At 42.6% G+C, this 57,671-nt stretch carries 59 protein-coding genes, 1 other RNA gene and 1 pseudogene (1 of these 61 running past the window's edge); 29 read left to right on the top strand and 32 right to left on the bottom strand.

Annotated elements, in window-relative coordinates:
- Together DWW33_RS14350 and nagA are read left to right on the top strand one after the other, a co-directional pair.
- Positions 1-49, top strand: a pseudogene (locus DWW33_RS14350) (glucosamine-6-phosphate deaminase) (its annotated part extends 74 nt beyond the left edge of the window); the annotation flags it as partial.
- 12 nt (positions 50-61) lie between these two features.
- Complete coding sequence (nagA, locus tag DWW33_RS14345; RefSeq protein ID WP_243088681.1) at positions 62-991, top strand: N-acetylglucosamine-6-phosphate deacetylase; 930 nt, start codon at positions 62-64, stop codon at positions 989-991.
- 250 nt (positions 992-1,241) lie between these two features.
- On the opposite strand, the gene DWW33_RS14340 is transcribed toward nagA, so the two are convergent.
- From DWW33_RS14340 to tadA, 3 genes are all read right to left on the bottom strand, one after another.
- The gene (locus DWW33_RS14340; RefSeq protein WP_118639738.1) at positions 1,242-2,180 is read right to left on the bottom strand and encodes an ROK family glucokinase; all 939 of its coding nucleotides are present in this window, start codon (positions 2,178-2,180) and stop codon (positions 1,242-1,244) included.
- A 100-nt stretch (positions 2,181-2,280) separates the two neighbouring features.
- An RNA gene (gene ffs / locus DWW33_RS14335) (signal recognition particle sRNA large type) lies at positions 2,281-2,542 on the bottom strand.
- A gap of 33 nt (positions 2,543-2,575) precedes the next feature.
- Positions 2,576-3,061, bottom strand: coding sequence for a tRNA adenosine(34) deaminase TadA (tadA, locus tag DWW33_RS14330; protein WP_022244326.1), 486 nt, complete (start codon positions 3,059-3,061; stop codon positions 2,576-2,578).
- Between the two features lie 97 nt (positions 3,062-3,158).
- Between tadA and DWW33_RS14325 the strand changes: the two genes are divergently transcribed.
- Entirely contained in the window at positions 3,159-3,782 is a 624-nt protein-coding gene (locus DWW33_RS14325) for a GNAT family N-acetyltransferase (protein WP_118639737.1), read from the top strand.
- Here DWW33_RS14325 and DWW33_RS14320 read toward each other — a convergent pair.
- The gene (locus DWW33_RS14320) at positions 3,691-4,566 is read right to left on the bottom strand and encodes a DUF6128 domain-containing protein (protein WP_118639736.1); all 876 of its coding nucleotides are present in this window, start codon (positions 4,564-4,566) and stop codon (positions 3,691-3,693) included. The genes DWW33_RS14325 and DWW33_RS14320 overlap by 92 nt on opposite strands.
- Before the next feature lie 183 nt (positions 4,567-4,749).
- Between DWW33_RS14320 and DWW33_RS14315 the strand changes: the two genes are divergently transcribed.
- Complete coding sequence (locus tag DWW33_RS14315; RefSeq protein ID WP_118639735.1) at positions 4,750-5,208, top strand: Fur family transcriptional regulator; 459 nt, start codon at positions 4,750-4,752, stop codon at positions 5,206-5,208.
- Positions 5,209-5,292: 84 nt separating this feature from the next.
- Entirely contained in the window at positions 5,293-5,835 is a 543-nt protein-coding gene (locus DWW33_RS14310) for an NADH peroxidase (RefSeq protein WP_022244330.1), read from the top strand.
- Between the two features lie 157 nt (positions 5,836-5,992).
- Here the strand turns inward: DWW33_RS14310 and DWW33_RS14305 are convergent, their stop codons facing one another.
- A complete protein-coding gene (locus tag DWW33_RS14305; protein ID WP_118639747.1) occupies positions 5,993-6,481 on the bottom strand; it encodes a prolyl-tRNA synthetase associated domain-containing protein in 489 nt (162 codons plus the stop codon).
- A gap of 254 nt (positions 6,482-6,735) precedes the next feature.
- Here DWW33_RS14305 and DWW33_RS14300 point away from each other — a divergent pair, with 254 nt between their 5' ends.
- Together DWW33_RS14300 and DWW33_RS14295 are read left to right on the top strand one after the other, a co-directional pair.
- Positions 6,736-7,170: a MarR family winged helix-turn-helix transcriptional regulator gene (locus DWW33_RS14300; RefSeq protein ID WP_117697874.1), complete on the top strand. Its 435-nt coding sequence runs from the start codon at positions 6,736-6,738 to the stop codon at positions 7,168-7,170.
- A gap of 1 nt (position 7,171) precedes the next feature.
- On the top strand, positions 7,172-7,936 hold the full coding sequence (locus tag DWW33_RS14295; protein ID WP_118088330.1) for a sulfite exporter TauE/SafE family protein: 765 nt from the start codon (positions 7,172-7,174) through the stop codon (positions 7,934-7,936).
- A 180-nt stretch (positions 7,937-8,116) separates the two neighbouring features.
- Here the strand turns inward: DWW33_RS14295 and tnpA are convergent, their stop codons facing one another.
- The 4 genes from tnpA to DWW33_RS14275 all read right to left on the bottom strand — a co-directional run bounded on the left by tnpA (position 8,117) and on the right by DWW33_RS14275 (position 11,580).
- Positions 8,117-8,587 carry an IS200/IS605 family transposase gene (gene tnpA / locus DWW33_RS14290; protein WP_117842092.1) on the bottom strand — a complete coding sequence of 157 codons (471 nt, stop codon included), beginning with the start codon at positions 8,585-8,587 and terminating at the stop codon, positions 8,117-8,119.
- A 255-nt stretch (positions 8,588-8,842) separates the two neighbouring features.
- Entirely contained in the window at positions 8,843-9,382 is a 540-nt protein-coding gene (locus DWW33_RS14285) for a hypothetical protein (RefSeq protein ID WP_117842093.1), read from the bottom strand.
- A 97-nt stretch (positions 9,383-9,479) separates the two neighbouring features.
- The gene (locus DWW33_RS14280) at positions 9,480-10,931 is read right to left on the bottom strand and encodes a sensor histidine kinase (RefSeq protein ID WP_118639734.1); all 1,452 of its coding nucleotides are present in this window, start codon (positions 10,929-10,931) and stop codon (positions 9,480-9,482) included.
- Positions 10,915-11,580 carry a response regulator transcription factor gene (locus DWW33_RS14275; protein ID WP_117842095.1) on the bottom strand — a complete coding sequence of 222 codons (666 nt, stop codon included), beginning with the start codon at positions 11,578-11,580 and terminating at the stop codon, positions 10,915-10,917. Before DWW33_RS14275 ends, DWW33_RS14280 begins: the two co-directional genes overlap by 17 nt.
- A gap of 204 nt (positions 11,581-11,784) precedes the next feature.
- Here DWW33_RS14275 and DWW33_RS14270 point away from each other — a divergent pair, with 204 nt between their 5' ends.
- Entirely contained in the window at positions 11,785-12,153 is a 369-nt protein-coding gene (locus DWW33_RS14270) for a helix-turn-helix transcriptional regulator (protein WP_118639733.1), read from the top strand.
- Positions 12,154-12,180: 27 nt separating this feature from the next.
- On the opposite strand, the gene DWW33_RS14265 is transcribed toward DWW33_RS14270, so the two are convergent.
- The 6 genes from DWW33_RS14265 to DWW33_RS14240 form a co-directional block, all read right to left on the bottom strand.
- Positions 12,181-12,480: a hypothetical protein gene (locus DWW33_RS14265; RefSeq protein ID WP_118639732.1), complete on the bottom strand. Its 300-nt coding sequence runs from the start codon at positions 12,478-12,480 to the stop codon at positions 12,181-12,183.
- Between the two features lie 16 nt (positions 12,481-12,496).
- Entirely contained in the window at positions 12,497-12,850 is a 354-nt protein-coding gene (locus DWW33_RS14260) for a TnpV protein (protein WP_117842098.1), read from the bottom strand.
- Positions 12,851-12,930: 80 nt separating this feature from the next.
- Positions 12,931-14,757: a recombinase family protein gene (locus tag DWW33_RS14255; RefSeq protein WP_118639731.1), complete on the bottom strand. Its 1,827-nt coding sequence runs from the start codon at positions 14,755-14,757 to the stop codon at positions 12,931-12,933.
- Between the two features lie 88 nt (positions 14,758-14,845).
- Positions 14,846-15,964, bottom strand: coding sequence for a 5-methyltetrahydropteroyltriglutamate--homocysteine S-methyltransferase (locus tag DWW33_RS14250; protein ID WP_118639746.1), 1,119 nt, complete (start codon positions 15,962-15,964; stop codon positions 14,846-14,848).
- Positions 15,965-16,108: 144 nt separating this feature from the next.
- Positions 16,109-17,023 carry a LysR family transcriptional regulator gene (locus tag DWW33_RS14245; protein ID WP_118639730.1) on the bottom strand — a complete coding sequence of 305 codons (915 nt, stop codon included), beginning with the start codon at positions 17,021-17,023 and terminating at the stop codon, positions 16,109-16,111.
- A gap of 4 nt (positions 17,024-17,027) precedes the next feature.
- Positions 17,028-17,918: a LysR family transcriptional regulator gene (locus DWW33_RS14240; protein ID WP_117697877.1), complete on the bottom strand. Its 891-nt coding sequence runs from the start codon at positions 17,916-17,918 to the stop codon at positions 17,028-17,030.
- 193 nt (positions 17,919-18,111) lie between these two features.
- Between DWW33_RS14240 and DWW33_RS14235 the strand changes: the two genes are divergently transcribed.
- Genes DWW33_RS14235 through pyrB form a run of 4 tightly spaced genes read left to right on the top strand, consistent with a single transcriptional unit; the run spans position 18,112 to position 22,512 of the window.
- Positions 18,112-18,864 (top strand): DUF4866 domain-containing protein, encoded by a 753-nt coding sequence (locus DWW33_RS14235; protein WP_118639729.1) that lies wholly within the window; start codon positions 18,112-18,114, stop codon positions 18,862-18,864.
- Positions 18,857-20,212 carry a threonine/serine ThrE exporter family protein gene (locus DWW33_RS14230; protein ID WP_118639728.1) on the top strand — a complete coding sequence of 452 codons (1,356 nt, stop codon included), beginning with the start codon at positions 18,857-18,859 and terminating at the stop codon, positions 20,210-20,212. The genes DWW33_RS14235 and DWW33_RS14230 overlap by 8 nt, the downstream gene beginning before the upstream one ends.
- A gap of 60 nt (positions 20,213-20,272) precedes the next feature.
- Positions 20,273-21,574: an adenylosuccinate synthase gene (locus DWW33_RS14225; protein WP_022242717.1), complete on the top strand. Its 1,302-nt coding sequence runs from the start codon at positions 20,273-20,275 to the stop codon at positions 21,572-21,574.
- Positions 21,571-22,512 carry an aspartate carbamoyltransferase gene (gene pyrB, locus DWW33_RS14220; protein ID WP_330419834.1) on the top strand — a complete coding sequence of 314 codons (942 nt, stop codon included), beginning with the start codon at positions 21,571-21,573 and terminating at the stop codon, positions 22,510-22,512. The genes DWW33_RS14225 and pyrB overlap by 4 nt, the downstream gene beginning before the upstream one ends.
- Positions 22,513-22,524: 12 nt before the next feature.
- Here pyrB and DWW33_RS14215 read toward each other — a convergent pair whose 3' ends face one another.
- Genes DWW33_RS14215 through DWW33_RS14205 form a run of 3 tightly spaced genes read right to left on the bottom strand, consistent with a single transcriptional unit; the run spans position 22,525 to position 24,666 of the window.
- On the bottom strand, positions 22,525-23,163 hold the full coding sequence (locus DWW33_RS14215; protein ID WP_118639745.1) for a methylated-DNA--[protein]-cysteine S-methyltransferase: 639 nt from the start codon (positions 23,161-23,163) through the stop codon (positions 22,525-22,527).
- 8 nt (positions 23,164-23,171) lie between these two features.
- Positions 23,172-24,194 carry an alpha-hydroxy-acid oxidizing protein gene (locus DWW33_RS14210; RefSeq protein WP_118639726.1) on the bottom strand — a complete coding sequence of 341 codons (1,023 nt, stop codon included), beginning with the start codon at positions 24,192-24,194 and terminating at the stop codon, positions 23,172-23,174.
- A 55-nt stretch (positions 24,195-24,249) separates the two neighbouring features.
- A complete protein-coding gene (locus DWW33_RS14205) occupies positions 24,250-24,666 on the bottom strand; it encodes an SseB family protein (RefSeq protein ID WP_022242721.1) in 417 nt (138 codons plus the stop codon).
- 281 nt (positions 24,667-24,947) lie between these two features.
- Here DWW33_RS14205 and DWW33_RS14200 point away from each other — a divergent pair, with 281 nt between their 5' ends.
- The 3 genes from DWW33_RS14200 to DWW33_RS14190 all read left to right on the top strand — a co-directional run bounded on the left by DWW33_RS14200 (position 24,948) and on the right by DWW33_RS14190 (position 27,341).
- Positions 24,948-26,072, top strand: coding sequence for an acyltransferase family protein (locus DWW33_RS14200; protein ID WP_158561852.1), 1,125 nt, complete (start codon positions 24,948-24,950; stop codon positions 26,070-26,072).
- Between the two features lie 82 nt (positions 26,073-26,154).
- Complete coding sequence (locus DWW33_RS14195; protein WP_117842107.1) at positions 26,155-27,096, top strand: DUF6709 family protein; 942 nt, start codon at positions 26,155-26,157, stop codon at positions 27,094-27,096.
- Positions 27,090-27,341, top strand: a complete 252-nt coding sequence (locus DWW33_RS14190; RefSeq protein WP_022242724.1) for a zinc-ribbon domain-containing protein — start codon at positions 27,090-27,092, stop codon at positions 27,339-27,341. Before DWW33_RS14195 ends, DWW33_RS14190 begins: the two co-directional genes overlap by 7 nt.
- Positions 27,342-27,475: 134 nt before the next feature.
- On the opposite strand, the gene DWW33_RS14185 is transcribed toward DWW33_RS14190, so the two are convergent.
- The 4 genes from DWW33_RS14185 to DWW33_RS14170 form a co-directional block, all read right to left on the bottom strand.
- A complete protein-coding gene (locus DWW33_RS14185; protein WP_118173491.1) occupies positions 27,476-27,808 on the bottom strand; it encodes a cupin domain-containing protein in 333 nt (110 codons plus the stop codon).
- 139 nt (positions 27,809-27,947) lie between these two features.
- Positions 27,948-29,579, bottom strand: coding sequence for a glycoside hydrolase family 13 protein (locus tag DWW33_RS14180; protein WP_118173492.1), 1,632 nt, complete (start codon positions 29,577-29,579; stop codon positions 27,948-27,950).
- Between the two features lie 120 nt (positions 29,580-29,699).
- The gene (locus DWW33_RS14175) at positions 29,700-30,581 is read right to left on the bottom strand and encodes an FG-GAP repeat domain-containing protein (RefSeq protein WP_118088340.1); all 882 of its coding nucleotides are present in this window, start codon (positions 30,579-30,581) and stop codon (positions 29,700-29,702) included.
- Positions 30,578-31,411, bottom strand: coding sequence for an HAD family hydrolase (locus tag DWW33_RS14170; protein WP_118088341.1), 834 nt, complete (start codon positions 31,409-31,411; stop codon positions 30,578-30,580). Before DWW33_RS14170 ends, DWW33_RS14175 begins: the two co-directional genes overlap by 4 nt.
- Positions 31,412-32,104: 693 nt before the next feature.
- On the opposite strand from DWW33_RS14170, the gene DWW33_RS14165 reads away from it, so the two are divergent.
- From DWW33_RS14165 to DWW33_RS14145, 5 genes are all read left to right on the top strand, one after another.
- Positions 32,105-32,992, top strand: a complete 888-nt coding sequence (locus tag DWW33_RS14165; RefSeq protein WP_118088342.1) for a hypothetical protein — start codon at positions 32,105-32,107, stop codon at positions 32,990-32,992.
- 140 nt (positions 32,993-33,132) lie between these two features.
- A complete protein-coding gene (locus tag DWW33_RS14160) occupies positions 33,133-34,002 on the top strand; it encodes a GLUG motif-containing protein (RefSeq protein WP_118639725.1) in 870 nt (289 codons plus the stop codon).
- On the top strand, positions 33,947-35,245 hold the full coding sequence (locus tag DWW33_RS14155) for a hypothetical protein (RefSeq protein WP_158577496.1): 1,299 nt from the start codon (positions 33,947-33,949) through the stop codon (positions 35,243-35,245). Before DWW33_RS14160 ends, DWW33_RS14155 begins: the two co-directional genes overlap by 56 nt.
- Before the next feature lie 303 nt (positions 35,246-35,548).
- Entirely contained in the window at positions 35,549-36,559 is a 1,011-nt protein-coding gene (locus DWW33_RS14150) for a response regulator transcription factor (RefSeq protein WP_117697891.1), read from the top strand.
- Positions 36,560-36,578: 19 nt separating this feature from the next.
- Positions 36,579-37,538: a DUF3592 domain-containing protein gene (locus DWW33_RS14145; RefSeq protein ID WP_118057547.1), complete on the top strand. Its 960-nt coding sequence runs from the start codon at positions 36,579-36,581 to the stop codon at positions 37,536-37,538.
- 41 nt (positions 37,539-37,579) lie between these two features.
- Here DWW33_RS14145 and DWW33_RS14140 read toward each other — a convergent pair whose 3' ends face one another.
- The 6 genes from DWW33_RS14140 to rsmA form a co-directional block, all read right to left on the bottom strand.
- Complete coding sequence (locus DWW33_RS14140) at positions 37,580-39,166, bottom strand: DEAD/DEAH box helicase (protein ID WP_117697894.1); 1,587 nt, start codon at positions 39,164-39,166, stop codon at positions 37,580-37,582.
- A 113-nt stretch (positions 39,167-39,279) separates the two neighbouring features.
- The gene (locus DWW33_RS14135) at positions 39,280-39,549 is read right to left on the bottom strand and encodes a GIY-YIG nuclease family protein (RefSeq protein WP_117697895.1); all 270 of its coding nucleotides are present in this window, start codon (positions 39,547-39,549) and stop codon (positions 39,280-39,282) included.
- Between the two features lie 165 nt (positions 39,550-39,714).
- On the bottom strand, positions 39,715-41,316 hold the full coding sequence (locus tag DWW33_RS14130; protein WP_118639723.1) for a GGDEF domain-containing protein: 1,602 nt from the start codon (positions 41,314-41,316) through the stop codon (positions 39,715-39,717).
- Between the two features lie 79 nt (positions 41,317-41,395).
- Positions 41,396-42,211, bottom strand: a complete 816-nt coding sequence (locus tag DWW33_RS14125) for a M23 family metallopeptidase (protein WP_242986101.1) — start codon at positions 42,209-42,211, stop codon at positions 41,396-41,398.
- An 87-nt stretch (positions 42,212-42,298) separates the two neighbouring features.
- Positions 42,299-43,189 (bottom strand): SpoIID/LytB domain-containing protein, encoded by an 891-nt coding sequence (locus DWW33_RS14120; RefSeq protein WP_117697898.1) that lies wholly within the window; start codon positions 43,187-43,189, stop codon positions 42,299-42,301.
- A gap of 61 nt (positions 43,190-43,250) precedes the next feature.
- Positions 43,251-44,123 (bottom strand): 16S rRNA (adenine(1518)-N(6)/adenine(1519)-N(6))-dimethyltransferase RsmA, encoded by an 873-nt coding sequence (rsmA, locus tag DWW33_RS14115; RefSeq protein WP_022244229.1) that lies wholly within the window; start codon positions 44,121-44,123, stop codon positions 43,251-43,253.
- 554 nt (positions 44,124-44,677) lie between these two features.
- Between rsmA and DWW33_RS14110 the strand changes: the two genes are divergently transcribed.
- From DWW33_RS14110 to DWW33_RS14095, 4 genes are all read left to right on the top strand, one after another.
- Complete coding sequence (locus tag DWW33_RS14110; protein WP_199534301.1) at positions 44,678-46,009, top strand: putative DNA modification/repair radical SAM protein; 1,332 nt, start codon at positions 44,678-44,680, stop codon at positions 46,007-46,009.
- A 47-nt stretch (positions 46,010-46,056) separates the two neighbouring features.
- Positions 46,057-46,848, top strand: a complete 792-nt coding sequence (locus DWW33_RS14105; RefSeq protein WP_117697901.1) for a TIGR03915 family putative DNA repair protein — start codon at positions 46,057-46,059, stop codon at positions 46,846-46,848.
- Positions 46,849-46,940: 92 nt separating this feature from the next.
- Positions 46,941-47,621 carry an aminotransferase class III-fold pyridoxal phosphate-dependent enzyme gene (locus tag DWW33_RS14100; protein WP_118639722.1) on the top strand — a complete coding sequence of 227 codons (681 nt, stop codon included), beginning with the start codon at positions 46,941-46,943 and terminating at the stop codon, positions 47,619-47,621.
- Between the two features lie 88 nt (positions 47,622-47,709).
- Complete coding sequence (locus DWW33_RS14095; protein WP_158577495.1) at positions 47,710-48,021, top strand: FadR/GntR family transcriptional regulator; 312 nt, start codon at positions 47,710-47,712, stop codon at positions 48,019-48,021.
- Between the two features lie 193 nt (positions 48,022-48,214).
- On the opposite strand, the gene DWW33_RS14090 is transcribed toward DWW33_RS14095, so the two are convergent.
- The 4 genes from DWW33_RS14090 to DWW33_RS14075 all read right to left on the bottom strand — a co-directional run bounded on the left by DWW33_RS14090 (position 48,215) and on the right by DWW33_RS14075 (position 51,873).
- On the bottom strand, positions 48,215-49,078 hold the full coding sequence (locus DWW33_RS14090) for an Rpn family recombination-promoting nuclease/putative transposase (RefSeq protein ID WP_118639720.1): 864 nt from the start codon (positions 49,076-49,078) through the stop codon (positions 48,215-48,217).
- A gap of 264 nt (positions 49,079-49,342) precedes the next feature.
- A complete protein-coding gene (locus DWW33_RS14085; protein ID WP_117697905.1) occupies positions 49,343-50,119 on the bottom strand; it encodes a TatD family hydrolase in 777 nt (258 codons plus the stop codon).
- Positions 50,120-50,137: 18 nt separating this feature from the next.
- Positions 50,138-50,755: a response regulator gene (locus DWW33_RS14080; RefSeq protein ID WP_117697906.1), complete on the bottom strand. Its 618-nt coding sequence runs from the start codon at positions 50,753-50,755 to the stop codon at positions 50,138-50,140.
- Positions 50,752-51,873: a sensor histidine kinase gene (locus DWW33_RS14075; RefSeq protein WP_117697907.1), complete on the bottom strand. Its 1,122-nt coding sequence runs from the start codon at positions 51,871-51,873 to the stop codon at positions 50,752-50,754. The genes DWW33_RS14080 and DWW33_RS14075 overlap by 4 nt, the downstream gene beginning before the upstream one ends.
- Before the next feature lie 170 nt (positions 51,874-52,043).
- Here DWW33_RS14075 and DWW33_RS14070 point away from each other — a divergent pair, with 170 nt between their 5' ends.
- The 5 genes from DWW33_RS14070 (at position 52,044) to DWW33_RS14050 (ending at position 57,590) form a co-directional block, all read left to right on the top strand.
- On the top strand, positions 52,044-52,955 hold the full coding sequence (locus DWW33_RS14070) for an ABC transporter ATP-binding protein (RefSeq protein WP_118639719.1): 912 nt from the start codon (positions 52,044-52,046) through the stop codon (positions 52,953-52,955).
- 3 nt (positions 52,956-52,958) lie between these two features.
- Entirely contained in the window at positions 52,959-53,849 is an 891-nt protein-coding gene (locus DWW33_RS14065; protein ID WP_117697908.1) for an ABC transporter permease, read from the top strand.
- A gap of 455 nt (positions 53,850-54,304) precedes the next feature.
- Positions 54,305-55,246, top strand: a complete 942-nt coding sequence (locus DWW33_RS14060) for an ABC transporter ATP-binding protein (RefSeq protein WP_117697909.1) — start codon at positions 54,305-54,307, stop codon at positions 55,244-55,246.
- A 12-nt stretch (positions 55,247-55,258) separates the two neighbouring features.
- Positions 55,259-56,428, top strand: coding sequence for an ABC transporter permease (locus DWW33_RS14055; RefSeq protein ID WP_117842131.1), 1,170 nt, complete (start codon positions 55,259-55,261; stop codon positions 56,426-56,428).
- The gene (locus DWW33_RS14050) at positions 56,415-57,590 is read left to right on the top strand and encodes an ABC transporter permease (RefSeq protein ID WP_117697912.1); all 1,176 of its coding nucleotides are present in this window, start codon (positions 56,415-56,417) and stop codon (positions 57,588-57,590) included. Before DWW33_RS14055 ends, DWW33_RS14050 begins: the two co-directional genes overlap by 14 nt.
- Positions 57,591-57,671 lie beyond the last annotated feature (81 nt).

Raw genomic sequence — 57,671 nt, 5'->3', positions numbered from 1 at the left:
TGCTGATGAAGCAGCTCTTTCACTGATTATTAAAAATAAACTGATTTAAGGGGGTATCCGAATGATTATCCGAAACGGTCTTGTATGGGGTAATGACTTCGCTTTCCACGAAAAAGACTTATATATCGATGATGCTACACATACAATCGTAGACAAACCGGTTTCCGAACATGAGGAAATTCTGGATGCAAAAGGCAATTATGTGATTCCGGGACTGGTTGATGTGCATATCCATGGTGCAAAGGGTCATGATTTCTGTGACGCAAATACAGACGCACTTTCCGAGATTGCAGCTTACCTGCATTCCTGCGGTGTTACATCCTTCTGTGCAACATCCATGACTTTACCGGAAAACCAGCTTATGGAAATCTTTGAAACTGTTTCCGGTGTACCGGATGACGGAAACCATGCCTATGTAGCCGGTATCCATATGGAAGGACCTTTCCTTTCCCCGGCAAAGAATGGTGCCCAGAAAGAAAGTTACCTCTGCAACCCTAGTATAGACGTATTTCGCCGCTTGTCAGAAGTATTCAGTGGCAAAATAAGGTTAATTACCATCGCTCCGGAACTTCCGGGAGCAGACAAATTTATCGAAAAAATCCATGATGAAGTTGCTATTTCTCTTGGACACTCTACTGCTTCTTACGAAATTGCCTCAAAGGCCTTCGCAGCAGGTGCCAGCCATGCAACTCATCTGTTCAACGCCATGCCGGCATTCCATCACCGTGACCCGGGTATTGTGGGTGCCGCTGCTGATGCCCCACATACAATGGTAGAAATTATCTGTGATGGCATCCACATCCATCCAGCCGTTATCCGTAGCGTTTTCCGCATATTTGGAGATGACCGCGTCATCTTAATCAGCGATGCCATGCGTGCAACCGGAATGGCAGATGGTACTTATGAACTTGGCGGACAAACTGTATACAAAAAAGGCCGTTTTGCAACCCTGCCAAGAGCATTGGAATGGAGAAAACCATCGGCAGCCTGACCCCGGGTGCAAGGGCTGATGTACTGCTGTTGAATAAGAAATATGAATTAGAATGCGTATTATAATTATTTAATCAGCTTTTAATTATTTGGTCTCCCCTTTCTTTTTACTGGACTTTGTGTCTTTTTAAAGTCCAAGAGAGCCCTTTGGTTCTCGCAATAAATCAAGAAAAGCCTCCGTCCCAGGACGGAGGCTTTTCACTTACTTACGAGAGAATCTCACAGAGCATGTTTCCCGATTCATCTGATTCTTAGTCTAATATCATCTGCACGCAGCCGTACATTCCGGCATCATTTCCAAGGGATGCCAATGCAAACTTGGTGTCCTTGCAGGATGCAAATGCATGCTCTTTGAAATGTTTTGCTACGGTATCAATTAAAATATCTCCTGCCCTGGATACGCCGCCACCGATTACGAATACCTGTGGATTAACGACACAGGCAATATTAGATAACGCCATACCAAGTGTCTCGCCTAAGATTTCTACCGACTCTAATGCCAGAGCATCTCCTTTTTTTGCCTCATCAAAGATATCCTTTGCTGTCAGCGGTTCAAATCCGCGTAAGGAAGACTCATCATCTTTCTCAGCCAGAAGTTTCTTCGCCATGCGGACGATTCCGGTAGCTGATGCGTACTGCTCTAAGCAGCCATGTCTGCCACATCCGCAGGTATCTTTTTCCTCTGTATTGACGGTAATATGTCCAATTTCGCCGCCCGCTCCGTTTGCGCCCGGAATAATTTTGCCATTGTGAATGATTCCGCCGCCAACACCGGTTCCAAGCGTAACCATAACGACTCCGGTGTAACCTTTTCCACCGCCCTGCCACATCTCGCCAAGGGCTGCTACATTCGCATCATTTCCTACTTTAACCGGAAGACCTGTCTTACTGCTTAATTCATCGGCAACCTGAACCTGTCCCCATCCGAGGTTTACACATACGGAAACAGAGCCATCTTCTAATACAGGACCAGGAACACCTACGCCGATTCCTTCCACATCTTCCTTTGCAATGGATGCTGATTTCATTTTCTCGTCAATGGATGCTGCCACATCATCTAAAATATGTCCGCCATTATCTGCCTTGTTGGTTGGGATTTCCCACTTATCCAGCATTTTCCCGCTGGTCTCAAATAATCCGATCTTACAGGTGGTTCCACCAATATCTACGCCAAAACCGTACTTCTTCATCTTTATCTCCTTTATTATATTAAATTTTCTTCTCTCCAGCTTTCTTATGAAGAACCCTTATCTTTATTATATTATAATTTCTAATTTTTTGCATTAAAAACCGAGCATCCTGTTTTGAATTCTCGTTGCAAACGTTACCTGAACAGCCAACTCAGTCCAGGCGACCTTACGGCACACAGGAGCTTCCGCTTAGGGCTGCTTCATTCCTGACCTGACCCGGTTCACAGATTCCTGTTGCGTAAGACCCAGACATCAACGCCACTTATTCAGGGCTGCTTTACAATTTCAAACCCGAGACAGGATATCACCCCAGCTATAGCGGATTGCTGGTACAGGGCACCGCTGCCACCCCGGCTGCTCGGAATCTAAATTATAGCCTATTTTATGCCGGATTGTCAAGGTTTTGCCTTCATTTTCTGCTGTTTCTTCTTCTCACGCAACCGTCTGAAAAATTCCGACAGCATGTCTGAACATTCTTCCTCCAATACGCCCCGCTCTATCTCTACCTGATGATTAAATGCTGCCACCTGCAAAAGATTCATCACTGAACCGGCGCATCCAGCCTTGGGATTCATAGTTCCGATTACCACCTTTTTCATACGAGACTGCACAATGGCTCCCGCGCACATCTGGCATGGTTCTAAGGTCACATACATCACGCAGTCCTCAAGCCTCCAGTCCCCGGTCTTCTTTGATGCCTTTTTAATGGCAGTCAGTTCCGCATGGGAAAGTGTATTTTTATCGGTATTGCGCCGGTTATAGCCCCGGGCAATAATTTTATCATTCTGCACAATCACGCAGCCAATAGGAACTTCCTCTAATTTTTCTGCTTTCCTTGCCTCCCGCAGGGCTGCTTTCATATATTTTATCTCCGGTTCCATGTTTACTCCTGACTTTTACTCTTTTCTCTGTTATAATAATAGCATATTTTGAGCATAACAGAAAGGTATTCTTATACCAGCTGCAGGAGTTAATAACATGAAATTTATCTATGAAACAGACCGCTTAATCCTGAAATTGTTAGGGGAAGATGATGCCCCTGCAGTTCTTCAGTTTTATAAGCAGAACCGAAATGTCTTTGAGCCATATGAAACCATACACCCGGATCAGTTCTATACGGTGGCCTACCAGCGGACCCTGATGAACTGTGAGCTGAGTCTCACCTTAAAGCACAGTCTCATCCGCTTCTATATATTCCGCAGGGAAAATCCCGACGAAATCATAGGCACCATCTGCTTCCGCAATATCAACCGTTCTACTTACTATTCCTGTGAGACCGGCTATCGCTTTTCCCCCGCATACTGGCACAGAGGATACGCCCGCGAAGCCCTTGCTTTTGGTATTCAGCTTATGTTTGAAGAATTTCATCTGCACCGGATAGAAGCTGCCGTCATGCCGGAAAATACCGCTTCCATCCGTCTGCTAGAATCCCTTGATTTCCAACAGGAAGGTGTCGCCAGGGAATATGCCCTGATACAGGGAAAATGGGAAGACCATATCCGGTTCGCCCTTATTCGTCCATCCGGCGATACCAGTAGCCAAAAGTCCCCTCTAACTGCCGGCACGGCTTTTCCGTCCGGAACTGTGGAAAACCAAAAATAGCCGCCATTACTTTTTCCGGCTTCTGATAAACCCCCGGCACCGCCAAGAACAGCTCACGTCCTTCCGGCGTTACCTGTTCTCCGAAGAAAAGATACCGGTAATTAAAGAAGCCATGCAGAAGAAAACTGTTATTCCCAAGATACCAGTATTTCTGTGGCAGCTCCCGTAGATCCTGCAATTCCATATGGACGCAGGTTATATTCTCTCCTTCAAAAGGATGCAGAATCGTCATTTTCTGCTTCAGATTCTCCCAGTGTTCCCAGATGGAGGCCTCTTTTTCCCCAGTGCCTTTTTCCTGCGTGCTTCTTTCCTGGATTCCTTCTTCCATGCTTATCTGTTCCGGGAAAATATGGTGCATCGGCACTTCCTCAGTCTGAAGAGACGGCTCTTCTGCAGCTTGCATTTCTATTTCTTCCTTATGTATCTCCCCATTGTCCCACTGGCTGCCATAAAAATTACCATCTGCCGGCTGAATCAGAATTCCACAGACATCCTGTATATGACAGGTTTCATCGCCCAACTCACCATCAGAAATCCTTCCACTATAATCTGAGCTTTGGGACATCAGCCGCATATTACCCACCGGAAAAGCCAGAATTTTTCCTTCCCTACGGATAAAAAGGCTTACCTTTCCTTCCTGCCCCGCATATTCTGTTCCTTTTAAATGTATCTCTAATCTGCAGATGTCTCCGCGCATTTCTACTCTGGCAAATCCGGCAAGATATTCCTTTGTATCATTTTCATAATAATAAAGATATGCAACGAACCGTTTAAACTGCGGCATAACCTTTCCTTCCTATATCTTTTTGTTCCTTATATCATATTCCATCTTCTAAGATTCCATGCAGATTTTTGCCTATACTTCTCATACATGCAGATTTTTACTTTACACTTCTCCTTGACAAAGTTCCTTTTAAGAATTATATTAAAATCAATAACGATTATTATTATTTGTTAAGGAGAATATATGATTAAATTTAGCCGACAACGGGAAAGTATTAAGAATAATCTGATGGGACGTACCGACCATCCGACTGCCGAAACAGTTTATTCCGATATCCGGCAGGAATATCCCAACATCAGCCTGGGAACGGTATACCGCAATCTCTCTCTCCTGGCAGATTTAGGCGAGATTCAAAAGATTTCAACGGAAAATGGGCCGGACCGCTTTGATGGTAATCCGAAACCTCATTACCACTTCTTCTGTACAAACTGTAATTCCGTCCTCGATTTAAAAATGAAAAACATTGATCTGATTAATGTTATTGCTGCAGAAGAATTTTCCGGTTTCATTGAGGGACATATTACCAGATTCTACGGACTTTGTCCGGAATGTAAAAAGTTATTGGATAAATCAACCAATTCTGCAGAAAATAAAAAAGAAAAACAAAATCAGAAAGTCTCAAAAAAAATAGTTGACATTTAAAAATAATTATGCTAATTTAATATCAGTAACAATTACTATTATTGATATATAAATACAATTATAAAAAGAAAAGGAGATTTTAAAATGAAAAAATTTGTTTGTACAGTATGTGGTTATGTTTATGAAGGTGAAAGTGCTCCGGAGTTCTGCCCGGTATGTAAAGCTCCGGCTGAGAAATTCAAAGAACAGACAGGTGATAAGACATGGGCTGCTGAGCATGTAGTTGGTGTAGCACAGGGTGCTCCAGAAGATATTATTGCTGATTTAAGAGCAAACTTCGAAGGAGAATGTTCTGAGGTTGGAATGTACCTTGCAATGGCAAGAGTTGCACATAGAGAAGGATATCCGGAAATTGGACTTTACTGGGAGAAGGCAGCTTTTGAAGAGGCTGAACATGCAGCAAAATTTGCAGAACTGCTTGGTGAAGTTGTAACCGACAGCACAAAGAAGAACCTGGAAATGCGTGTAGATGCAGAAAATGGTGCTACTGCTGGTAAATTTGACCTTGCAAAACGTGCCAAAGCTGCTAACCTCGACGCAATCCATGATACAGTTCATGAGATGGCCAGAGACGAGGCAAGACACGGAAAAGCTTTTGAGGGTCTGTTAAAGAGATACTTTGGTTAATCTTAAAACCGTATAGAATAAGCATTTTAAGGATAGATGGTTCATGAACTGTCTATCCTTTTTGTATTCCATAACATGTGAATAAAAATACTTGGCTTGCTTCTCTCCGTTCCCCTATTATTATCTAAAAACTCTCTATTTCTCCGGATATTTTTTTCTACATCGACACACAATGGACTTCATTTCCATGCGCCCGGATGATACGGAGTAAATCCTCTGTCTTCATCCATATAGTAGCAGTATTCTCGTTGGGATGTACTCCAATCAATGCATCATTTTCCAGAAAATAAGCATCCACAAATACCTTCACGCTGCAGGTTTCATCGTTGAGTACTCCAAGCGGCGTTACCGAACCAGGCTGCAGTCCCATTTTCTCAGTTAAATCTTCTTCCGAGGCAAAACTTAACGGACGCGTTCCATTTGCCTTTCGAAATGCCTTTAAATCTACCCTCTGGTTCCCTCGCACTGTAATCAGATAATAATTCTGCTTCTTATTATCACGTACAAAAAGATTCTTGGCATCTGCCTGTGGATAAGGAATTTCCACATCTGATAAATCTTCCATATTATAAACAGCTTTATGCTCTGTCACTTCGTACCAGATATGCTGTTGACTCAGGTATTCATAAATTTCCTGCTTGTTCATTGTATTTCCTCGCATTCTTCCTGCTTGCGTTCATTATATCATGTGCAAAACCATCCCATGATCAATATTCGCCGTTCGCCAAAAGTGAGCAGGCTCCCTATGGCTCGCTTGCGCTCACTATATCATAAACTTTTTATAAAATTTTTTCCAGCTCACTTTACATTTTTTCCTTCCGGTGCTAGTATACCATCAAAATAATTATTTCATTTTTGAACTATTTCATTTTGAAGTATTTTCATCAGGAGGACTCTTATATGAATACAGGTATTGCATTTGCAAGAAAAATGTCTGCTGCCTACACTGCAGTATGTAAGCCTTTGTGCCAGTCGCTGCATCTGCCGCAGACGGCTTTTGATATTTTGATGTTTTTAGGAAATAATCCGGAATATTCAACTGCCAGAGATATAGTTGAAGTGCGCCAGATTAAGGCAAATCTGGTCTCTGTCAATGTAGACCGGCTGGTGAAAGACGGTTATCTCAGCCGCAAAGAGGTTGCCGGCGACCGCCGGAAGACACAGCTTCTATGTACGAAAAAAGCTGCCCCTGTTATAAAAAAGGGACAGGCTCTGCAGCAGGATTTTGCCGACCGGCTGATTGCCGATCTGGATGATGCCACGAAAGATGCCTTTTTTAAAGGAATGGCACAGATGGAGACAACGCTGGATATGATTTTAGAGGAGGTATCCTAAAATGGATTTATTAACTACGATTTTTGTTACTTTTTTTGCAGGCATGGGTGCCGGACTTGGAACCGGTTTTGCCGGCATGAGTGCCGCTGCTGTCATCAGTCCGCTGCTTATTCATTTTCTAGGCATTGACCCATATATGGCAGTCGGCATTGCGCTTTCTTCCGATGTTTTGGCAAGTGCCATTTCTGCCTATACATATGGAAAGCATAAGAACCTCGATATTAAAAACGGTCTGATTATGATGGTCAGCGTATTGCTTTTCACCGTAGTAGGAAGCTATGTTTCAAGCCTTGTTCCTTCTGCCACAATGGGTAACTTTTCCGTTTTCATGACCTTTCTGTTAGGAATCAAATTTATCGTAAAACCGGTTATGACCACGAAAGAATCCATGTCTGCCGTTTCTGCAAAGAAACGTGCCATCCAGTCCATAATCTGTGGTGTGCTGATTGGCTTTATCTGCGGCTTTGTTGGTGCCGGAGGCGGCATGATGATGCTTTTAATCCTGACCTCTGTACTTGGATATGAACTGAAAACTGCTGTTGGCACCAGTGTATTTATTATGACCTTTACCGCACTTACCGGTGCCCTTTCCCATTTTGCCATCGGCGGACTGCCGAACGTCACCGTCTGGGTTCTGTGCATTGTATTTACCTTAATCTGGGCAAGAATTGCTGCTGTCTTTGCCAATAAAGCCACCCCAAAGACACTGAACCGGGTTACCGGTGTCATCCTGGTAATTCTTGGAATTGTGGTAATGATTTTTTAAGCTTCCCAGAGACAAATTGTCAAGGACTTTTTAATCAAATTCACAATCACAACCACCGGCTTAGCCGGTGGTTTGTTCTGCCCCTAGAAGGGGCTGTTACCGGCACTGGGGTCTAAAGACCCATCGAAAAGATCCGCCAGCCGCAACATCATTTACTTGCTTAGCCCTAAAGGGCTCCTTTTATTTGCTTGTTTTTACCGGCTCACCCGTAAACGGGTCTATATACTCTTTCAGTGTCATTTGATCATATTCTAAATCATCTTTTAATTGATTTTGAATATACTCTTGTATCTTCTTTGCATTTTTTCCTACTGTGTCCACATAATATCCTCTACACCAGAAATGTCGATTTCCATATTTATATTTCAAATTTGCATGCCTTTCAAATATCATTAATGTGCTTTTTCCTTTTAAATATCCCATAAAGCTCGATACACTTATATTCGGCGGCAATTCAACCAACATATGCACATGGTCTGGGCATATTTCAGCCTCAACAATTTTTACATTCTTTCTTTTACACAGCATACTTAATATATTTGCTATATCTTGTTTCAACTTTCCATATGCAATCTTTCTTCTGTATTTTGGTGCAAATACAATATGATACTTACAATTCCACTTTGTATGTGCTAAACTATTAACATCCATTTAGGATACCTCCTTTGTCTTAAGTACGGTTGGCGAACCTGTACTTAGTATAACATTGGGGGTTTTTTACTGTAAGCTAAAGCATCTGTGGACACACCTGCATAGCAGGTGGTTTATTTGTATAAGATACAAAGAAACGGCGGCTCTGAAAATCAAAGCCGCCGCTTCATGGGCGCGTGAAAATGTGTCTGCTGTACGACGGCTTTTTTTCTTTTGCCGTCGTGCGGCAGCGTCTAAATCAACTTTTGTACGCTGTTAATCGGCAGTAGTGCTAACCCAATTAGGACTGAAAGTTGTCATGCACTCAGTATCTCCATCCACGGATTTAGATACGAGAAGTCCGTTTTTGATGTCATTTAAGGTTTGCTCATATTCAGCAATACACTGATCTGTCATTTCCTGTGTCCACTCGAAACGACCTTCGCTGGTTTCAACCATTGTGTGCTCATCCGCCATTTCTTGAAGATTTTTCTTTTCCAGTTCCAGCCATTCTTTGTACTCATCATAGGTCCACCAGTCGTAGTTAATTGTGGGATGGCTGCTTTCATAATCTTCTTCAGACACCCAGGTTGCGCCGTTGTCCTCACTGACAAAGTTTTTGCCACTCGCTTTATCCTTATAACTCATAACGCCATCCGAATTATCCGTCATGGATGCAACCGTTTCTTGCGGTGTAGATTTGGTCGCTGGTGCATTTAGTGCACGAGCTTCTGCAAACGCATTCACGGGACCTATTGCGCCCAATCCCATCAGTGCTGTTAGGGCCAATGCCCCCATCATCTTTACTCTTACCATTTTGTTTTACCTCACTTTCAAAAATTATAGCTGCCCTTTTAAGGACAGCTATAATATAACAAAATGATTTGGATATAGTTTGCAAGGAATGTGGAGTTTAGATGGAGCTGATAACATTTCTTTTTTGCGGAATTTCAAACCAAAACTTCACGCCGCTACTTGAATTTTTGATACCATATTTTGCATGGTGCAATTCCATGATTTTGCGAACGATATAAAGACCTAATCCAGTTTCTCCTGTATTACGATTGCGAGAGGTATCTGCCCTATAAAACGCTTCGAACAAGTGAGAAACCATATCCTCTGGAATATGAACACCTGTATTTTCAATTTCACAGTAAACGGTATTTTTCTCGTTTGACAAGGATATACAAATCGTTTCACCATTTGGCGAATAGCGAATTGCATTTACTAAAACATTTTGAATGGCTCGTTCCATCTGTGCTGGATCTACTTCACACAAAAGTTTGTCAGGAATATCCACATCAAGAGATATTCCTTTTTCAGATAGTAAATCTGATACATCGGCTATTTGTATCCGAAGAAGTTCTGCAAAGTCAATCGTCCTATATTCAGATTTTTGCTTTCCGCCTGTTTTAGATACATATAGCAATTCTTTTACTAATGTTTCCATCTTCTCAACAACAGCCAGAGACCGCTCCATATACAACTCATGGTTTTCATATCCCTTAACCTTGTTGAGCATACCCAGCAAATGACCTTTCAATATTGTCAAAGGAGTTTTTAGTTCATGTGACGCCGCCGAGAAGAATTCCTGCTGCTTTTGTTCAAGTTCTCGCTCTTTCAATATTTCCACTTCCAACTCTGAGTTGCTTTTTTTTAGTTCTGTCAATGTAAGTTGCAAGTTATCCGACAGAACATTCAAGCTGTCTGATAGTATTCCTATCTCATCCAAACGATTAGAATTTCCGTGCGGTTCAAAATCAAGGCGAGCCAATTTTTTAGATGTACTGCTTAATTCGATAATTGGTTTGGTTATGTAGCGTGAATAAATTACAGAAAACAATATAGACATCAAAAAAATTCCCAATATCACAAGTGGGATGGTTTGCCAAATTGCTTCCGTTGCTTGATTGATGGACACCAAATCACTCTGGACATAAAGGGTATATTCACTACCTAATAAGGTAAACACATAGCCTGCTTCTGATAGTAAATTGTCATCTGTAACTATTCCACTATCAGAGTGTTCTTGAATTGTAGCAACCGAATCCTGGTCTGTTGTTATTGTCAGTTCATCACTTGAATATAAAATATTTCCATTCTCATCTTCAATGTAAGCAGTTGCATTGGTCTGTATTACAAATTGTCTAACAAGCGAGTAGCATTCATCTAAGGAATTCGCATTTTCCAATGCTGGCACTAAATCATTTGCTTGCTTTTGCAAATCTGCACTAAGACGATTGCTATAAGTTTGAGGAATATATCTCGCCATGCTAAAAACAGAGAGCAAGCACACTGCAATCAAAAGAATAGTTGTAGATAAAAAGAGCTTAGCAGTTAGGCTCGTTCTAATTTTCCTTATCAATTCTATATCCCACCCCTCTGATAGTTTCTATATAATCGGCATCCAACTTTTTTCGTATATTTTTTATGTGGCTATCTACAATACGATCTTCCACAAACGCGTCATCGTCCCAAAGCCGGTCAAGCAACATTTGTCTGGTAAAAACTTTCCCTTGATTTTCCAACATAAGTCTGAGCAGTGCAAACTCTTTGCTGGTTAAAATGACTTCACTGCCGCTGTGATATAAATGGAATCCTTCAATATCCATACTCAGCTCTTTATAGGTAAGCAGGGATTGCTTTTTGTTTTCAGCGGTTCCACGACGAAGAATCGCTGCAATCTTGCACAGCAGAATTTTGGGAGAAAAAGGTTTGGGAATGTAATCATCAATCTGCTGTTTGAACCCCTTTAGTTGGTTTTCTTCGTCCGAGAGCGCAGTAAGCATAATAATCGGAACTTGCGACTTTTGGCGAATGACCTCACATACACCATAGCCATCAATCTTGGGTAGCATGATGTCCAGCAGGACAAGACTAATGGTATCATCAAACTTTGCAATTCCGTCTACACCATCGTCAGCAATCACAACCTCATATCCTGCATCGGTCAAATGGTTTTTTAATATATCTTGAATGTCAATATCATCTTCAACAACTAAAATTTTCTGCATAAGTCTACCTCCTAACATTCAATTATAGCAAAGAAATATGTATCTATTATGGAGAACTCAAGATTTAGAAAGATTATTGTAATTATAAGTTACCTCTGTGTTGCAAAGCAAGCGCGAATATGAATTATAAACTTCAACTAACCTGCATATAGCAACATTTCACGGGCGAAGTATGAATTATACAATGTAACCGGGTGATGTTATATGGCGAAAGTTGAAGATTGTCCCGGTTTTGAAACCTTCGGCGCAGATGTCAAAGCCGCACGAGAGGCAAAGCATCTGGCACGAAAAACAGTGGCAGAAATGGTTGGGATTGAATGGCGGTATCTTGCCAACATTGAGAATCAAGGTGCGATTCCGAGCCTGCCTGTGATGATCCAGTTGATTAAGGTCTGCGGACTTCCCGTGGAACGGTATTTTAATCCGGAGATCATGCGAGAAGAAAGCGAACAGCGGCAACGGGTCAGCCACAAGCTGAAGCTTTGCCCTGAAGAATACCTGCCGATTATCGAAGGTGCCATAGACGGGGCGCTCAAAATGGAACAGACTGCGAAGCAGAAGGAGGACGCATAATCGCGGCCTCCTTCTGGCGTTTCTATATCAAGTTTCCCGGCACTTTTCCCAAAGTTCCCGGCACCTCTGCTGGATTTCTGCGGTTTCTGTCGCAGTCAGGTCACGGTCATTTCCGGTAATCTTATCTTCCAGAAAGTTAGCGTATGTACCCAACAAAGCGTTCCGTAAATCCTCCGAGGTTTTCTGTATTTCAGCGCTGTACCAGTCATTCCGGTGGGGTTCCCATGCCATCAATGTATAACCGTGGCTGGTCTGAACCACCTCATACAGTGGATCATCATCCAGATATGCCTGAAACACTTTCAAAATCTTTTCAAAGGTCAGCATTTCCCGCACCTCCCATTCATCTGCAAATCAGTTCCCTGATTAAAATTTCCTCAATCTGTGCCGTTAATGTGTTCATCAGCCCCACCCAGCGCATAGGGTCACAGGCTTTCAGTTCCTCCGTGACACCCGCAACTTCCATCATGTGAGGCAACATGGTGTCCACGCGCTCCTGCGCTGTCCGGTCAATCTCTAACAGGTGTGGATACAGCTTCTCGCTCATCAGCAGTTGGTTGTAGAGAATGGGGCGATGTTTCTTTAGGTAGGATTTTCTCATCCTGCCGTACTTGCCGATAGAAGTTTCCGGCTGTTCAGAAAGTTTTAGGTTGGGTATATCATAATCTCCACAACGAATGTAAGTCAACTTACTCATTTTCATTCTCCTTTGCTTCGTGATGATTAGACTGCTGCGCTGGCTGCTATGCTGCCTTTGCGCGGTTCTTCTTTCGGCAGCTAACCGATAGTAGAAAAAACACCTTTTTTCATATCCTCAGCCCGGATCAGGGCTTTCTTAGCGTCCATTTCCGCTTTTTTCTGCGCCTTGATTTTGTCCTCATACCGTTTCTGTGCGCCGCTGGCTTTTCGTTTCAAATAGTTCTGATGGAGCCTGTCCTTGCGTTCTTCTTTTTTTCGCAATTCTTCCTGTTCCTCCGGGGTTAAAGGAACCGGCTGTAAGGATGGTGGGATATAGCGTCCTAAAAAATTGAAGTAGATTTCAATTTCCTGCGTGGTGTCCTGACTGCCTTTTCGTGCGCGTTCGTGGACAAGGATTTTCTCTACAAACTCGTTGAGCATGGTGTTTGTCAGCGTGTCAAAATTCTCGTATTTATCAATCAGGGCTATAAATTTCTCCGCTGATTTCTGGCTTTGCTCGTAGCCGGTAACAGCCTTTTCCAGCTCTGCAATTTCAATCTCAAGTGCATCCTGCTCTTTGGCATACTGTGTATCAAGCGCCTTATATCGTGCATCCGGCAGCTTGCCGAGGGCGTTGTCCTCATAGATTTTGCAAATCAGTTTTTCCAGTTCTCCGGCTCTCTTTTGAGCAGTAGCCAGACGCCTGCGCTTTTTCGATATATCGGCACTCTGTTGAGCAACCTGCATTTCCTGAACGGTGTGGATAAATTCCGTCCGGTCATTTCTGGAATATTCAGCGATAGCCCGGAGCGTGTCAGAAACCAATGTCAGGACAGCACTCTCATTGATACGGTGTTGTGTAGGGCATAGTGTCCCACACGGAACTTTGGTATAATTGGAACAGGTATATTGAGAAATCCGCCTGCCATTGTTGGTGCGGTGGACATACATCTTGCCGCCGCAATCGGCACAATAGAGCAAACCTGTGAGGGGAGCCGCTTCGCCCCAGCCGTTTGGATAACGCCGTACATTGCTGCGGATTTTTTGCACCAGATCAAAGGTCTGCTGGTCGATAATGGCTTCATGGGTATTCTCAAAGATCGTCCATTCGTCCTCAGAAACATAGTGGCTTTTCTTGTCCTTAAAGTGCTTGCGGGTCTTGAAATTGATGGTATGCCCCAAATACTCTCGTTTTTTCAAAATGTTCACGATGGTAGATGATCCCCATCCATAGGGGTCTTTGACCGGCTTTGAACGGTTCACACCCTCGTTGAAGCGGGCAAGCTGTACGACAGGAATTTCAATCCGGTCTGTGGATAATTTGCAGGCGATCTGGTAAGGCCCATATCCCTCCAGCGTGAGGGAGAATATACGGCGTACCACTTCGGCAGCTTCCTCATCTACCAGCCAATGCTCCCGTTTTTCGTCCCATAAGTAGCCGTAAATCACAGTGCCGGTCAGGTGCTTGCCACTCATGCCTTTTGACTTAAACATAGAGCGGATTTTCCGGCTGGTATCACGGGCGTAAAATTCATTCATAATGTTGCGGAACGGGGTAAAATCGTCATCGCCTTTCAGACTGTCCACACCGTCATTGATCGCAATCAGCCGAACTCCGCGCTGCCGCAAAACCTCCATGACCTGACCGACCTTTAGATAGTCGCGCCCCAACCGGCTCATGTCCTTGATGACGATTGCCTCTACACGCCCTGCCTCCACTTCCTCCATCATCGCCAAAAATCCGGGGCGGTCAAAACGGGTGCCTGAGATACCATCATCGGTAAAGTGCGTAGGGTTGGGCAGCCCGTTCCGGCGGGCAAAATCCTCTAACATCTGCTTTTGGTTGGATATGGAATTGCTCTCGCCCTGTAACTCATCGTCGCGGCTCAAACGCTCGTACAGTGGGGTGATTTTTTCGTTTCTCATGGCTGTACCTCCTGAAATGAAAATGCTCTAAGTGACTGCTTCACTAACCATGACAAAATCATGATTAAGAAGTCACTTAGAGCATATATCACCAGACCTCTTCTGCGATTTCCTTAACAAACTTCAGTTTCGCCCACTGTTCTTCTTCCGTAAGCTTGTTACCGATTTCGCAGGAGGCAAATCCACACTGTGGACTTAAATAGAGATTTTCCAACGGAACATATTTGGACGCTTCTTTTATTCTTGCAATGACTGACTGCTTGTCTTCAAGCTTCGGTGTCTTGGTGGTAACAAGTCCTAATACCACCTTCTTATTATCGGTTATTTTTGCCAGCGGTGCGAAACCACCGGAACGCTCATCATCATATTCCAGATAATAAGCATTGACATTCTCCTCTCCGAATAACAACTCTGCTACTCCGTCATATGCGCCGGAGCTGAAGAAAGTAGAATGATAATTTCCACGGCATACATGGGTGTTGATGGTCAGATCAGCCGGTGCCTCTTCTACTACCTTATTATTTAGTGCAAGGATAACCTTCTTATATTCTTCCAATGCTTCGCCTCTTCTTCCGGTCAGTGCAACGGCAAGCTTCGGATTTACCAGTCCACCCCATACACAGTCATCGAACTGAAGATTTCTGCAGCCTGCTGCATAGATTTCCTCGATAAATTCTCCATATGCCCTGATGACATCCTCTGCAAAAGCTTCTTCTGTTCCATAAATTTCAAGGGTTGTATCCAAAAGCTCTGCGCCGGTGAAATAAGCATAGAACTGGGCTGGAGATGGAACGGTCTGCTTTGCTATGGTATTCTCATCTTCCAGTGCTTTTACAAATTTGAAATGCTCAACGAATGGATGATTCTTTATGGAAATCTTTCCCACCATGAAAGTGTCATCTATCATTGCTGCTTCGCCGTCAAAGGTTGTATTTCCATCTACAGTCTTCTTATGCTCGATTCCATCGAATCCCCACATAAAGTCCAGATGCCAGGTGGCTCTGCGGAACTCCCCATCGGTAATCACATGGTATCCAAGCTCCTTTATCTTTGCGACCAGTTCTAAAATACAGGCATCCTCTACCTCTTTTAACTGCTCTCTGGTAATTTTCCCTGCTTCAAAGTCAGCACGGGCTTTCTTTAATTTTTCCGGACGTAAAAAACTTCCTACATAATCGTATCGGAACGGTGTTGTTAAATTCTTCATTCTGATTTTCTCCATTTCCTGTGAATTGATTTCCCTCATTATAATTGGAGTTCCTCATTCTGAAAAATACATAAAAATAAATGTTGTCCATAGTTTTAACCTATGACCAGTCCATTTTTTGATTGGAAAATTACTTTCTTTGGCTCATATTCTTTGTTCTCCTGTAATATATTTCTTTAATGCCTCAAGGTAGGTTTCCCCTAACCGGCTTATCATTCCCTTCCGGTGGGTCACATATCCGATTCTCATATCACCTTCATCTGCCAGCGGCACTGCAATAATATCTTCGCCATTTAATTTCTGGTCAATGATTCCGCTGCACACTGTGTAACCATTTAAACCAATCAGAAGATTAAATAAGGTCGCCCGGTCACTGACGCGGATATTTTTCTTCCGCTCAAAAGAGGAGAAAATTTCTTCCGAGAAATAAAAGGAATTGTGTTCCCCCTGTTCATAGGAAAGATACGGATAATCTGCCAGTTCCTCATTGGTTATGATTTTCTTCTTCGCCAGCGGATGATGCCTGCTGATGAAAACATGGGGTTCTGCCACAAATAACAGATGAAATTCCAAATCGGAGGATTTCAATATTTTCATAATCACTTTTTCATTGAAATCATTTAAGAAAAGGATTCCGATTTCACTTCTCATTTGCGCTACATCTTCGATTAACTTATAGGTCTGGGTCTCCCGCAGGCTGAAATCATATTCCTCCTGCCCGTATTTTTTTACCAGCTCCACAAAGGCATTTACCGCAAAAGAGTAATGCTGGGTTGATACGCAAAACTGCTTTTTTCCGCCACCGTTTTTCTTATATTTATCCTCTAAGATGGTGGTCTGCTCCAATACCTGCCTTGCATATCCTAAGAATTCTTCCCCTTCCCTGGAAATAAAGATTCCCTTATTCGTCCGATTAAAAATGGTAATGTCCATCTCCTTTTCCAGCTCATGGATGGCGTTGGTAAGGCTGGGCTGGGAAATGTATAATTTCTTCGCCGCCTCCGTGATGGTTCCGGTATCTGCCACGGTTGTAATATAGCGTAACTGCTGAAGTGTCATATGCTCACCTGCTTTCTAAAATGACTTTTCTTAACTGACGCGCCGCCTCATTTAAAGGATGCTGACTGTCGTATACCATACAGATATTTCTTTTTGGAATCGTCTCCGAAAGAGAAATCTGTACGATTTCATGTTTTTCAATGGCCTCTCTTGCCATCGGTTCCGGGATGAAAGCCAGACCAAGCTCACTCTTTACCAGTGGCAGTATCTGATCTGTGGTTGCTGTCTCTGTATCCGGCTCCAGTGCCAGCCCATAAGACAAAAACAGCTTATTATAAAACTGAAATGTCATGGTTTCTTTTCCCAGACAGATTAACGGATAATCCTTTAAATCCTTTAGGGAAAGCTCCTGACTGCCCAGTGCGGTAAATGTTGTTCCACCCACCAGTACCTCCCGGAATGTCCGCAGATTAACTTTTTTTAGTGGCTGCTCTACTTCTGCCGGTGCAGACACTACTGCAAAATCTATCTGTCCGCTCTTTACTGCCTCAATTGCCTGAGGTGTTGAATGATTATAAATTTTCAACCGGATTCCCGGATATTTCATATGGAAATCTTTCAGCTTATCCAAAAGAAATATGTTAAGGGCAGTCTCGCTGGCTCCAATAGAAATGCTTCCATGGGCAAGTCCACTGCTGTCTGCCAGTTCCTCTTCTGCCGCCCAGAGATGCGACATGGCTGCCGACACATGGGTATACAGCTTCTCCCCTTCCGGCGTCAACTGTACCCCACGGTTTGTCCTGACAAAAAGCGTACAGTGAAGCTGCTGCTCCAGCCCGTTCATTGCCCTTGTGATATTAGGCTGACTGTTGCCAAGGGCATTGGCAGCCCTGGTAAAATTACTGTATTTTGCCACATAATAAAAAATCTTATAATATTCAAAATTTATATCCATACATTTTCACCATATCAATTTATTATTTCTACTATATCAATTATAGCTTTTACTTATTCCCAATGCAATAGTATAATCAATCCGAAATTAAGGGAAACAACCCCTTTACATTTCTCCACCCAAACCCTACAAGGAGCTGCCACCGGCAGCTCTTTACGAATGCTATAAAGCAGAAAGGAAGCGCATATTTTCTATGAAAAATTCAACATTTTTCCCTCGTGAAGAAAGAGCAGACGTTTTATTTGAAAAGATTTTGCATGACCCATGGGCCTGTGAAAGACTTCAGGAAACTTTTTGCAATTATTTATTCTGTAATGATGAATTTGATTCTTCTCTTTCTTCACAGGATTTTTCAGAAGCTCTTTTTGATGCTTATCAAAATAAAGATTTATCGGCATTTCTTATGGCTATCTGCCGGAATACCCTATTCGATTTACTGAGGAATTCCTATCTGATTCCCTACCGTTTCAACGCAGATGGAAAAGAAAATCCGATAATTATGACCGATGATACCGGCAGACTTCTGCCAAAGTATTGTGGCGATATTCACAATAAGGATTATCAGCATTTTCTTGAGAGTTACCGCGATTTAGGGGAACCAAAGAATATGTATTTTTCCCAGGCATACCGGTACAGCCACGCTTATACCGGTGAAGATACCATTGGACAGCTTGTCTTAGAACGCAGCCATGGGGTGCTTCTCATCCGGGAGCTTCCGGATACCATAAAGCAGAAGGAGACTGAAGCGGAAGCCTACTCTGCAATCTTCGACCTTGTACTGAAATTAGAGAAAGAGCTTCCAATGGCATTTGTCTTCTACGGACAGGATTCTCTTATGGAACATGATGAAAAATATGATGAAATCGGCATTTTCCTTCCAAATTCCATTTTTTTAAAGAATCTGGAACGGCATATTGCCAAAGCTGAGGCGATTATTTATGAATAAGAGTGCATCTTCCACTACTTCATATATTGATATTATGGAAAAAAATCATATGGAAATACCCTGGCATGATTATGCCAGTGATGACAGCAACGTACTGATTACCCAGGCGGGACTGATTGAAAAAGCCTCGGTCATCGGACGTGTGGGATTAATCATGTTATCCTGTGGAACCGGAGCCTGGCGTGTCCGTACTTCCATGAATAAGCTGTCAAAGGAACTGGGAGTTACCTGTACGGTAGATGTAGGTCTTATGTCCATCGAATTTAACTGCTTTGATGGAAAGGACTGTGTCTCCCAGTCCTTAAGCATCGCCAATACCGGCGTCAACACCTCCAAACTTTACCGCATGGAACAATTCGTAGAAAGCTTTCCAAAGGAAGAAGCCCATTTAACCGGCGAGGAAATCCATAAGCGGCTGGATGAAATCGAAAAAATCCACGCCCTTTATTCTCCCGCCAAACTGGGACTTGCGGCAGCCTTAGCCTGTTGCGCATTTACTTTTCTTCTGGGCGGAGGCCCTGTGGAAATGATTCTGGCATTTATTGCAGCCGGTATCGGAAATGTCATCCGGACCAAATTAATCAAACATCATTTTACGCTGTTTTTAAATATTGCGGTCTCTATTTCCGCCGCCTGCCTTATGTATGCCATCTGCTTAAAGGCTGCCGAAATTTTTTTCCATGTTCCGGCAGTCCATGAAGCCGGATACATCTGCTCCATGTTGTTTATTATCCCGGGCTTTCCATTTATCACAAGCGGCATTGACCTTGCGAAACTGGATCTTCGTTCCGGACTGGAGCGGCTGACCTATTCCATCATCATTGTTCTTGTGGCTACCATGTTTGCCTGGATTATGGCAATGCTGCTTAGACTTCAGCCTCAGGACTTTACCTCTGTAAATCTCAGTGATGTTTCACGGCTGGTTCTGCGGTTAATTGCAAGCTTCTGCGGCGTATTTGGATTCTCTATTATGTTTAACAGTTCCATTCCCATGGCAGCTACTGCTGCACTGATTGGCTCCGTTGCCAATACCTTACGTCTGGAACTGGTTGACTTTACCGGAATTCCAGCCGTTGCTGCTGCCTTTATCGGTTCACTGACCGCCGGTCTGCTGGCATCCTTTATTAAGAAAAACAATGGATATCCGCGAATCTCTTTAACCGTACCTTCCATTGTAATTATGGTTCCGGGACTATATCTTTACCGCTCCTTCTATAACTTTGGCATTATGTCCTTAACGGAAGCGGTTTCCTGGTTCTCCATTGCCATAATGATTATTATCGCCCTGCCGCTGGGACTTATTTTTGCAAGAATACTTACCGACCGGACTTTCCGGTACTGCACCTGATAAATTTTATACGCTTAAAATTATTTATTTTATACATGATTACAGAAAGGAAGAATCGATATGCTTACAGCCGTAACAGGAATTAACTGGGGAGACGAAGGAAAAGGACGTGTCATTGATCTGCTTGCAGAACATGCAGATGTCGTTGTCCGTTATCAGGGTGGCAACAATGCCGGTCATACCGTTGTAACCAAACAGGAAAAATTTGTCTTAAATCTTCTGCCGTCCGGCATTCTGCATCCCAATGTGGTATGCGTACTGGGGGATGGAATGGTCATTGATTTAGAGCACCTCACCCATGAAATTGAAGATATCGAAAGCCGCGGTATTTCTATTACCCCGGAACATTTAAAACTTTCCAAACGTGCCACCATCTCCATGCCATGGCACAGGATTCAGGATGAACTGGAAGAAACACGTCTTGAGAAATCCGGTGCTGCCTTCGGCTCCACCCGCCGCGGCATTGCTTACGCATACAGCGATAAATACCGGAAGAAAACACTGCGTCTTGGTGATTTGCTTCATTTAAAAGAAGAAAATGTCCAGGTTCGGATAAAAACCATGTTGGAATCCAAAAATCTGGAACTGGCAGGCAGTTATCATCAGGAGCCGATGTCTTATCCGGCATTGCTGTCCTGGTGTGAAAAACAGGCTTCCCTTTTTGCACCTTATATCTGCGATACCGGAAGCTTCTTGGAAAATGCTCTTGCCAGCCATAAAAAGGTGGTTTTGGAAGCCCAGCTTGGAGCCATGCGTGATATCGATTATGGTATTTTCCCTTACACTTCAAGTTCCTCCACCATTTCCGCCTATGGTCCGATTGGAGCCGGTATCCCGGGTGAATCCCTAGACCATGTTGTGGGTGTCCTAAAAGCATATTCCACCTGTGTGGGAGCCGGACCTTTCGTAGCAGAAAGAGCCATGTCCGAAGACTGGTGCAACATCCTTCGTAAATTTGGAAATGAATACGGTGCTGCCACCGGCCGTCCACGTAGAGTCGGACCTTTTGATGCCGTTGCCAGCCGTTATGGATTGAAATGCCAGCATGCAGATAAAATTGCCTTAACGAAGCTTGATGTTTTAAGCTCCCTGACAGAAATCCCTGTCATTACTGCTTATGAAAGAAATCATAAGACCACAACCGTCTTCGACCCTACCGAAAATATCGATAGCTTCTCTCCGGTTGTAACAATGCTTCCGGGCTGGAAACAGGATATTTCTGCCTGCCGCAAATATGAAGATTTACCGGAAAATGCCAGATTATACATTGAAACATTAGAACGCCTTTTAGACTGCGATATCCAGTTTATTTCCACTGGTGCAGAACGAAATGAATACATGATAAAGGGGGAATGGCTTTGAGACACCTAATCAGTCCACTGGACCTTACGGAAGAAGAAACAACCCGTATTCTGGATCTTGCAGACCGGATTGGTACCCACAAAGAGGCTTATGCCCACCTTGCAGAAGGGAAACAGCTTGCTACACTCTTTTATGAGCCAAGCACCAGAACCCGACTGTCCTTTGAATCCGCCATGTTAAGTCTTGGTGGTCAGACACTGGGATTTGCCGGTGCGGAACAGTCCAGTGCTACCAAAGGAGAAACCGTTGCCGATACCGTCCGGGTAGTAAGCTGCTACGCAGATATTATTGCCATGCGTCATCCAAAAGAAGGAGCACCGCTCTGCGCCTCTATGTATGCAACCATTCCGGTCATTAATGCCGGTGACGGCGGACACTATCACCCAACCCAGACCCTGATTGACTTATTAACCATACGCCAGCGCAAGGGACGGCTTGACCACCTGACGGTGGGCTTCTGTGGTGATTTAAAATTCGGAAGAACCGTTCATTCCCTGGTAAACAGTCTGGTACGCTATCCGGGTAACGAATTCTATTTCATTTCTCCGGAAGAACTCCGCATTCCGGACTATATGATTGAAAGAACCTTAAAGCCTTTCCACAGCACCTATCGGGAAGTCTCTGACTTAGAGGAAACACTTCCAAAGCTGGATGTTCTCTATATGACCCGTGTCCAAAAAGAGCGTTTCTTCAACGAGGAAGACTATATCCGGTTAAAAGATACCTACATTTTAAATAAAGAAAAATTAGAACTGGCTCCTTCTGATATGCCGGTTTTACATCCGCTTCCACGAGTCGATGAAATCTCTGTTGATGTGGATTCCGACCCGCGCGCCGCTTATTTCCAACAGGTACAGAACGGAAAATATGTCCGTATGGCACTGATTTTAGCCCTGTTAGAAATCACGGACCCGCTAACCGGAGAAAAGGTTCTCTAATGTTCCAGTAATTTAATCCGTTTTCTCTATTTTCATTCCGAAACGTTTTAAATCTACTTTTCCATCCACTACTTCTATGCCATCTGCCATCAGGCGGCGTGCCTGTTCATTTTCGCCGCCAAAGGCAAAGGCTCCGGAAAGCCCGCCTTTTGCATTTACCACCCGGTAACATGGTATGTTTTCCGGGTCTTTATTCTTATGCAGTGCATTTCCCACAGCTCTTGACATCCGCTTGTTTCCGGCAAGCTCCGCTACCTGCCCATAGGTTGCCACCTGCCCTTTTGGAATTTTCTTTACTGCTTCATAAATCCGTTTGGTAGGGCTGTCCGTTACTAAATCATAGCTTTCTGCTATCATGCGGCAGATATCTTTATCCGGGATTGTGCCATCCACGATTATGGTATTCCAGTGCTCCTTATTCTGATGATACCCCGGAATGACTGCAGGATAAGCACTCCGCCAGAAATCTCTCCACTGTGGGTCTGCTTTTACGTTCAGATTGAGGAATCCATCCCGCATATAAGTCCAGAGAAATGCCTTTTTGCTTTCCCTTATGCGCACCAGCTGCCAGTTCTGGTCATGGAACGGTGCCTCCTGATAGGTGTCCGGGAAAGACAGTCCGTATGCTAATATTTCTTCTCTTGTTTTCATGCTCCACTCTATGCTTTTGTCCATATGCAATCCCTTGTAATCTCTGCCAGGCTGTGTACGCCACACATTTTCATGGTATCTTCTAATTCGGTTCCTATCCTGGCAACATAAGACGCTACGCCTTCCCTGCTGCCACCGTAAACCGCTGTCACAAACGGTCTTGCGATAATTACCGCATCTGCACCTAAGGCAATTGCCTTAAATACATCCGTTCCACAGCGGATTCCGCCATCTACGAGAATTTTCATGGAGCCTTTCACTGCATCCGCAATCCCGCCTAAGACTTCTGCTGTTGCCGGGCACTGGTCTAATACCCTGCCACCGTGGTTCGATACCACAATTCCAGCAGCCCCGGCTTCTTTTGCTTTTAAAGCGCCTTTTACCGTCATAATTCCTTTTACAATAAACGGAACTCCAGCAAGCTCTGCCACTTCCCGCAGTTCTTCCACGGTCTTACTTCCTGCCGGCGGCTCTAAATTCTTAAGAAACGGCAAGCCTGCTGCATCTACATCCATGGCTACCGCAAAGGCTTTCGCTTCGTGCACCAGTGCCATTTTTTCTTTGATGATTTCAAGATTCCATGGCTTTACCGTTGGGATTCCAAGTCCCTGTTCTTTGGCAATTGCCTTTGTAGCTGCCACCATGACATTACTGTCTGTACCATCCCCGGTAAAAGCTGCAATGCCGCATTCCGCACAGGACGATACCAGAATATCATTATAGGAAATGTCATTGAGACAGTCTCCGTAATGCAGATTCACCGCTCCTACCGGGCCTGCAAAGAACGGATATTTAAACTCTTTTCCAAATAATTTCAGCGAAGTATCCACCGGAGCATTTTCTGCAATAGTGTCCATCTGCACACGAATCTCTTTCCATTTATCATAATTACGCATGGCAGTATCGCCGATTCCCTTTGCACCGGGTCCCGGCATCTGATTCCGGCAGGCGCGTCCATTGCATTCTACACACGCCTTGCAATAATTTCCAATTCTTCCTCTTGCCTGTTCGATACATTCTGCATAATTCAATCTTCTTTCCTTCTTTCCACTCTTTTTCTTCTCTGACGTTTACTTATCCACATATCTATCTGCTGCCAAGCACAATCTGTATCAGATTCTTATCCAGCATTATGGTACGGTTCCACGGATTTAAAATGACCCCTTCGATTCCCTCTGCCTGCAATGCTCCTTGAAAAAGCTTTTCTATATCAGCTAAGAATGTGGATTTCACACTTCCGCCGCCTTTTAATTCTTCTTCAAAGCTGCTGAAGGCTGCCCACCAGGTCTTACCATCTGTCTCAATCGCCTGTAGCAGCATCTGGCTTCCACCCTTCGGTGGTTCCACTGCCACAATCACCTGACCGCCTTCCTGCATCCGCCGGCGGATTACCGTCAGTGTATGGGCTAACTGCTCCGGTGTTGCCTCCTGCTGCAAGCCGGCAATTGCCTGTTCGATTTTTTCATTTCCTATCAGTCCCTCATCTATCTTTTCCTTTGCCATATGTGGATTCCTTTCTGTGGGGGGTATTTTTTTATCTCATTTTTTACTGCTTAGCACATTTCCAGCAGTGCCCTCTCGAAAATCAAAGATTTTCTCGATGTACGTGCTTCGCACTATCAGTCAGGGAAAAGGCAGCAGGTTATTTGCAAGCCAAACCTGCTGCCTTTTCCCTGACCGGCACTGCTCATTATAACACACTTTTGCTGGAAATAGTGGCATCTTAAAGCTATCTGTATTATAATAGCATGGTATTTCATTTTAGGATTAGGAGATTAGACAACATGACACCAGCTAAAACCAGAAGTTCCAACATTGAATTATTGCGTATTCTGGCTATGTTTATGATTATTATTTTTCATATTTCTGACCACTGCGTGAAGGTACAGTTAACAGACACTGCTTCCATGCTGCGTATGAATAACGGACTGTTCTGTGAACCTGTTTTTTATAAGAAGCTCCTGCTTCTTTCCACCTTTGCTCCAATGGGAAAAATCGGAAATGTTATTTTCATTACGATTTCCGGATACTTTATGGTTTCAAAGGGAAACGGAATTAATCTTGCCAAAATTTCCAAGAAATTGCTGTTACAGCTTGGTTTTGCCGCAGTTTCCCTGACACTGGTATCTTCCTTCTGGTACCGCATGACTGACAGTGTCTTTTTAAAACTGGTCAACATCAATAAATTTAACAGTATGTCCTGGTTTGTGGGCTACTATTTCTTCATTATAGTAATCGCTTACCTCTTTTTAAACAAGTTTCTGGCAAAACTGGACAAGCAGAAATATTTTACCTTTCTGATTGTATTATTTGCATTTATCCAGTTCCGCTGGACCGGAAGTATGGCAAATTCCCTGGCTAACGGACTCCGGACACTGCTGACCGGTATTTTCTTATATGCCTTGGGCGGTTTTATCCACCTTTACAATCCATTTGGGAAAATCAGAACTTATTGCCTCTATCTGATTATTGCAGTTTCCTTCCTGTTTATTTACATTTCTGCTTATAATGTAACACAGACCAATATTCAGACTTACTTTTTAAATGAAAGCAAAGACATTTTTATCCAGAAGATTCCTTCCTTTTCAGACTATAGCATTATTCCGATTCTTGTGGGACTTTCTCTGTTTGAAATCTTCCGGCGCATCCATATTCCATGCAGCCGCATGATTAATTTTGTGGGAGCTTCCACTTTTATGGTTTATCTTTTACATGATAATGCTTTTGCTTACAGTCTCTGGAATACACAGGACTGGATTACCCTGCTCTATGAGCATCCATATATTTACCTGTTTAAGCATCTGCGCTGGGCAGCTGCCACTTTCCTCATCGGCATCCTTTTCTATATTATTTACCTGTGTCTCGGAAAAGCCCTCAGTAAATGCAGATGGTTAGTGATGAAAGAATAATCTTCCTTATATCTGTTGCACAATTCTTCCTCTTATGTCATGATAGAATTGGTTTAAAAAAATACACGGGAGAAAAAAGAAAATGGAAGAATTTAAAAAGGATTTATTGAAAGTCTGTGGGAAAAACATCGCTGCACTGATTATTTTCTTTGTATTAGGTGGCGTTTTCCTTGCCTTCGGTCTTCTGATGTGGATTACTGCTTATGATCCGTTTGACGCACAGACCGATGGTTACGCAACAATGGAAGTTACTTATGTAATGGGGCCATTTGCGGAGCTTACTTCTGATGGAAAAGATCACACAGAATTCTATATTGCAGAGGATTCTGAAGGTTACTGGAGTATCATTGCTACCAAGGGAGAAACTTCCCTTCCGGTCTATGGTGTAGACGTAGATGACACTGTTCTCGACAGCTTACCTGCTCACACGATCCGGGGAAAAAGCACCAGCATGCCTCCTCAGGCAGCTCATTATCTGGTGGATTATCTTTCTGATACCGGACTGGACATTACTACTTACAACTATGACGAGTACTTTGGTGACCATTATCTGGATACCACACACACAGCCGTTGAAAACAGCATTGTACTCTATGTGATTGCTGCCGTATTTACAGTTCTTGGTATTATTATTTTTTCAGCAGGCGGCAACAAGAAAAAAGCCGTTAAGAAAAAGATTGCTCTCTTAGAACAGAATGGCGGTCTGCAGCGGATTTACTCTGATTTTGCCAACAGCCCACGCATTTTTTCACCAAAGCTTGGCGTTGCTGTTTCCAATCATTTCATATTGGATTACAACAATACAAAGGAAGGCTTCTATGTCACTCCTTTAGATGATATTACGAATGTTTTCAAATGTAACATGTTAAATGGTGACCCGACAACAACCAGCTATATTGCACTGGAAACTGCAGATGGTAAACGTACTCTGGTTGCCGCTCACAGTGGAAAAAGCAAAGATTTTGATCAGGTTCTTAATCAGTTAAAAGCAAATATTCATCAGGGAGGTGTTATGACATGGTAATTATCTACGGTACAAGAACAGTTTTTAAACGGGAAGGCCCGGTTGGCACTTCTGTCTGCCCAAACTGCCGGCATAATGTCATGCATACCCTTTGCAGACAGTTAAATCAGGCAACCCTTTTCTATATTCCGATTTTCAGCCACCAGAAACAGCGTGGCATTATGTGCGAAAGCTGCGGTATGATTACACCGGTCAGTGCACAGGAATACCGGGAACGGAAACAGGCTGCAAAGATGTATTATTAAACAATGTCTTATCGATATAACGTCAGCTCTTGCGGATATCTGGCAACACAAAACCGCCACATACACAGGCAATACGCACATCTGATGATGGCTTTGTCTTATGTATGTGGCGGTATTTTAATACTTACTTCTTCTTAGAATACTACGACTAAAAGCATTTTAAACTGCTCTTTTCCATATACGGCATGTGGATGTCCTGCCGGCATTACGATGGACTGTCCTTCCGTCAGTTGGAATTTCTCACCATCAATGGTTACTTCTCCAACTCCATCCAGACAGGTTACAAAGGCATCTCCGCCGGAAGCGTGTGTGCTGATTTTCTCGCCCTTTGCAAAGGAAAATAAGGTTACGCTTACTGCATCATTCTGTGCCAGTGTCTTACTTACAATCTGTCCATCCTGATATGCTACTTCTTCTTTTAAATTTAAAACTTCTTTCTTGGAAATATTTTTTAATAAATCTGCCATTTTTGTGCTCCTTATCTTTTCTTTATCTGATTTGTATAAACCTTTTCGGTGGGTTTATCCATATTATAGCAGATAACGGAGTGACTGACTGTTGGATTTCCAACATCTATGCAAAGAATTTATTTCAATAGGAAATCTCTTATTTTTTATAGTACATTCTTGCCTCATACGGACGAAGCACGGAAGAATCCTCTGTCTCTTTATAGTTGGAAATGAGAAGCTCCATATCCTTTGTCTCTTCCGTCAAAGGCATTTTCACAGTATTGCCGTAGAAATTGCAGACAACAAGCAGTGTCTCATCCGCATTTTTACGCTCATATGCGAAAATATTTTCATCCTCGGCTAACAGTAATTTGAAGCTGCCGTCCACCAAAACAGGATACTCTTTTCTAAAGCTTACCAGCTTCCGGTAGCAGTTGAAAATGGAATCCGGGTCATCTACCTGGCTCTTGGCATTGATGGTTTTATAGTTGTCATTTACTTTTATCCAAGGTGTGCCTGTTGTAAATCCGGCATTTTCTGTATCATCCCACTGCATTGGCGTTCTGGCATTATCGCGTCCCTTGGCATAAATGGAATTCATAACATCTTCCTTATCATAGCCTGCTGCGATACGCTCCTTGTATACATTCTGAATTTCAACATCCCGATAATCCTCGATATTATAGCGGACATTTGTCATACCCAGCTCTTCGCCCTCAAAAATGTATGGAGTTCCCTGCATTCCATGTAATAAAATTGCCAGCATTTTTGCAGACTCTACCCGGTACTCCTTATCATTGCCCCAACGGGATACGATACGCGGCAAATCATGGTTGTTCCAGAAAAGGCTGTTCCAGCCACAGTTATAAAGCTCTGTCTGCCAGCGGTTCATAATCTGTTTTAATTTCAAGAATGGCAGCGGTGCCAGATCCCATTTATCCTTGCCTTCCTGCTGATCCAGCCCGATGTGTTCAAACTGGAATACCATGGAAAATTCGCTTCCATCCGGATTACTGTAAAGCTTTGCCCGCTCCGGGTCTGCACCCCAGGCTTCTCCTACAGTAATCAAATCTCCCTTCTGGAAAGTTTCTTTGCTCATTTCACGGAAATATTCATGAAGTCTTGGGCCGTTGATGGTAATTTTCTTATCCGGCTCTTTTGCAATCTGGTCGATTACGTCCAGTCGGAAGCCGCCAACTCCTTTTTCCATCCACCATAAAATCATGTCATATATTTCTTTTCGCACCTGCGGATTTTCCCAGTTCAAATCCGGCTGTTCCGGCAAAAACTGATGGAAATAATACTGCTTTATTTCCGGTACCCATTCCCATGCACTTCCACCGAAAACGGCTTTCATATCGTTTGGCTCTACGCCTTCTTCCCCGTCTCTCCACACATAGTAATCATGATATGGGTTGTCCTTACTCTTCTTTGCTTCCTCAAACCATCTGTGTTTATTGGAGGTATGATTTAAAACCAGATCCATAATGATGCGGATGTTGTATTTCTTTGCTTCTTTAATTAAAGCTTCCATATCTTCCACACTGCCGAACATCGGGTCAATATCCTGATAATCGGAAATGTCATAGCCATTGTCCGCCTGCGGGGATTTGCAGACCGGTGATAACCAGATTGCATCAATACCAAGCTTTCCAAGGTACTCCAGCCGCTCCATAATTCCTCTTAAATCACCGACTCCGTCTCCATTACTGTCCTGAAAACTTTTTGGGTAAATCTGATATACTACTGCACTTTGCCACCATTTTTTTTCTGTTACGTTATTACTCATTTTGTCCTCCTAAACTTTCTTTACTTATTTTATCTGCTTGCTGCTTCCCTAATGCAAACAGCTCCAAACACCAATGAGAAAACAACCCTGTGCGATTGCATTTCAGCCATTGTTTATGCATTATAAATACTCTTCTAAAATTTCCGTATTCATTACTTCAAATTTATTTTCTTTCCATTGCATTTTTATCTTAACTGCTGCAGTCTGTCTGTCTAAAAACGCTTCATATAAAAATATATCATCTCCATCCACTGCTATTTTCCATGCTTTTGAAGAACTCAATATCCTTTCTCCAACTTTTAAGTCTTTATAACAACTATCAAATTCTTCTCTTTGATTTTCAGGTAGAACATATTCCTCTTCCAATCCCAATTCAGGACAGGTAACAAGAATTGTATTTTCCTGCTCCGCCTTTTCAATATAAATATCATATCCTGCAGAATATCGCATTCTGGTTTGCTTTCCCGGCAGATTCATTCTTGTGTACTCACTGCCATCTTTTCTCCAGATTGCAATTTCACTTCCACTCTGTATCCATGTATTTCCTGTATGCTCTCCACAAAAGACAATCTCATTTTTCCCGTCTCCGGTAATATCCGCTCCCCATACTTCAAGACCGAGAAATGTATCATCAAATGCTCCCAGTTCAAGGCGGTCACCATTTCCAAAGCAAATCGTGTATACTTTCTTATTATCATTTCTGAAATACTGGAAAACACGATCTGTTTTTCCATCTCCATCATAATCCTGATTTTTATAGTTTTCCTCAAATAATTTTACATTATCAAGATACCCCTCATACTCAGAAAGTGCTTCATCATAGGCGATATTTATTTTTTCATCTTTTGTATCGGCAATTTTTCTGTCAATTACCGAGTTATACTCTGTACTTATTTCATTCTTCTCAGAATCATCCAATTCATCATCATAAGGAAACTTATCATTTTTACACGCAGTCAACATGATACACATCACTAAGAATATACCAATATTTTTCTTCATAGCAACCCCAATTTTTCAAATGCATCATACAATCCATTCTTATCCACATCCCCGGTGACATAATCTGCCATAGCCTTTATCTCGTCTCCACCGCTTCCCATGGCAACACCATAGCCACAGTATTCCAACATAGGAATATCCACTTTGGCATCCCCAAAAGCTATGGTGTCTGCCACATCTGCATGAAGATATTCTAACAGATGCGCAATGGCATTTCCTTTGGTGATATTTTTTACGCCCAAATCTCCAAATAATGCAATTTCGCCGGCTCCGCCCCATGTTCCAGCCTGCAAATCCGGGAATTCCACCACGGCATCTTTATAATCCTGATACTGATTTAAGATAAAGCTTACTTTATTTACATCGTCCCGGTACAGCTCTCCATCAAAAATCATTTCCGGAAATGCATCCCGTACCTTTATTTTATCTGCGCCCTCTTTGCCTTTCCGCCTGGAATATTCCTGAATCACAGGTTCTCCATCCTCTTCAAATCCGGCACTTGCAAACAGTCCTGCATTACTTTCCAGATAAAATTCCAGTCCGCGCTCCTTTAACCAGTCCACAATATGGCGGCACTGCTCCGGCGTAATCATCTGGTGCATAACCACATGTCCATGATCTTCCACATAACTTCCGTTTCCGCCTATCATTCCATCCAGTCCGATTTCCCAGATATTCTCATAGACTTCTGCTTTACTTCTTCCTGTGCAGATATACACTCTGTGTCCGTTTTCTCTTGCCTTCCGCACCGCAAGAACTGCTGATTCCGGCAAATGATTTTCATAATCCACTAAGGTTCCGTCAACATCCAGAAAAATGATTTTTCCCATACTGCCCGTCCTCCTACTCCTTTTCTTCTATCCTACCTGCATTTTTTGAAGAAATCAACATTTTCTTCTAATGTATTTAAATCGATTGGTCGATAAAGTTATTACATGGATGGCATTTTATTTCAAGGGATTGATTGAGATAAAGTGTCTTTATTTTTTTCTGATGATTGCAAAAATGTATGGATTGTAAATTTATCAGGATATTCAAAGTGTATCTGGGTTTTGACATAAAATACCGCAGCTCTAAGATACATGTTTTTCTTTTGTTTATTAAGCCGGTCTTTCCAATGTTTGACAAATCACAGGACTGTTCGTCGAAGTGCGGATGCATCTTAAAGGCTGTTAGGGGCACTTGGAATTTCGTCTGGCAACAGGCAACGCCGGCACAGGGAAGTGCCGGCGAGGCGCATATGAACACGGATGTGAATTTGCGCCGATTGCCAGACAAAAGATTATCCTGCCGAAATTCTTAGTGCCCCTTGCAGGCTTTATCCGCATCCGTACCCGACGGACAGTACTGCGATTGTGTCAAAGCAACGGAAAGACAGCCTGACAGCAAGAAAAACATGTACCTAAGAACTGCTGGCATTTTACGCCAGATAAACCCAGAATGCACTTTGAATCCCTGAAATCTTTACAAGTTACAAATATTCTTTTGCAATCACCAGACAACAACTTCTGAAAGGAGCTCTTATGGCAATTAACTCAATATGGAACAACAACTCCCCAATGGACTACCTCGGTTTTCTGTCCACTGACCCGGATAACAATACTGAGGATAACGAATGGCTGACTCATTTTCAACAGCTTGTGCAGGAAAAGCTTTCTGAAATGAATGAGGATGAGGATTCTACAGCTACGGTAAATCCGGCTGAAGAAATTGCAAAATGGAAAGAAAATATTTATAACAAAATGAAAAATGGTGAAACCGAAGAGAGCTTTCAAATCGGTGGTCAGTCTTTCAGCATGAAGGAATGGGACAAGCTGTTAGACTCCTTTGATAAAGCGGAAGAAGCTTTACAGGAAGCTATTGAAGAGGAAGAAGAAGTTAAGGATAAGGAAATGGCAGAGACAGCAAAGAAAAGCATTGTAAATGATACACCAGCCCAGCCTCTTATCGATATGCTTTTATCCGATACCCTTAAGGTTACGTTTCCGACAGATGCCACAAATGAATCTGATGAAGATGCGGAAGATGTATTTTATATGGTTGCCATGGATGAAAAAGGTATCCGCTGCATCAAAAATGGGGCTGATACTTACGAATGGAAAATTGAATTTGAAGACGATTCCCAGTATGAGGCTGCCTGTGATTTCTTAGGCTGGGCTTCTCCACGAATGGACAAACTTTTATTTGCAGCCCATGACAATTTCTGGATGGATTATCTGAACGGTGACCTTGATGTAGATGCTTTTAAAGACTTCTTAGAGGGCACTAATAACGGCATTCCAAACTATGGCATTGGTGATGAGGAAAATATGTACATTGACGAGACGAAACTTCAGTGGACAAAATATATGAACCCTCTGGGTGCCCACTTTGGTACCCCGGAAGAATTATTTCCGATTCCGGAATTATAGATTAAATACAATAAAACAGGCACTTTTTTCTGTCAAAACGGGCATGTCCAAAGAAAAATGAAATTGGTAAAATAAAATCGTAAACCTTGATTTTGTCGGTTTGAATCTTACTAAAAATCATTAAAAGGAAAGGACGAATTATGGGAAAAAGAAAAAAGTTACTAGGTTTGGTTTTGGTAGTCTGTATGTTGTTTACACTGACACCGATAACTTCCCGGGCAGATGTTACAACAGAGAAATGGACAGATTTTACAGCAGCTGACTTTGCTGGCGGCAGCGGTACAAAGAATGATCCATATCAGATTGCTACGGCAGGACAGCTTGCAAAGCTGGCATCAGAAGTAAATTCTGGAGTACCTGAGCAAACACATTCGGGGGAATATTTTAAGTTGACCGCTCCAATTGATTTGAGCGGAAAGAGATGGATTCCTATCGGTTATGGAAATGCAAGTTCCAAAGCTTTTTCAGGATATTTCGATGGAAATAATCAGGTCATTACAGGCTTATATGTGGATGAACGGGGAAATAACGTCTGTGCCGGCTTGTTTGGTGTCGTAGTAGCTGTATCTGATGAAACAGTACTGAAAAATTTCTGTATTGAAAATGCTACCATCTATGCCGGAAATTCCACGGATGCAAGTGCCAGTCCGGATATTTACGGTGCCGGAGTGCTGGTAGGTTCGCTTACAACGATGGGTGGTTCCAGAGCTACCTTTGTTGGAGTAGAAAACTGTCAGGGAACCGGACAGGTAGACTCCAAGATGTATGCCGGAGGGCTGATTGGTGATGCAAGCCGTGCCCATGTTTCGGATTGTTCCGCGGATGTTACTGTGACAGGAAGGTGTATCAGTGGTGGATTCATCGGAAATGTTTTCCAGGGCTCCTACAAAAACTGTACCGCCAAAGGCAGCGTATCCGGAGGATGGTCAACCGGCGGGTTTGCCGGATGTGTATTTGAGTCCGAACGCCAGTTTGGAAATAGAGCATTGTGCATCTTATGGCAATGTTGAGGCAAATAACTGGAATACCGGTGGTTTTGTCGGATATCTGGAAAAAGGAAAGATTCGTAACAGTGTTTCCTATGGTAATGTAAAGAGCACGGTGGCAGGCTGGGAACCGAAAACCGGTGGCTTTTCCGGTACAAATACCGAAGGAAATATTCAGAACTGTAATGCTGCAGGTACTGTAACAGGTTCTCATCCAACAATTGCACCGGGTGGATTCATTGGATATGATAATAATGGCACCACTGCTGGCTGCGCTTTTGATAAAAAGAAGAACCCTTCACTCAATGATGTAGGTGCGGATAGTGGAACACCTGGTTCCAACCAGATTAAGGCAGCAGACACAACCTCCCTGCTCTCAAATATCTGCGGCAGTTATCTTGGCGGACATACACTGTCTAAGGCTGACAGAAAAGAAGCAACTCATCTGACAGAGGGAAATATACAATATTGGGTCTGTGCAAATTGCGGTGGTTATTTCAGTGATGCAAGTGGAGCAAATATGATTACTTCTTTGGATGTTGTAATCGCAAAATCAGCAGAGCATACAGCAGACCGTACCGGATGGCATTCCGATGCGGATAATCATTGGAATACCTGTGAATGTGGTGAAAAAATAAATCAATCCGGACATAGCTTTACCTGGGTAATCGACAAGGAAGCTACGTCTACGGAAAAAGGTTCTAAGCATGAGCAGTGTACAGTTTGTAATTATGCTAAAACTGCAGTCGAAATCCCGCCGGTAAAAACCGGAACTGAAGAAACCAAAACTTCTTATAAAATTATAGAAGGAACTGAAAGCAGCTATGTCCTGCAGAGTGGCAACAGCCTTACCATCCGGGTGGATGCAGAGTTCTCTAAATTTGCCGGAATCAAAGTAGATGGTGTTCAGATTGGAAAAGATAATTATGATGTGAAGTCCGGTTCAACCATTGTTACTTTGAAGTCCTCTTACCTGAATACACTGACTGCCGGAACACATAACCTGGAAATGTTGTGGACAGATGGTTCTGCAAGTACTACGTTTACCATCCAGGCAAGCGTAAACCAGAATCCAGACAATAAAAATCAGGAAACGGCTACAGCCTCAAATACCCAGCCTGCAACTCAAACTAATACAAAGCAGACTACGGATAAGTCTCCGAAAACAGGGGATTATAATAATCCTTTGGTATGGGCGGCATGGCTGATTGTTTCAGAAATTATTATTGCTGGTACCGTTTATTATCGTAAAAAGAAACATTTGTAAATAAATATTACCCCATAAAAATGCTCTCTATGTAACAAACTGTATCATTTTACAGGAAACGTTATATAGAGAGCATCTTTCATTCCGTCAAAAATGCTCCAATATAGAACCATTGTATTACCAGAAAATGATGGTCATGTTATCAAAAAAGGAGTACCGGGATTGTAGTGTTCATGATTGTGGTGTCAGGAAGAAAAGATGTGCTATATGCCCCACTTGTGATATACTTAAATATATCTGGAATCATTAAAGCAATCAAAAATTGGGATAGGAAAATTTTTCATTGAAAGGAACGGGGATACGATGATATTATCGGACAGAGCCGTACTTCCTTTAACCGGAAGCACATTTGAGCCAGGAAACGCTGAAAAAGTAATTAAAGAAATGGAAGATAAAGAATCAGCACAGATTGCATTAGCAGAATATTATTACTTTTCTGCCAATGCAGAACTGTGTGCAGAGACTGTGAAACCATATTTGTCACAAGAAGATATCATGCTTCGTTTATCTGCAGATATGCTCTATACCTTTGCCAATCTGACAATTGGAGATTCCAAAGCGGCACAACAGGCCAGAGAGAATATACAGCGATGCATGGTTCAGGTGGTACAGGAAAATGCAACGATGGAGCAAAAGGCGTCCTGTCTGTTTGCCTATTATGTAACTAATATTTTTCTTCATATTACGCCAGAAAAAAAGGTACCGCCGTTTCTGCAGTATATCCCATATCTTCCGACCGGACAGAGATTGTTTGCAATCAGCCTTCTGGCACATGAAACTTATTTAAGGCAGGAATATGCCCGGGCAAAGGGCCTTGTCCAGGGAGCTTTTTTGATGGCAGATACGACATATCCCATACCCATAATATATCTGAACTGTGTGCAGGCAATGTGTCAGATTAATCTGAAAGAACAAAAAGAAGCCATACACTCAGTAAATTCTGCATGGGAAATGGCCAGACCGGATAGATTTTGGGAGACATTTATTGAGTATCATGGGCTGTTACAGGGATTATTGGAGGTCTGTGTCCGAAAAAAAGAACCAGAGATTTATAAGCAGTTGGCAGGCAGGATAATCTCATTTCATCGTGGCTGGATGAAAATCCACAATCCTAAGATGCAAAAAACAGTGACGGATCTCCTGTCTCCATTGGAGTTTTCCATTGCAATGCTGGCATGCCGGAACTGGACCAATCAGGAAATTGCAGAATATTTAGGATTTTCAATAAACACAGTTAAGCATTATGTATCAGGAATTCTGGAAAAGTTAGGTATCGATAAACGGGATAAAATTAAAAATTTTGTAAATCAATAATATACGAAGGAGAAGGTTTATGATTGTAAAAAGATATGTGAAAAAAAGTACCATCTACATTATTGCTGCCGTTATGGCGGTCTTAACTGCAGGAGCCCTGTATCTTGGAGTGGTTCATCGTTTTACTTATGGGGCAAAGTATAAGAACTACACCACCTGGTCTGCACAGGTTCTCTCTCTGAAGGAATACAAACATGAGGACAGCAATGATAATGTTTATTACCACTACTCGGCTTTTTTAACCTATAACGTGAACGGAACGGTTTATACTCCGGTTACCGATGAGGTCTTTACGGAAGAGGATGTTCCGATGGAAGGCGAAAAGATTCCGATTTTCTACAATAACAGTGACCCTGATAATTATGTGCTTGTCAAATATGACTGGTTGACGAAGTCCTATATTCCTCTCAGTGACAAAGGCGATGTCTGGCTTTTTACAGCATTTCTTCTGCTGGGATTTGTTCTGCTTCTGATTCCGATGAATCTGGAAAATGACCAGGTGCAGGGCGTCATGATTGGAAGCGGACTTCTGCTCTTTGGTCTTGATGGTATCGTAATGGGTACTATTATGCATAAATTTCAAATGTTCTTCCTGGCTATCTTTGGTATCTTCGGCGGCATTATCCTGTTCCGCTACCTCTTTATTCCAAAGGAGAAACGCCAGAAAGCCGATGCGGTATCTGCATCCCTGCGGCTGTTCAAGGTTGTTGATATTTATGTAAATCCACAGACCGGTGTGAAAACTGTGGTATTTTCCATGCCGGAAAATAACGGTGCGACCTATGAACTGTTTTCCCTTGACGATATTTATAATCAGTATAACTACGGGGATATGTATCAGATTGACAAGACGGTTCTCTTAGGATTTGGTCTGGGACGACAGATTAACGGCTCTTATACCATTGACATCAACGGTCTGAACCCTTCCCATATACAGCCTTTGAACCCCCTTCTTAAGAAAATGTTTTCACGAGTATAAAAACTGCGAGGGACACGTAAATCGTGTCCCTCTTTTTTTGTTTATTTCTGGTTTGCCGGTTCCATATTGACGGCTTTCCCCTTTATCTTCGCATGCTTCATGGCATTTAAGACTTCTTTTCCATATTCTCTTGGCACTTCCACAAAGGTATATTTATCAAACATATCAATGGCTCCCACCAGTCTGCCCGGCATACCGGACTCTCCGGCGATGGCGCCAAGAATATCTCCCGGCTTAATCTTATCTTTCTTTCCAATGTTGATAAACAGTCTTACCATTCCCTCTTCTGCACCGGTATTGGCAAAGTCGTATTCTTCTTTTTCAGAAGAACTCTCCCCTGCACCCATTGCCTGATAGAGGAAAGCTGCTGCAATATCCATGGCAGTATAATCAGCTTCATTTACCTGCTTCTCAATCAGCTCTATCATATCAGAAAGATTCTCTTCCTCAATGATAGTTCCAATCTGTTCCATGATATTTTCAGCCTTTATCTGTGCCACATCATCAGTGGATGGAATCGGCTGTGCTAAAATCTTTGTCTTGCAGTAACGCTGGATATCTTTTAATTTATAGACTTCCTTGCCTTTTACAAAAGAAAATGCCTTACCACAACGGCCTGCACGTCCGGTTCTTCCGATTCGATGTACATAATATTCATCATCCTGCGGCAGGTCATAATTAAATACCGCTTCTACATCATCTACGTCAATTCCTCTTGCTGCCACATCCGTTGCAATAAGAATATCCGTCTTTCCTTTCCGGAAATTATTCATGACCCGGTCTCTCTGGGACTGCTTCATATCTCCATGAAGTCCCTCTGCACTATAGCCTCTGCCGGATAATTCCGTTGCCAGCTCATCGACCATTTTCTTGGTATTACAGAATACCAATGAAAGCTTCGGATTATAATAATCCAAAAGTCTCGTAAGGACATCCACTTTATCCTTGCGCTTTACATCATAGTAGTACTGGTCAATGTTGGCCACGGTGAGTTCCTTTTTTACAACCTTGATATTGACTGCATCATGCTGGTATTTTCTCGTAATGTCAAGAATCGGCTTTGGCATGGTTGCAGAAAACAGTACGGTCTGATGCTCTCCCGGAATATATTCTAATACAGTTTCTATGTCCTCACGGAATCCCATATTTAACATTTCATCCGCTTCATCTAAGACGATGGTATGGACAAAATCCGGGCGGATGGTTTTTCTGCGAAGATGGTCCAGCAATCGTCCCGGTGTTCCGATAATAATCTGTACGCCACCCTTTAGGGCTTTAATCTGGCGGGAAATGTCCTGTCCACCATACACTGGCAGCACTTTTACACCGTGCATATATTTTGCCAGCTTACGGATTTCGTCTGCCACCTGAATGGCAAGCTCTCTGGTGGGAGATAAAATCAAAACCTGGGTTTTCCGTAAAGACGGGTCTACTTTCTGTAAAATCGGAATTCCAAAAGCTGCTGTCTTGCCGGTTCCGGTCTGAGCCTGTCCGATAACGTCCACACCTGATAAAACCACCGGGATTGCCTGACTCTGAATCGGTGTTGCCTCTTCAAATCCCATATCCGCAATTCCTCTTAAAATCTGCGGATTTAAATCTAATTCATCAAATCTGATTGTATTCATTCTTTTCCTTCCTGTTGCGGGAACTTTTTCCCATCTGTCAGTAACCTGTTCTCCAGTAACTTTATAAAAAGCCACCGCGGCTAATCATAACAGACTGTTTTTTGCTTGTCAATTTACTGCAACAGATTTTTCTTCGACAAAATCAGCGCATCCTTCTGCTTTCTGGTCAGCTTTTTATAGGCTGCTTCCTTCTGCATGGCCTCCTCCTTCGTCCCGGATTCCTCTAAATACCGCAGCTCCACCGGTCCCCGGTTTCTGGTATACTTTGCTCCTTTTCCACTGTTATGTGCTTCAATCCGCTTGTCGATATCAGTCGTCCAGCCGGTATAGAGGCTCCCATCCCGGCAGAGCACCATATAAGTGTAATTATGTTTCTCTTTCATGTAATCCTTCCTATGTAGACCGGGCACCGCCCAGTCTTATCTCTATATAAAGCAATCGACCAAAAAAGTATCTTACTCATATTCCATAAACTGGTAAAAAAGTATCGATTGCGGATTTTTGGCCGTTACATTTTATCTTATGCAGTTTTCTTATGTATGTTCCACTTACCGGCAGCTTCCAATACAGATTCCTCCCCGGTTTTCTTCTTTTACCTGATAGAGTAAATCATCGGCTTTCTGTAAAAAGTTCTTCATCGTTCTGTCCTCATCCGGTATATCATAACAGATTCCCTGGGAAATGGATACATAGTGCTGTGCCGCTGAAAAAGCATGCTCCATATCTAGGTCACGGATGCTGCGCTTTAATTTTTCTGTAAGAATGACTACAGCTTCCCTTGGATATCCCTCATAAATTAAAATGAATTCATCCCCGCCATACCGTGCACAGAAAATATCATCCTTTTCCGCTAACTTCTGAATTTCCTTTGCTACACGGCAGATACATAAATCACCCTTCTGATGTCCATAGTTATCATTATATTGTTTAAAATAATCGATATCCAGTATTTCCACTGCCACTGGAATTTTCTCTGCTATGGCATGTTCGAATACCTTCTGCGCATGCTGTTCTAACCGATAGCGGTTCGGGATTCCGGTCAGTGCATCGGTCTGGGACTGCTCTAAGAGAATCCTGTTTTCTTTTTCCATCTTCTTTCTGCTGTGGTTCGTCTCTTCCAATGTATAACGCATATCTAAGATGCAGGTCATGATATATTTATTTTCTTTTTCCAGTATCTCGGACAATTCAAAAAACAAACCACATGCCTGCAGATATTCACGATTCTTTTCCTGCCTCTTATAATAACGGATTTTTAAAGTCAGAATCCGCTTCTGCATATAAATAATCTTAGCTTCCCTTGCCATCTTCTCTATAACCTCTACTAATTTCCAGAATTCCTCTTCCTTTCTGGTATCTAACAGCATCTCACTATAAGCATAAAGATCATCAAAAATATCTAGAATCGGTATTCTGGTATCTGATACCTTCTGCACAATTGCTATATTCCGGTCACATTCTTCTTTCTTTCCCATGGCATTACAGAGTCTTGCTTCAAAGCAGGCAAAGGCTATCTGCTCTAACTCTTCCAGATGTCCACTGCACACCTCTTTTGCCCGCAGTGCATATTCCTGTGCCTGCATATACTCTTCCTGATAAAAGCAGCTGTTTCCCAGTCCTATATAGATATTCAGAAGATAACTGTAATATTCCGGTATTTCCTTATTCTTCTGCAATAAATCATATGCCTGCCCTAAATATTTTTCTGCCTGCCGGTATTCCCTAAAATTATTGTAAAGCATACCAATATTAATATTGATAATAATACCAATATCATATAATTTATATTTTTCACAATACATTCTGGCGTTCAGATAATAATCCATGGCAAAAGGAGCATTTCCACGATTCATGGACGTAATGGCAAGAATATTATAGGCTCTTGCTAATAAACCATGCTGTCTGGAATGCTCCAGGTATGGCAGGGAACAGGAAAGATTGCGAAATAGTTTATCCACATCATTCAGAAGATAATATGTCTCGCCACTGTAATAATAGGCATAGCCTAACAGTTTCTCATCATCCTGCTCTCTGGCATAATCTCTTATATTTTTACATAGCATCAATGTTTTCTCGGCATCTGTTCCCCGATTCTTCCGGACACCCTCTAACCATTCCAATACTTCGCTGCTGTAAGCATTAAAATCCATCTTTTTGCGCACCCTTTTTCGTATTTTTTAATGTCTTTTATTATATAGGTATGCGGCTCTTTTTTCAAGTATGGCTCTTTTACTCAAAGAAGCTTACCGGGTCTACCGGTTCGCCATCTTTCTGCAAGGCAAAATAAAGATTACTTCCTTCCACGGAATAATATTTCGTCGGTTCCGCAATATAACCTACCAGTTTTCCTTTGCTGACAATGTCGCCCACTTCATACGGCACTTCCTTAAGCTGCCCGTAAATAGCACTATAACCATCTCCTAAATCCATAGTCACGGTACATCCTGTGACCGCACTGTTGGAAATATCAGTTATCTTTCCTTCTGCGGCTGCGGATACCCTGTCATTTACTTCTCCGGCAATAATCACTGCCGGATTATATTTGTACTGATCCAGAGTCGCAAAATACACGGTCTGATCCATGCTGTAATTTAAGACTACATTGCCCTGTAATGGCCAGTTTAACCCATCCTCTTCCGCAAAATGCAGTGTTTTTGTGGTGGCTGCTGCCGCCTTTGTCTCTGGCTCATTTTCTGCCTCAGCCGCTGCATTTGCCACATTTTCTTCTTCTGTCTGCCCGCTGTCGGACTGTGCCTGTCCATCCGAATCCTTTGAAGCAACTGCGTTATCAGAAGGTTTTATGATGCTGTCTGCTTCTGCCAGTTTCTCCGAGGTTTCTTCCTCTGCCTTTGGAAGCGTTGCCACAAAATCATCCGAAGCTCCATCTTCTTTCTTATTGCCTTTGTCTTTTCCTGCATCCTTATCTGCAACATTTTCCTGCTGCTTTTCCTCTTCCTTCTGGGAATAATTATATACTGCTGTCATTGCTCCTGCTGCCAGTACCATGACAGCCAGGGCAATCATCCATGATCTTCTTCCTTTCATTTTCTCACCATCCATATCTTATTTTTTATAAGTATGGACAGTTTTTTCGTATTTTATTCTTCTTTATAGTTTATTCTTCTTTATATTTCATTCTTTTTTTGTAATTTCAATTCCGGAATAATAATAGCTTAAAATCTCCTGATAAGTTTTTCCCTCTTTTGCCATCTCATTTGCTCCATATATGCTAAGTCCATAACCGTGTCCTAACCCTTTGGTCACAATACGTACCCTGCCATCGATTTCCCTGATATAAAAACAGGCGGAATTCAGGGAAAATGCCTTGCGGAATTCCTCCCCGCTGACACTACTGTTCCCAACCTGTATGGTTTTTACATATCCGCTTTCTTCCCGTTCTGTCACCACCAGCGTATTCACCCAGTCCTCCGCTGTAAGTCCTGCTTCCGGAAATGCCTGATTGCAGGTATCCACCAGTTCTCCTGCATCATAGAATTCCACCTTAAGAAAATCCTCTGATGTAATGTCCCATATGGATTCCACACTTTTGAGATAAGGAAGCTCTGTCCCTCTCGTTTTCTCTGCACTAACAGCAAAATAGGGAGCTTCGACTTCCTGCCCCTGATATGTTAAGACTTCCCCCTCGGTATCTATCAGGCAATTTTCTAATTTCTGATAATATCGATTATAATTTTCATTTCCAAATAGTTTTGTCTGCTCTGCAATACTCAGTCCCGTCTCCGGTGCTTTTCCCTGCGACATGGCATATTCATAATTGGTCCGCACAATAACTGCCTGCGCACGAATCGCTTCTTCTTCATAGGTAACCGGGATATCCCGTGCCAGAATAGACACAAGAGCAGCCATCTTCTCTTCTTCATCGGGATGACTGCTCTTATGTTGTATTTCATTGCTGTCTGTATCCAATAATATCTCATCTCCCTGGAACACCAGGGTCATAAGTATCGGTAATCCTGCAATAATCAGGCACAGACACAGTATCATTTTTATTTTTTCTTTCATATCCTGTCCACTCCTGTTCTACATATATATGTAACAGAAATGGATGTATACCAGTAAAATATTACTGTTTCATACGCTGTCCTATCTCATTGGAAAGTTCCGCAAACTGCTCTAAGGACAGTGCCTCTCCACGAATGTTCTCCGGAACTCCAAGGCTTACGATACTTTCCTGTATTACCTCTTTCGGCAAATGAATCTCCGGGGAATTATTCAGTCCGTTTGCCAGTGTCTTTCTGCGCTGGTTAAAGGATGCCCGGATAATGCGGAACATCAGTTTCTCATCTTCCACTTCTACCGGCGGCTTCTCATGCCGGGTCAGACGGATGACCGCACTGCCTACATTCGGCCTTGGCATAAAACAGTTCGGTGGTACATTTGCCACGATTTCCGGCTTCGCATAATACTGTACTGCAAGTGAAAGTGCTCCATATTCCTTGCTTCCCGGTCCCTCCTGCATACGTTCTGCCACTTCCTTCTGCACCATAATCGTAATGCTGTCAATTGGCACATGGCTTTCAAACAGTCCCATAATAATCGGTGTGGTAATATAATAAGGCAGATTCGCCACTACCTTGATTGGCTTTCCCTGGTTCTTCTCTTCTGCCAGCTTACAGATATCAAGCTTTAAAATATCTTCATTGATTACTGTTACATTGGAATAATTCTTCAGTGTGTCCGACAAAATCGGAATCAGATTCTTATCTATCTCCACCGCAACCACTTCTCTTGCCCTCTCGCAAAGATACTGTGTCATGGTTCCGATTCCCGGACCAATCTCCAATACAAAATCATCCTCCGTCACTCCGGATGCATCGATAATCTTATCCAGCACATGAGTATCTATCAAAAAATTCTGTCCGAATTTCTTCTGAAAATTAAACCGGTACTTCTGCAGTACCTCTATTGTATTCTGTGGATTTCCTAATTCCGCCATGCCTGCTCCTTTATTTAACCGCTCTTTCCTTTTTTCGAATAAACGTTCGATTTTTGTTGCCAACTGCATATTTCTGTGTTACAATCATTTTAGAACAAATGTTCTGATTTGTCCAGTCCTTTTTATGATAACAGAGGAAAATAGTTCTACGCAACTATTATTGGGGATTTTCATAAAACTTACAATGGAAGATGGATGGCTGGAAGCCTGTCTTGTCTTTTTCTTATGGAAAAGCGGCACTGTTCATCGAAGGACAGATGCCTGATAAGGGCTGCTAGGGGCACTTGGAATTTCATCTGAAAGCAGGCAACGCTGGTACAAGGATGTACCAGCGAGGCACATATGAACAGGGATGTGAATTTGTGCCGGTTGCCGGATAAAACTACATACTACAAAGAAATTCCTAGTGCCCTTTGCAGGCATTATGCGGCATCTGACGTTTGATGAACAAGGCTGCTCTTATCTGATAAATCATTAAAACAGGACAGGCTTCCACCACTACTTCCTTTGCAAGTGCTTCTATATATTTGATAGAAAAAGAAAAGGTGATTGCTTTGAATATAACAGAAAACATGTCTTTATTGGAAAAACTGACCATCCTTTCGGATGCCGCCAAATATGATGTTGCCTGTACCTCCAGCGGTGTAGACCGCAAGGGAAACGGCCATGGCATGGGTAATTCCATTGCTCCCGGAATCTGCCATACCTTCTCTGCCGATGGACGCTGTATTTCCCTGCTTAAGATTCTTTTTACCAATGAATGCATTTTCCGCTGTGCCTACTGCCAGAATAACTGCAACAATGATGTGCCAAGGGCTTCCTTTACACCGGACGAAGTCTGTACCCTTACCATGGAATTTTACCGCAGAAATTATATCGAAGGTCTTTTCCTAAGCTCCGGTATTCTCATCAGCCCGAATTATACCATGGAGCTGATTTATCAGACACTTTACCAGCTCCGTGTCCACCATCATTTCAACGGATATATTCATGTAAAAGCCATTCCCGGTGCCGACCCGGTTCTTATTGAAAAAGCAGGCTTTCTTGCCGACCGCATGAGCGTTAATCTGGAGCTTCCGACCGCAGACGGACTGAAGGCTCTTGCACCAAATAAGTCCCGCAAAACCATCTTAAAGCCCATGCGTCTGATTCAGAATGGCATTACGGAAAATCAGAATGAGCTGATGGTTTACCGTAAGACCCCGAAATTTGTACCGGCAGGCCAGAGCACCCAGATGATTATCGGTGCCACCCCGGAAAACGATTATCAGATTATGAAGGTTGCAGAAGGCTTGTACCAGAATTTCCAGTTGAAACGAGTCTTCTACTCTGCCTTTGTCAATGTAAATCACAATTCCAATCTGCCAACCCTTCCCGGTGGTCCGCCCCTTCTGCGGGAACACCGCCTGTATCAGGCAGACTGGCTGCTTCGCTTCTATGGTTTTTCTGCCGGAGAACTATTAAGCGAAGAGCGTCCGGATTTTAATATCTTCTTAGACCCGAAATGCGACTGGGCACTCCGCCACTTAGAAGCCTTTCCGGTAGAGATTAACCGGGCAGATTACAACACCTTACTACGTGTTCCGGGCATTGGTGTGAAATCTGCCAACCGTATTGTAAAAGCCCGCCGTCACAGCCGCATTGATTTTTCCGATTTAAGGAAAATCGGTGTTGTCTTAAAACGGGCGGCCTACTTTATTACCTGCTCCGGTCGTATGATGTATTCCATTCCACAAAATGAAGATTACATCTGCAGCTGTCTGATGCAGGATAAAACTCAGATTCCGAAGGAAATACGGGATTCCAGTTATAAGCAGATTTCCTTCTTTGATGAAGATGCTTTAAGTGATTTTAAACTGACCACAAACGATTTATGCGTCGGATAAACTGCTATAACCATGATTTTTCAGTAAACAGGAAAGGACTTTTTCTCATGCATATATTTCTATGTGAAGATTCCATCGATGGCATCTTTACCGGCATCTATGATGCCTGGGCCAGCAGGTACGGGCACAAAAATATAAAGCTTTGTATCAATGATACGATAACTTACGAACTCTTTTCTGAATATATTACGGTAGCACCGGATTCCGAAAAGAGCGAAAAGGTCGGACGCACCATCATTGCCCGTCTTGGCATGGAGGTCTATCAGGATATTCTTCAGGCGGTTCTTGCCCATGATGATAAGAAAAAGAATGAGCAGCCGGACAAAGCCGACTGCATTTACCGTACACTCTTATATGGATTTTCTTTACCGGATGGTCATCGGATTTTACAGTCTCTTGGCAATCCTTATATTGCAAGAGTCTTTGAGCTGAGCCGTTCCACTGGAAATGAAGCCCACCATCTACTTGGTTTTTTACGTTTTCAGGAACTGGAAAACGGAGTCCTGTTTTCTACCATTCACCCTAAGAATCAGGTGATTTCCGTTCTGGCAGAACATTTTACTGACCGCCTTCCACAGGAACATTTTATGATTTATGACGCAACACACCAGATTGCTGCCATTCGCAAAGCCGGCAGTGGATACTTCCTTACGGATGCATCCAATTTAAATCAGGAAGTTATCACACGGCTTTCCCCTGCCGAGAAGGACTACCAGAAGCTCTGGTGCGGTTTTTTTGACAGTATTGCCATTGAAGCAAGAAAGAATCCGAAGCTGCAAAGTCAGAATATTCCAAAACGCTTCTGGAAAGACACGGTGGAACTGGCATCCGGTAAATAAATGTTTCTATTGTTTTCTGGTAAACTTTACCTGGCAGTCTCTATCCTGCAGACGTTACCCGGCAGAAGAGTACATGCAGATGAAACCATAAACTGGATAATGTCTACTTTGCGCCATATCCTGGAAAAGATCTGTGTCCTGCCGGTATAACAGAAGAAGAGCGTACCGATTATGCACTGTTTGAGCTGAATAAATTATTGAAATATGTTGTCTATCCGGAAGATGTTGCCTGCATTTATATGGAACCGGTTATGGGCGAAGGCTGCTATGTCGTTCCTTCCAAAAAATTCGTACAGAGTGTCCGCGAAATTTGTGACAAACATGGAATTCTCCTGATTTTCGACGAAATCCAGTGTGGCTACGGACGTACCGGAAAAATGTGGGCAAGCCAGAACTTTGACGTTGTTCCTGACATTATGACAGTTGGTAAAGCGATTGCTGGTGGTCTTCCAATGAGTGCCGTGATTTCCACCCCGGAAATTATGGATAAATGGCCGGTTGGTACCCATGGAACCACTTTTGGCGGAAATCCTTGTATCTCCGATGTCCGTGGTATCGGTCTTATGGTTGCCATTGAATTTTCCCATGAGGATGGCTCCCCGGCACCAGACATCTGGGCAAAAGTAAAGAAGGGCTGCTTAGAACGCCATATGCTTACCTTAAACTGTGGCGTAAATGGAAATGGTATGCGGTTTGCCACTCCATTAAATGTCAAAAAAGAAGAAATCGATGAGGGACTTTCTATTTTAGAGGCTTCCATTCAGGCATTATAATTATGGGAAACACACCTGGCGAACTACTCGCATAAATAAAAGCCTTGCATTTTATTTTGACAACGTTTAGGATGAGAATATCAGTAAATTGACAGAACAGGGGAAATGCTATGGGAACATTATTATACCAGTCCATTGCGACGATATTGAACAGTTAATTTTACATAAAGAATATAAGGATGGTGACTGTCTGCCTTCCGAGCGTGTTCTTGCAACACAATATGGAGTCAGCCGTAATGTCATCCGGGAAGCCATCAAGATTCTTACCGAGAAAAAACTGGTTACGAATGTAATCGGCAAAGGCAATTATGTTACGCTTCCAAATGAAACGAATCTTGTAGATATGGTTGAATCTGCCCTGAACACTTCCGCTTCGTGTCTTCTATATGACACTGAATAACCTGATCAGTAAATCCATTTATTATGGTGAAGGAAATACCTCTTATGGAAGAATTACTGCACAGCAGGAGCATGAACAAATTTTATTATCCCTTAAGAACCGGGATATGGATGCTTATAAAAAAGGCCATCCACTTACACTTAGAATTAATCAGGCAGCTACTCCAGTAGGAGTGCTGCCCCTTTTTATTTACTTATTGCTGATATTTTTCCAATATAAGTTTCGCCTGTTCTTCATCTATCTGCAGTTCTTCCTGCAATAATGACAGAATTTCCGTATCTTCTTTTCCTAGTTTACGGCTGAGTTTTATAATGCCTTCTTCCAGACCTTCTTTCTTACCTTCTTCCAGTCCGGCTTTTCTTCCTTCCTCTTCGCCTTGTCTTCGAATCCGCTCTTCTCTCTCAAAACTCTTCATATATGCAAAACCTACCTCTCCATCCCGCTTGACCGCTGTTACCATCCGGTGTAACTTTTTCAGATTCTCGGTGGAAGCATTCTCTATGGATGAATGCTCCATGTAATGCAGTAACTGTTTTAATTCCTCTGGTGGGTTTCCTTCCCTTCCTCTTGTATACAAAAATATTGTCTGTGCGCCATCCTCATACTTTAACTCCGGCACTTCTACACAACAGTTCTTAATGGTATACACCATACGATTCAGTCCAAAGGGGTCATAAGTTGTAATAAAAATTACGATGACATTCCGAAGACTCCCATATGTATCACCTGCATTCAGATTGCTTGCATCAATCTTCGCATGGTAAAACCGGACTCTTCGTGGCAATGATACAATTTCTTCTTTCCCATCATTCTGGTCCGGTTCTATATCAAAGATTTCTCCGTTCTCTTCATCCAGATATACATCCAGCCGAATGCCGTGGGTTTCTATATTTTCTCCGCAGAAGAAACGCTGTGGCACTACCGTAAGCTTTCCTATCTGCCGGTGCAGAATACACTCCAAAATATACCTCGCCGACTGTTCCCCATAAATTTTGTGGCTGGTCAGGCTGTTTACCAGAAAGTCATCCACCAGATTCAGTTCTTCTAAAGTTTTCATGTTTCCTCCTTTTCCCATAATGCAAGGAAAAGCAGGATTACATATCCTGTTCCGATTCTGAAATTCCGCTTATTCAATGCACTATGCGTTCGTAAATTGTAATAAGAATTTAAAAGCATAGAATTCATTGAATTGATACTAGAAATTTAGATTGGCTTTTGCCACTCGAAAATCAGAATATATGCTTTGTGTTGATTGTAACAAATACATATTTATAATACAAGTAAAATATTTATAAAATCTGATTCCCTTCTGACAGGAAGGTCACCTCACTTTTTGAAATAATTTTTTTGCATTTTCCCAGGTAACTGCTTCCACTTCTTCCGGTGTTGTTCCGGTCAGTTCGGCAATGGTTTTTACTACATAAATAAGATTTCTTGAATCGTTCCGGGTGCCACGATGCGGTTCCGGTGCCATATAGGGACAGTCAGTTTCCAATACAATGTGAGGCAGTCCGATTTCTGCTACGGTCTCCTTTAACTTCTTTGCATTTTTAAAGGTAACTACACCGCCGACACCAATATAATATCCCATTTTCACATATTCTTTCGCCATTTCCTTGGAATAAGAATAACAATGAATGACACCCGGAATGTCATCCTTATGGGCCTGCTGCATAATTTTCATGGTATCCTCTGCGGCATCTCTGGAATGAATGATAACCGGAAGACTCATCTCTTTTGCCAGCGCAAGCTGACGGCAGAACATTTCCCGCTGTGCCTGCTGCACTGTTGGCTCCTTATCCCAATAATAATCAAGCCCGATTTCTCCGATGGCAACGGTTTTCTCCCAGGAAGCCTTTCCCTTTATCCATGCTAAATTTTCTTCCGTTGCATCTTCGATATTGCTTGGATGAATTCCGATTGCTACATAAATATAATCGTATTTCTCTGCCAATGCTACGCTATCCACACAGCCGGCAAAGTCTGCACCTACGTTAATTACCCGCCTTATGTTCTGCTCCGGAAGAGAAGAAACAAGCTGTTCTCTGTCCTCTTTGAATTTTTCATCATCATAATGTGCATGTGTCTCAAAAATCATAAAAATCCTCTTTCTATTTTATAAATGCTGGTAATAAAATACCGCCAGCTGCGTCCGGTCCCTTAAGGACAGCTTTTCTAATATGCTGCTGATATAGTTGCGGACAGTCCCTTCACTTAAAAATAAGGCTTCCGCAATTTCTTTATTGCTGCGTCCCAGTGCCACCTGGTGAATGATTTCCTGTTCTTTTTCACTGATATCATAGCTGGCATAGTCAAGGCTTTCCTTATTCTGCATCAGAACCGGAAGCTTATTCACAATTTCTCCCCCAAAGACACTCTGTCCGCTCATAACCGCATGCAATGACGGAACAATTGCTGCAAAATCCTGTTTCAGGCAATAGCCTTTCGCACCGATTCGTAATGCCTCCACAATATATTCATCATCGGAAAATGTGGTCAGAAACAGCACCCTTGCCGCCTTGTCTTTTGCAAGAATCTGCTCTGCCGCATCCAGTCCATTCATAGGCTTCATCTGGATGTCCATTAATAAAATGTCCGGCTGAAGCTCTTCATATAATTTTACGGCTTCACTTCCATCGGTGCCTGTTCCGACTACATCCACTCCCTTGGCGCAGAGAATGGTCTGCAGGGAAAATACCACATCTTCGTCATCATCTACTATCAGGACTCTCATACTGCCTCCTCTTTCTTTCGAATTGATATAAATATTTTAAAACCTTTTTCGCAGTTTACATGAATGCTTCCGCCCAGCGACTCCACACGTTCCCGCATATTCGAAAGTCCCATGCCTCCGGCTGCACTCTTAAGGTCATCCTTTTCTTCCCGCATCTGCTCCGTTGCTTTTTTCTGCTTTTCCTCATCCGTACCATTGTCCTCAATGGTCATCTGATACAGTGCCGGATGTTCCCTGAGAACAATCTCAATCCGGTCACCGTTGCTGTATTTTACAATATTTGACATTGCTTCTTTTACGGCTGCGATAAAACAATATTTGACTTTTCGTGGAACATTCTGTGACATATCGTATTCTAAATCCAGATGATAATGCTGCTTCATTTCCCGGGTTGCCTCTAATAATGCCTGCTTTAAATCCACGGAATCATCATGCAGATCATGCACACTTTCCCGGATATTATTCATGGCAAGATTTAAGGTATCATTTACCTTTAAAAGCTGACCATGCAGCGGCTCTTCTTCATATACGGTGCTCAGTGCTCCCATCTGAAGAATTGCCCGGGACAGCATATGTCCCACGTTATCATGGATTTCTCTTGCAATCCGGTTCCGCTCTTTTAGCGTTGCCATATAGATTTCTGTATCCTGCTCCTCTAAAAGCTTGCGGTTCTTCTCCCGCATCACAAGGCTTAACTCCGTGCTGGTATCCCGGAGCCGAATCAGATTCCGCTTTAGCTCCGTTGCCTGTCTGGTGCAATAAGCCAACAGCACCGCTGCCAATGACAAAAAGAGCCAGATGGCTGTCATCCATGGCTGGTACACCGGCAGTGCATAAAAGAATAAAACTGCAAATCCCATACCCCACCACAGGCCAAACCAGAAGCTGTCAAAAAACACCAGCGGCAGCAAAAAGGTAAATCCCGGCTCGATTAGACACAGTACTGCCATTGCTATCAGCAATGCACCAATGACTTTCCGGTTTTCAATATAAAGAGTCAACGCTGCCACAATCAGACCAATGATGAAGATTACAACTCTGCGGTAGTCTCCCTCTAACTGGAAAATAAGGCAGCTGCACATGGCAAAAAGAAGTAACTTATCCAGTATTCTTAACATTCTTCTTCCCCTTCCTTAGGGTTCTACTGCATTTACTGTATCATTTTTCCTAAGATATGACAAATGTCATTTTATTTCCTGACAGAATGCACTTACCAGTCCTCCGCTCACTCTACTATACTACATTTATAAAACCGCTATTATTTATCTCTATCTACAGGAGGCATAACATGGATGCAATACAGATTTCACACTTGAAAAAATATTATTCCGATATAAAAGCAGTAGATGATATTTCTTTTTCTGTTAAAAAAGGAGATTTATTTGGACTGCTCGGTGTAAATGGTGCCGGAAAATCCACTACAATTCATATTCTTTGTACCTTACTGAAAGCAACTGCAGGAACTGTCAAAATATGTGATTACGATGCTTTAAAAGAAGCCGATGCCATCCGCAATAAAATTGGAGTTGTTTTTCAGAATAATACTTTAGATGATTATCTGACAGTAAAAGAAAATCTTTTGATGAGAGGCTTTCTATATGAAAAAGATTTAAAGACGGTTCAAAAAAATCTCTATGAGATTGCCGAAATTCTTAACATTCAAAATTTATTATCACGACCTTTTCGTAAATTATCCGGTGGTCAGAAACGACGCTGCGAAATTGCCCGGGCACTCATGAATACTCCTGAAATATTATTTCTAGATGAGCCTTCTACCGGGCTTGACCCGCAGACCAGAAAACTTATGTGGGACTGTCTGGAAAGTCTCCGGTTAAAGCGCCATATGACAATTTTTCTCACCACACACTATATGGAAGAAGCCTCTATGGCACAACAACTTTGCATTATGGATGCCGGAAAAATCATTGCTTCCGGCTCTCCATCCCAGTTAAAAAATAAATATGCTTCCGATACTTTAAAAATCTATACTGACAAAATTACACCATTGAACCGGGAATTGGCTGCTCTTTCACTGGCTTCTTATCGTCTCCCTAACGGAATTGCAATTTCCCTATCTACTACCAAAGATGCTTTGCATATCATGCCCCAGATAACCACTCCCTATGATGGCATTGAAATTATTCAAGGTAGTATGGATGATGCTTTTATTCAAATAACAGGAAAAAAACTGGAGGATTAACCTATGATACTAATTTCATTTATAAAACGTAATATCTTACTTTATTTCCGAGACCGAATCAGTGTATTCTTTTCTCTTCTTTCTACTCTTATTGTGTTAACCCTTATGATTGCATTTCTCGGACAGGGAAATATTGATTCCACAATTCAGGTTCTTGGAACCGGTCTGAAATACGAAGCTGTTCATGCATCTTCGCTCATCATTATCTGGACCATTGCCGGTATCCTGGTTGTCAATGCCGTAAGCATTTCCATGACTCTGGTAGGAACCATGGTAAGAGATGAGGAATCCGGTAAGATATCTGCATTTTTTGTTGCACCCGTAAAACGCGGATACTATGTTGCAGGTTATGTCATTGCTGCAATTATTGTCTCCTTTATCATGTGCCTGCTCACATTGATAATCGGAATCATCTATCTTGGTATTGCCAATGGCTCCTTTATAACTGCCCATGATACTTTAGAAATTCTCTTTGCACTTCTTGCAATTATTTTTTCCTCTGCTTCCTTTGTCTTTTTATGCGCTTCTTTTATTCATACCAATAGTGCATTCAATGGTCTGACCACGCTTTTGGGTACTCTGATTGGATTTTTTGCTGCAATTTATGTTCCATACGGCAATATACCCCAGACTCTTAAATATATCATCCGCTTTCTTCCAGCCTTTCAGGGGGCTTCCGCCATTCGTGAAATCTGGATGAATCAGGAATTGCAATGGTTTCATTGCCCCTCCGAAATAAAGACCGGATATGCGGATTATATGGGACTTACCATTTCTTTTGGAAATGCCACTCTTTCCCCTCATATGAAAATACTATATATGTTTATCTCAGGTCTTATCTTCCTTGGTCTTGCAACGGCTATTCTTTCAAGGAAAAGACAACAGGAACGTTAAGATATGACAAATGTCATTTTATTTCCTGACAGAATGCACTTACCTTCTGTACCTCTTTTCCCTATACTTAGGTTATAGGCGATTGCGAGAAGAGAAAATTTCATAAAGAAGCTGGCTTGCCAATGTCTGGCAAAAGCGCTGGAGCGTTCATCGGAATGCGGATACCTTATGAGGCTTGTTAGGGGCACTTGGAATTTCGCCCAATATCCGGCAACGCCGGTACAGGGATGTACCGGCGAGGCGCATATGAACATGGATGCGAATTTGCGCCGGTTGCCGAAAAAACTACTCATGTTTCGAAATTCTTAGTGCCCCTTTTCAAGCATCATGCAGTATCCAGTTTCGACGAACACTCCAGTGCTTTTGATGTAACACAGCAAAACAGTTTTTATAAATTTCTTTTCTTCTCTCGCAATCGCCTGCACAACCAATCAACCTAAAAAAGGAGGAAACCTATGAGTACCCCAGTTGTAAAAATAGAAAACCTGGTGAAACGCTACAAAGAGCTTGTAGCATTAGACCACTTTAACTTAGAGATTGAAGAAGGTGAGATTTTCGGTCTGCTCGGTCCAAACGGTTCCGGCAAGACTACGACCATCAACTGCCTTCTTTCCCTGCTTTCCTATGACAAAGGAAACATTGAAGTATTTGGGAAAAAGATGAACCCGGATAGTTATGACCTGAAGCGGCAAATCGGCGTTGTTATGCAGAACGTTGCCGTAGTGGATGAACTGACGGTATATGAAAACATTGATTATTTCTGTGGGCTTTATGTAAAAGATAAAGCACTCCGGAAACAGTATGTAGAGGAAGCCATTGCTTTTGTAGGCTTAGATGATTTCCGTAAATTCTTTCCGAAGAAATTATCCGGCGGACTTTTAAGGCGGTTAAATATTGCCTGCGGCATTGCCCATAAACCAAAGCTGATTATCATGGATGAGCCGACCGTTGCCGTTGACCCGCAGAGCCGGAATAAGATTCTTGAGGGAATCGTGGAGCTGAACCGGAACGGTGCCACCATCATTTACACTTCCCATTACATGGAAGAGGTGGAGCAGATTTGTTCCCGGATTGCCATTATGGACAAAGGAAAAAATCTTGCCATCGGCACGAAGGATGAATTAAAGCAGATGATTAAGAAGAGCGAAAGCATTTCCATTGATATCTTAGACCTGCCGGATGCAGCAATCGATGAAATCCGTGCTTTAAAACATGTTTATGAAGTGACTTACGAAAATCACATGCTGACTGTTTTATGCAGCGGTGGAAGCCACAATCTCATTCATGTGCTGGATTATCTGCAGCAGCATGAGATTACCTTCGGAAAAGTGTATTCCGAGCTTCCGACCTTAAATGACGTATTCTTAGAGATTACCGGCAAAGAATTAAGAGACTAGGAGGAGAAAGATATGCTTCAAATCATGAAATATCATTTCCGGATTCTCCTTAGAAATAGGGAGCAGATGTTCTGGATACTGCTTTTTCCGATTCTGCTTGGCATTATGTTCAAGGTAGCATTTTCCAATATCAGCAGTTCCGAAATACAAAAGCCGGTTTCCATTGCTGTTGTAGAAGAAAATAATTCGGATGCATTAAAAAATATCAAGACCTTTTTAGAAAAAACGGAATTAAAAGATGGCGTTGCCCTCTTTGTTCCAACCTACTGCACAGAAGAAAAAGCCGTTTCCCTGTTAAAGGACCAGACGGTGGATGGCATTTTGTATACAGACAATTCTGCATCGGATACAGTCACACTTTCCCTTACGGTTTCTTCTTCTAGCTCTGATACCGTCCGCATGAATCAGAGTATTTTGCAGGCATTTGTAAAGCAGTACAATTCCTCGGTTTCTGCCATTGCGGATACTGCAAAAAATCACCCGGAGAACTTAGAAGCACTGCTTCAAAGTCTCTCTGAGCAGGTTACTTATACCAAAGAAGTTTCTTTAAACAAACATAATACCGATACTTATACACAGTACTTTTACAATCTGATAGCTATGGCATGCCTCTTTACCAGCCTTTCCGGACTGTATGTTTCCCTCAATAACCAGGGAAATCTCTCCGCCATTGGTGCAAGACGCAATGTCTCTCCGGTTCATAAAATGAAGGTCATTATAGCAGAGCTTTTTTCCAATGTGATATTCCAGTTTATCTGTAATCTGGTTTCCTTTGCATTTATTGTACTGGTGCTTAAGATTGATTTAACCTACCATCTCCCACTGGCAATCCTGACGGTATTTGTCGGCTGTCTGACCGGAACTACCATGGGCTTTTTCGTAGGTTCCATCGGAGCCTTTTCCGAGGGAACAAAACAGGGAATTCTTGTCTCCGGCAGTCTGCTGCTTTGCTTCTTAAGCGGGCTTATGGTTGGAAATATGTGGATCATTGTCGAGAATACCTGCCCGGTTATCAACCGGATTTCACCGGCTGCCCTGATTTCCCGTGCCTTCTATACACTGGGCATTCAGGATAACCTAAACCAGTATTACCAATGTATTCTGACACTGGTTGGCATTTCCGCTCTCTTCTGTTTGGGTGGATTCTTACTGACAAGGAGGAAAAGATATGCAAGTATTTAAAACTTTTCTGAAAATTGCAAAGAAGAAATTTCCTTCGGTGCTTTTATACTATATTATTTTTACCGTTGTTGTAATTGCCATGAGTAAAATCGGAGCATCCGACCATGAAACTTCTTTTACTGCCACAAAGGCAGACATTTATATTATTGACGAGGATGACAGCACTGCAAGCCACGCTTTAAGTGATTATCTTTCCTCCATGCACAATCCGGTCACTTTAAAGGATACGGATACTATGACTTTACAGGATGCCCTTTATTATCAAAAGGTTGACTATATTTTAACCATCCCGGAAGGCTTTGAAGAACAGCTTACTGATTCTGATGCCAGAGATTTCCTTCCGGTTTCCATGCGAAAGGACAACTCCAATGGCTATTTTGTAGACCAGCAGGTAACTGAGTATCTTTCCAGTGTCCGCTTATTTATGGCTGGTGGCTTCTCTCTTTCCGAAGCAGTAACAAAATCCAGTGAATCACTTTCCAAAGGAAACGATACTACGGTTCTTAAGCTTGAAGAAAAGGAAACGGATGGTGCACAGATTGGACTTACCTATTTCTTCCAGTATCTTCCTTATGTACTCATTAATATGCTGTTACTTGGTATGACTCCGATTCTGATGACCTTTAACCAGAAAGATTTAGGTGCAAGGATTTCCTGCTCCTCTCTTTCCTTAAAGTCCAGAAATGCGCAGATTACTTTAGGATGTATCGTATTCAGTCTCTTTGTATGGCTGCTCTTTATCCTGACTGCACTTTTTATCTACGGACCAGACACTCTGTTCTCGATAAACGGACTCCACTCTCTTTTAAACAGTGCCATGGTTCTGCTGTTTTCCATAGCACTTACGCTCCTTGTAAGTATTTTTGCACTCAAACAGCAGTCCCTCAGTATGATTGCAAATGTTGCCTCCCTGGGATTGAGTTTCCTCTCCGGAATCTTCGTTCCGCAATACCTTTTGGGAAAAGGTGTTCTTGCTGTGGCGCATTTTCTTCCAACCTACTGGTACATCCGCCTCAATTCAATGCTGGGCGGTATATCGGATGAAATACTTACCACTGCAAAATACTGGCGCTTTATTGGCATCCAATTCGGCTTCTTCGTCGCAATATTCTGTATTTACCTGGTTTCCAGCAAATACCAGAAACGCAGCCGCAACGCATAATAGAACCCCCGGAAAAACCAATTTGATATGTACCCTCTTTACTGGACAACCAGTAAGGAGGGTGTTTTTATGCGTTATAGT

The sequence above is a fragment of the Roseburia sp. AF15-21 genome (genome assembly GCF_003479505.1).
GTDB classification, from domain to species: Bacteria; Bacillota; Clostridia; order Lachnospirales; family Lachnospiraceae; genus Roseburia_C; species Roseburia_C amylophila.
This window is presented reverse-complemented; position numbering and strand designations above follow the sequence as displayed.

Coding starts and splice junctions, on each gene's coding strand:
- nagA (WP_243088681.1), top strand. CDS start 62: ATGATTATCCGAAACGGTCTTGTATGGGGTAATGACTTCGCTTTCCAC.
- DWW33_RS14340 (WP_118639738.1), bottom strand. CDS start 2,180: ATGAAGAAGTACGGTTTTGGCGTAGATATTGGTGGAACCACCTGTAAG.
- tadA (WP_022244326.1), bottom strand. CDS start 3,061: ATGGAACCGGAGATAAAATATATGAAAGCAGCCCTGCGGGAGGCAAGG.
- DWW33_RS14325 (WP_118639737.1), top strand. CDS start 3,159: ATGAAATTTATCTATGAAACAGACCGCTTAATCCTGAAATTGTTAGGG.
- DWW33_RS14320 (WP_118639736.1), bottom strand. CDS start 4,566: ATGCCGCAGTTTAAACGGTTCGTTGCATATCTTTATTATTATGAAAAT.
- DWW33_RS14315 (WP_118639735.1), top strand. CDS start 4,750: ATGATTAAATTTAGCCGACAACGGGAAAGTATTAAGAATAATCTGATG.
- DWW33_RS14310 (WP_022244330.1), top strand. CDS start 5,293: ATGAAAAAATTTGTTTGTACAGTATGTGGTTATGTTTATGAAGGTGAA.
- DWW33_RS14305 (WP_118639747.1), bottom strand. CDS start 6,481: ATGAACAAGCAGGAAATTTATGAATACCTGAGTCAACAGCATATCTGG.
- DWW33_RS14300 (WP_117697874.1), top strand. CDS start 6,736: ATGAATACAGGTATTGCATTTGCAAGAAAAATGTCTGCTGCCTACACT.
- DWW33_RS14295 (WP_118088330.1), top strand. CDS start 7,172: ATGGATTTATTAACTACGATTTTTGTTACTTTTTTTGCAGGCATGGGT.
- tnpA (WP_117842092.1), bottom strand. CDS start 8,587: ATGGATGTTAATAGTTTAGCACATACAAAGTGGAATTGTAAGTATCAT.
- DWW33_RS14285 (WP_117842093.1), bottom strand. CDS start 9,382: ATGGTAAGAGTAAAGATGATGGGGGCATTGGCCCTAACAGCACTGATG.
- DWW33_RS14275 (WP_117842095.1), bottom strand. CDS start 11,580: ATGCAGAAAATTTTAGTTGTTGAAGATGATATTGACATTCAAGATATA.
- DWW33_RS14270 (WP_118639733.1), top strand. CDS start 11,785: ATGGCGAAAGTTGAAGATTGTCCCGGTTTTGAAACCTTCGGCGCAGAT.
- DWW33_RS14265 (WP_118639732.1), bottom strand. CDS start 12,480: ATGCTGACCTTTGAAAAGATTTTGAAAGTGTTTCAGGCATATCTGGAT.
- DWW33_RS14260 (WP_117842098.1), bottom strand. CDS start 12,850: ATGAGTAAGTTGACTTACATTCGTTGTGGAGATTATGATATACCCAAC.
- DWW33_RS14255 (WP_118639731.1), bottom strand. CDS start 14,757: ATGAGAAACGAAAAAATCACCCCACTGTACGAGCGTTTGAGCCGCGAC.
- DWW33_RS14250 (WP_118639746.1), bottom strand. CDS start 15,964: ATGAAGAATTTAACAACACCGTTCCGATACGATTATGTAGGAAGTTTT.
- DWW33_RS14245 (WP_118639730.1), bottom strand. CDS start 17,023: ATGACACTTCAGCAGTTACGCTATATTACAACCGTGGCAGATACCGGA.
- DWW33_RS14240 (WP_117697877.1), bottom strand. CDS start 17,918: ATGGATATAAATTTTGAATATTATAAGATTTTTTATTATGTGGCAAAA.
- DWW33_RS14235 (WP_118639729.1), top strand. CDS start 18,112: ATGAAAAATTCAACATTTTTCCCTCGTGAAGAAAGAGCAGACGTTTTA.
- DWW33_RS14230 (WP_118639728.1), top strand. CDS start 18,857: ATGAATAAGAGTGCATCTTCCACTACTTCATATATTGATATTATGGAA.
- DWW33_RS14225 (WP_022242717.1), top strand. CDS start 20,273: ATGCTTACAGCCGTAACAGGAATTAACTGGGGAGACGAAGGAAAAGGA.
- DWW33_RS14215 (WP_118639745.1), bottom strand. CDS start 23,163: ATGAAAACAAGAGAAGAAATATTAGCATACGGACTGTCTTTCCCGGAC.
- DWW33_RS14205 (WP_022242721.1), bottom strand. CDS start 24,666: ATGGCAAAGGAAAAGATAGATGAGGGACTGATAGGAAATGAAAAAATC.
- DWW33_RS14200 (WP_158561852.1), top strand. CDS start 24,948: ATGACACCAGCTAAAACCAGAAGTTCCAACATTGAATTATTGCGTATT.
- DWW33_RS14195 (WP_117842107.1), top strand. CDS start 26,155: ATGGAAGAATTTAAAAAGGATTTATTGAAAGTCTGTGGGAAAAACATC.
- DWW33_RS14190 (WP_022242724.1), top strand. CDS start 27,090: ATGGTAATTATCTACGGTACAAGAACAGTTTTTAAACGGGAAGGCCCG.
- DWW33_RS14185 (WP_118173491.1), bottom strand. CDS start 27,808: ATGGCAGATTTATTAAAAAATATTTCCAAGAAAGAAGTTTTAAATTTA.
- DWW33_RS14180 (WP_118173492.1), bottom strand. CDS start 29,579: ATGAGTAATAACGTAACAGAAAAAAAATGGTGGCAAAGTGCAGTAGTA.
- DWW33_RS14175 (WP_118088340.1), bottom strand. CDS start 30,581: ATGAAGAAAAATATTGGTATATTCTTAGTGATGTGTATCATGTTGACT.
- DWW33_RS14170 (WP_118088341.1), bottom strand. CDS start 31,411: ATGGGAAAAATCATTTTTCTGGATGTTGACGGAACCTTAGTGGATTAT.
- DWW33_RS14165 (WP_118088342.1), top strand. CDS start 32,105: ATGGCAATTAACTCAATATGGAACAACAACTCCCCAATGGACTACCTC.
- DWW33_RS14160 (WP_118639725.1), top strand. CDS start 33,133: ATGGGAAAAAGAAAAAAGTTACTAGGTTTGGTTTTGGTAGTCTGTATG.
- DWW33_RS14150 (WP_117697891.1), top strand. CDS start 35,549: ATGATATTATCGGACAGAGCCGTACTTCCTTTAACCGGAAGCACATTT.
- DWW33_RS14145 (WP_118057547.1), top strand. CDS start 36,579: ATGATTGTAAAAAGATATGTGAAAAAAAGTACCATCTACATTATTGCT.
- DWW33_RS14140 (WP_117697894.1), bottom strand. CDS start 39,166: ATGAATACAATCAGATTTGATGAATTAGATTTAAATCCGCAGATTTTA.
- DWW33_RS14135 (WP_117697895.1), bottom strand. CDS start 39,549: ATGAAAGAGAAACATAATTACACTTATATGGTGCTCTGCCGGGATGGG.
- DWW33_RS14130 (WP_118639723.1), bottom strand. CDS start 41,316: ATGGATTTTAATGCTTACAGCAGCGAAGTATTGGAATGGTTAGAGGGT.
- DWW33_RS14125 (WP_242986101.1), bottom strand. CDS start 42,211: ATGAAAGGAAGAAGATCATGGATGATTGCCCTGGCTGTCATGGTACTG.
- DWW33_RS14120 (WP_117697898.1), bottom strand. CDS start 43,189: ATGAAAGAAAAAATAAAAATGATACTGTGTCTGTGCCTGATTATTGCA.
- rsmA (WP_022244229.1), bottom strand. CDS start 44,123: ATGGCGGAATTAGGAAATCCACAGAATACAATAGAGGTACTGCAGAAG.
- DWW33_RS14105 (WP_117697901.1), top strand. CDS start 46,057: ATGCATATATTTCTATGTGAAGATTCCATCGATGGCATCTTTACCGGC.
- DWW33_RS14090 (WP_118639720.1), bottom strand. CDS start 49,078: ATGAAAACTTTAGAAGAACTGAATCTGGTGGATGACTTTCTGGTAAAC.
- DWW33_RS14085 (WP_117697905.1), bottom strand. CDS start 50,119: ATGATTTTTGAGACACATGCACATTATGATGATGAAAAATTCAAAGAG.
- DWW33_RS14080 (WP_117697906.1), bottom strand. CDS start 50,755: ATGAGAGTCCTGATAGTAGATGATGACGAAGATGTGGTATTTTCCCTG.
- DWW33_RS14075 (WP_117697907.1), bottom strand. CDS start 51,873: ATGTTAAGAATACTGGATAAGTTACTTCTTTTTGCCATGTGCAGCTGC.
- DWW33_RS14070 (WP_118639719.1), top strand. CDS start 52,044: ATGGATGCAATACAGATTTCACACTTGAAAAAATATTATTCCGATATA.
- DWW33_RS14065 (WP_117697908.1), top strand. CDS start 52,959: ATGATACTAATTTCATTTATAAAACGTAATATCTTACTTTATTTCCGA.
- DWW33_RS14060 (WP_117697909.1), top strand. CDS start 54,305: ATGAGTACCCCAGTTGTAAAAATAGAAAACCTGGTGAAACGCTACAAA.
- DWW33_RS14055 (WP_117842131.1), top strand. CDS start 55,259: ATGCTTCAAATCATGAAATATCATTTCCGGATTCTCCTTAGAAATAGG.
- DWW33_RS14050 (WP_117697912.1), top strand. CDS start 56,415: ATGCAAGTATTTAAAACTTTTCTGAAAATTGCAAAGAAGAAATTTCCT.